At 71.4% G+C, this 55,622-nt stretch carries 51 protein-coding genes, 1 tRNA gene and 1 pseudogene (1 of these 53 running past the window's edge); 25 read left to right on the top strand and 28 right to left on the bottom strand.

All coding sequences use genetic code 11. The features are described from left to right. The first annotated feature begins 305 nt into the window (after nt 1–305). Entirely contained in the window at nt 306–1,172 is an 867-nt protein-coding gene (locus ACFPQ9_RS11070; protein WP_380850549.1) for an NUDIX hydrolase, read from the top strand. 64 nt (nt 1,173–1,236) lie between these two features. Further along, entirely contained in the window at nt 1,237–2,067 is an 831-nt protein-coding gene (locus ACFPQ9_RS11075) for an MBL fold metallo-hydrolase (RefSeq protein WP_380850552.1), read from the top strand. 82 nt (nt 2,068–2,149) lie between these two features. On the opposite strand, the gene ACFPQ9_RS11080 is transcribed toward ACFPQ9_RS11075, so the two are convergent. From ACFPQ9_RS11080 to ACFPQ9_RS11090, 3 genes are all read right to left on the bottom strand, one after another. After that, nucleotides 2,150–2,971, bottom strand: a complete 822-nt coding sequence (locus ACFPQ9_RS11080; protein ID WP_380850555.1) for a nucleotidyltransferase domain-containing protein — start codon at nt 2,969–2,971, stop codon at nt 2,150–2,152. 211 nt (nt 2,972–3,182) lie between these two features. After that, the gene (locus ACFPQ9_RS11085) at nt 3,183–3,650 is read right to left on the bottom strand and encodes a RidA family protein (protein WP_380850558.1); all 468 of its coding nucleotides are present in this window, start codon (nt 3,648–3,650) and stop codon (nt 3,183–3,185) included. After that, nucleotides 3,647–3,805: a DUF4177 domain-containing protein gene (locus tag ACFPQ9_RS11090; protein ID WP_003967454.1), complete on the bottom strand. Its 159-nt coding sequence runs from the start codon at nt 3,803–3,805 to the stop codon at nt 3,647–3,649. The genes ACFPQ9_RS11085 and ACFPQ9_RS11090 overlap by 4 nt, the downstream gene beginning before the upstream one ends. Before the next feature lie 106 nt (nt 3,806–3,911). Between ACFPQ9_RS11090 and bagA the strand changes: the two genes are divergently transcribed. Together bagA and bagB are read left to right on the top strand one after the other, a co-directional pair. Continuing rightward, nucleotides 3,912–4,889, top strand: coding sequence for an ATPase BagA (gene bagA, locus ACFPQ9_RS11095; protein WP_380850561.1), 978 nt, complete (start codon nt 3,912–3,914; stop codon nt 4,887–4,889). A gap of 73 nt (nt 4,890–4,962) precedes the next feature. After that, on the top strand, nt 4,963–6,456 hold the full coding sequence (gene bagB, locus ACFPQ9_RS11100) for an ATPase BagB (RefSeq protein WP_380850564.1): 1,494 nt from the start codon (nt 4,963–4,965) through the stop codon (nt 6,454–6,456). Between the two features lie 91 nt (nt 6,457–6,547). Here bagB and wblA read toward each other — a convergent pair whose 3' ends face one another. Then, nucleotides 6,548–6,886: a transcriptional regulator WblA gene (gene wblA / locus ACFPQ9_RS11105; RefSeq protein WP_380850567.1), complete on the bottom strand. Its 339-nt coding sequence runs from the start codon at nt 6,884–6,886 to the stop codon at nt 6,548–6,550. Nucleotides 6,887–7,371: 485 nt separating this feature from the next. On the opposite strand from wblA, the gene ACFPQ9_RS11110 reads away from it, so the two are divergent. After that, nucleotides 7,372–9,660 carry a transglycosylase domain-containing protein gene (locus ACFPQ9_RS11110; RefSeq protein ID WP_380850570.1) on the top strand — a complete coding sequence of 763 codons (2,289 nt, stop codon included), beginning with the start codon at nt 7,372–7,374 and terminating at the stop codon, nt 9,658–9,660. Between the two features lie 170 nt (nt 9,661–9,830). On the opposite strand, the gene ACFPQ9_RS11115 is transcribed toward ACFPQ9_RS11110, so the two are convergent. After that, the gene (locus tag ACFPQ9_RS11115; RefSeq protein WP_380850573.1) at nt 9,831–10,295 is read right to left on the bottom strand and encodes a GatB/YqeY domain-containing protein; all 465 of its coding nucleotides are present in this window, start codon (nt 10,293–10,295) and stop codon (nt 9,831–9,833) included. Nucleotides 10,296–10,448: 153 nt separating this feature from the next. Between ACFPQ9_RS11115 and ACFPQ9_RS11120 the strand changes: the two genes are divergently transcribed. From ACFPQ9_RS11120 to ACFPQ9_RS11140, 5 genes are all read left to right on the top strand, one after another. Then, nucleotides 10,449–11,375 carry a metallophosphoesterase gene (locus tag ACFPQ9_RS11120; RefSeq protein WP_380850576.1) on the top strand — a complete coding sequence of 309 codons (927 nt, stop codon included), beginning with the start codon at nt 10,449–10,451 and terminating at the stop codon, nt 11,373–11,375. A gap of 155 nt (nt 11,376–11,530) precedes the next feature. Further along, the gene (locus ACFPQ9_RS11125; RefSeq protein ID WP_380850579.1) at nt 11,531–12,340 is read left to right on the top strand and encodes a Pr6Pr family membrane protein; all 810 of its coding nucleotides are present in this window, start codon (nt 11,531–11,533) and stop codon (nt 12,338–12,340) included. Between the two features lie 33 nt (nt 12,341–12,373). Next, nucleotides 12,374–12,447 (top strand) — tRNA-Pro (locus tag ACFPQ9_RS11130). A gap of 403 nt (nt 12,448–12,850) precedes the next feature. Then, nucleotides 12,851–13,687: a DUF2182 domain-containing protein gene (locus tag ACFPQ9_RS11135; RefSeq protein ID WP_380850582.1), complete on the top strand. Its 837-nt coding sequence runs from the start codon at nt 12,851–12,853 to the stop codon at nt 13,685–13,687. Nucleotides 13,688–13,936: 249 nt separating this feature from the next. Further along, a complete protein-coding gene (locus tag ACFPQ9_RS11140; protein WP_380850585.1) occupies nt 13,937–14,593 on the top strand; it encodes a DUF1326 domain-containing protein in 657 nt (218 codons plus the stop codon). A 33-nt stretch (nt 14,594–14,626) separates the two neighbouring features. On the opposite strand, the gene ACFPQ9_RS11145 is transcribed toward ACFPQ9_RS11140, so the two are convergent. Beyond that, complete coding sequence (locus ACFPQ9_RS11145; protein WP_380850588.1) at nt 14,627–15,412, bottom strand: calcium-binding protein; 786 nt, start codon at nt 15,410–15,412, stop codon at nt 14,627–14,629. A 93-nt stretch (nt 15,413–15,505) separates the two neighbouring features. Continuing rightward, entirely contained in the window at nt 15,506–16,642 is a 1,137-nt protein-coding gene (locus ACFPQ9_RS11150) for an acyltransferase family protein (protein WP_380850591.1), read from the bottom strand. Between the two features lie 93 nt (nt 16,643–16,735). On the opposite strand from ACFPQ9_RS11150, the gene ACFPQ9_RS11155 reads away from it, so the two are divergent. Further along, nucleotides 16,736–17,191: a tellurite resistance TerB family protein gene (locus tag ACFPQ9_RS11155; protein ID WP_380850593.1), complete on the top strand. Its 456-nt coding sequence runs from the start codon at nt 16,736–16,738 to the stop codon at nt 17,189–17,191. A gap of 59 nt (nt 17,192–17,250) precedes the next feature. On the opposite strand, the gene ACFPQ9_RS11160 is transcribed toward ACFPQ9_RS11155, so the two are convergent. The 3 genes from ACFPQ9_RS11160 to ACFPQ9_RS11170 are packed head-to-tail and all read right to left on the bottom strand — an operon-like array spanning nt 17,251 to nt 20,050. Next, a complete protein-coding gene (locus tag ACFPQ9_RS11160) occupies nt 17,251–18,648 on the bottom strand; it encodes an LCP family protein (protein WP_380850596.1) in 1,398 nt (465 codons plus the stop codon). A gap of 55 nt (nt 18,649–18,703) precedes the next feature. Then, complete coding sequence (locus ACFPQ9_RS11165; protein WP_380850599.1) at nt 18,704–19,636, bottom strand: M56 family metallopeptidase; 933 nt, start codon at nt 19,634–19,636, stop codon at nt 18,704–18,706. A gap of 6 nt (nt 19,637–19,642) precedes the next feature. Further along, nucleotides 19,643–20,050, bottom strand: coding sequence for a BlaI/MecI/CopY family transcriptional regulator (locus tag ACFPQ9_RS11170; protein ID WP_380850602.1), 408 nt, complete (start codon nt 20,048–20,050; stop codon nt 19,643–19,645). A 146-nt stretch (nt 20,051–20,196) separates the two neighbouring features. Here ACFPQ9_RS11170 and ACFPQ9_RS11175 point away from each other — a divergent pair, with 146 nt between their 5' ends. Continuing rightward, the gene (locus tag ACFPQ9_RS11175; RefSeq protein WP_380850605.1) at nt 20,197–20,433 is read left to right on the top strand and encodes a twin-arginine translocase TatA/TatE family subunit; all 237 of its coding nucleotides are present in this window, start codon (nt 20,197–20,199) and stop codon (nt 20,431–20,433) included. 17 nt (nt 20,434–20,450) lie between these two features. Here ACFPQ9_RS11175 and ACFPQ9_RS11180 read toward each other — a convergent pair whose 3' ends face one another. From ACFPQ9_RS11180 to ACFPQ9_RS11195, 4 genes are all read right to left on the bottom strand, one after another. Beyond that, nucleotides 20,451–22,352, bottom strand: coding sequence for a glycoside hydrolase family 15 protein (locus tag ACFPQ9_RS11180; protein ID WP_380850608.1), 1,902 nt, complete (start codon nt 22,350–22,352; stop codon nt 20,451–20,453). Between the two features lie 54 nt (nt 22,353–22,406). Then, nucleotides 22,407–22,826: a DUF7144 family membrane protein gene (locus ACFPQ9_RS11185; RefSeq protein WP_380850611.1), complete on the bottom strand. Its 420-nt coding sequence runs from the start codon at nt 22,824–22,826 to the stop codon at nt 22,407–22,409. Between the two features lie 65 nt (nt 22,827–22,891). Next, nucleotides 22,892–23,350 (bottom strand): PLDc N-terminal domain-containing protein, encoded by a 459-nt coding sequence (locus ACFPQ9_RS11190; RefSeq protein ID WP_380850614.1) that lies wholly within the window; start codon nt 23,348–23,350, stop codon nt 22,892–22,894. A gap of 79 nt (nt 23,351–23,429) precedes the next feature. Beyond that, complete coding sequence (locus ACFPQ9_RS11195; RefSeq protein ID WP_380850617.1) at nt 23,430–24,071, bottom strand: HdeD family acid-resistance protein; 642 nt, start codon at nt 24,069–24,071, stop codon at nt 23,430–23,432. Nucleotides 24,072–24,286: 215 nt separating this feature from the next. Here ACFPQ9_RS11195 and ACFPQ9_RS11200 point away from each other — a divergent pair, with 215 nt between their 5' ends. Further along, complete coding sequence (locus ACFPQ9_RS11200; protein ID WP_380850620.1) at nt 24,287–25,699, top strand: DUF2252 domain-containing protein; 1,413 nt, start codon at nt 24,287–24,289, stop codon at nt 25,697–25,699. A gap of 77 nt (nt 25,700–25,776) precedes the next feature. On the opposite strand, the gene ACFPQ9_RS11205 is transcribed toward ACFPQ9_RS11200, so the two are convergent. The 3 genes from ACFPQ9_RS11205 to ACFPQ9_RS11215 all read right to left on the bottom strand — a co-directional run bounded on the left by ACFPQ9_RS11205 (nt 25,777) and on the right by ACFPQ9_RS11215 (nt 29,367). Continuing rightward, on the bottom strand, nt 25,777–25,974 hold the full coding sequence (locus tag ACFPQ9_RS11205) for a hypothetical protein (RefSeq protein WP_380850622.1): 198 nt from the start codon (nt 25,972–25,974) through the stop codon (nt 25,777–25,779). Nucleotides 25,975–26,137: 163 nt separating this feature from the next. Then, complete coding sequence (locus tag ACFPQ9_RS11210; protein ID WP_380850625.1) at nt 26,138–26,656, bottom strand: hypothetical protein; 519 nt, start codon at nt 26,654–26,656, stop codon at nt 26,138–26,140. A gap of 29 nt (nt 26,657–26,685) precedes the next feature. Further along, entirely contained in the window at nt 26,686–29,367 is a 2,682-nt protein-coding gene (locus tag ACFPQ9_RS11215) for a winged helix-turn-helix domain-containing protein (protein ID WP_380851029.1), read from the bottom strand. 163 nt (nt 29,368–29,530) lie between these two features. On the opposite strand from ACFPQ9_RS11215, the gene ACFPQ9_RS11220 reads away from it, so the two are divergent. From ACFPQ9_RS11220 to ACFPQ9_RS11235, 4 genes are all read left to right on the top strand, one after another. Then, entirely contained in the window at nt 29,531–30,004 is a 474-nt protein-coding gene (locus tag ACFPQ9_RS11220; protein ID WP_380850628.1) for a carboxymuconolactone decarboxylase family protein, read from the top strand. Nucleotides 30,005–30,032: 28 nt separating this feature from the next. Then, complete coding sequence (locus ACFPQ9_RS11225; RefSeq protein WP_380850631.1) at nt 30,033–30,956, top strand: RNA polymerase sigma-70 factor; 924 nt, start codon at nt 30,033–30,035, stop codon at nt 30,954–30,956. 382 nt (nt 30,957–31,338) lie between these two features. Next, a complete protein-coding gene (locus ACFPQ9_RS11230; RefSeq protein WP_380850634.1) occupies nt 31,339–35,370 on the top strand; it encodes an nSTAND1 domain-containing NTPase in 4,032 nt (1,343 codons plus the stop codon). Nucleotides 35,371–35,618: 248 nt separating this feature from the next. Next, a complete protein-coding gene (locus ACFPQ9_RS11235; protein WP_380850637.1) occupies nt 35,619–36,392 on the top strand; it encodes a glycosyltransferase family 2 protein in 774 nt (257 codons plus the stop codon). A 37-nt stretch (nt 36,393–36,429) separates the two neighbouring features. Here the strand turns inward: ACFPQ9_RS11235 and ACFPQ9_RS11240 are convergent. The 4 genes and pseudogenes from ACFPQ9_RS11240 to ACFPQ9_RS11255 form a co-directional block, all read right to left on the bottom strand. Beyond that, a pseudogene (locus ACFPQ9_RS11240) lies at nt 36,430–36,570 on the bottom strand (ferredoxin); the annotation flags it as partial. Between the two features lie 30 nt (nt 36,571–36,600). Further along, nucleotides 36,601–37,821, bottom strand: coding sequence for an amidohydrolase family protein (locus tag ACFPQ9_RS11245; RefSeq protein ID WP_380850639.1), 1,221 nt, complete (start codon nt 37,819–37,821; stop codon nt 36,601–36,603). 112 nt (nt 37,822–37,933) lie between these two features. Next, nucleotides 37,934–38,701: a TIGR03943 family putative permease subunit gene (locus ACFPQ9_RS11250; protein WP_380851032.1), complete on the bottom strand. Its 768-nt coding sequence runs from the start codon at nt 38,699–38,701 to the stop codon at nt 37,934–37,936. Further along, nucleotides 38,698–39,690, bottom strand: a complete 993-nt coding sequence (locus tag ACFPQ9_RS11255) for a permease (protein ID WP_380850642.1) — start codon at nt 39,688–39,690, stop codon at nt 38,698–38,700. The genes ACFPQ9_RS11250 and ACFPQ9_RS11255 overlap by 4 nt, the downstream gene beginning before the upstream one ends. A gap of 180 nt (nt 39,691–39,870) precedes the next feature. Here ACFPQ9_RS11255 and ACFPQ9_RS11260 point away from each other — a divergent pair, with 180 nt between their 5' ends. After that, nucleotides 39,871–41,790: an NAD-binding protein gene (locus tag ACFPQ9_RS11260; RefSeq protein WP_380850645.1), complete on the top strand. Its 1,920-nt coding sequence runs from the start codon at nt 39,871–39,873 to the stop codon at nt 41,788–41,790. 65 nt (nt 41,791–41,855) lie between these two features. On the opposite strand, the gene ACFPQ9_RS11265 is transcribed toward ACFPQ9_RS11260, so the two are convergent. After that, nucleotides 41,856–43,694, bottom strand: coding sequence for a S9 family peptidase (locus ACFPQ9_RS11265; RefSeq protein WP_380850648.1), 1,839 nt, complete (start codon nt 43,692–43,694; stop codon nt 41,856–41,858). A 132-nt stretch (nt 43,695–43,826) separates the two neighbouring features. On the opposite strand from ACFPQ9_RS11265, the gene ACFPQ9_RS11270 reads away from it, so the two are divergent. Both ACFPQ9_RS11270 and ACFPQ9_RS11275 read left to right on the top strand, forming a co-directional pair. Beyond that, nucleotides 43,827–44,225, top strand: a complete 399-nt coding sequence (locus tag ACFPQ9_RS11270) for a nuclear transport factor 2 family protein (protein ID WP_380850651.1) — start codon at nt 43,827–43,829, stop codon at nt 44,223–44,225. 44 nt (nt 44,226–44,269) lie between these two features. Then, nucleotides 44,270–45,061 (top strand): SURF1 family protein, encoded by a 792-nt coding sequence (locus tag ACFPQ9_RS11275; protein ID WP_380850654.1) that lies wholly within the window; start codon nt 44,270–44,272, stop codon nt 45,059–45,061. A 31-nt stretch (nt 45,062–45,092) separates the two neighbouring features. Here the strand turns inward: ACFPQ9_RS11275 and ACFPQ9_RS11280 are convergent, their stop codons facing one another. From ACFPQ9_RS11280 to ACFPQ9_RS11295, 4 genes are all read right to left on the bottom strand, one after another. Next, on the bottom strand, nt 45,093–46,229 hold the full coding sequence (locus tag ACFPQ9_RS11280) for a hypothetical protein (RefSeq protein ID WP_380850657.1): 1,137 nt from the start codon (nt 46,227–46,229) through the stop codon (nt 45,093–45,095). Further along, nucleotides 46,226–46,909 carry a SigE family RNA polymerase sigma factor gene (locus ACFPQ9_RS11285; RefSeq protein WP_380850660.1) on the bottom strand — a complete coding sequence of 228 codons (684 nt, stop codon included), beginning with the start codon at nt 46,907–46,909 and terminating at the stop codon, nt 46,226–46,228. The genes ACFPQ9_RS11280 and ACFPQ9_RS11285 overlap by 4 nt, the downstream gene beginning before the upstream one ends. Nucleotides 46,910–47,308: 399 nt before the next feature. After that, entirely contained in the window at nt 47,309–48,364 is a 1,056-nt protein-coding gene (locus ACFPQ9_RS11290; protein ID WP_380850663.1) for an aspartate-semialdehyde dehydrogenase, read from the bottom strand. Between the two features lie 61 nt (nt 48,365–48,425). After that, entirely contained in the window at nt 48,426–49,703 is a 1,278-nt protein-coding gene (locus tag ACFPQ9_RS11295; RefSeq protein ID WP_380850666.1) for an aspartate kinase, read from the bottom strand. A 277-nt stretch (nt 49,704–49,980) separates the two neighbouring features. On the opposite strand from ACFPQ9_RS11295, the gene ACFPQ9_RS11300 reads away from it, so the two are divergent. From ACFPQ9_RS11300 to ACFPQ9_RS11315, 4 genes are read left to right on the top strand one after another with little or no spacing between them, the layout of a single operon-like run. After that, nucleotides 49,981–50,739, top strand: coding sequence for a cyclodityrosine synthase (locus ACFPQ9_RS11300; protein ID WP_380850669.1), 759 nt, complete (start codon nt 49,981–49,983; stop codon nt 50,737–50,739). Continuing rightward, a complete protein-coding gene (locus ACFPQ9_RS11305; protein WP_380850672.1) occupies nt 50,729–51,922 on the top strand; it encodes a cytochrome P450 in 1,194 nt (397 codons plus the stop codon). Before ACFPQ9_RS11300 ends, ACFPQ9_RS11305 begins: the two co-directional genes overlap by 11 nt. A 56-nt stretch (nt 51,923–51,978) precedes the next feature. After that, a complete protein-coding gene (locus ACFPQ9_RS11310) occupies nt 51,979–52,707 on the top strand; it encodes a response regulator transcription factor (RefSeq protein ID WP_380850675.1) in 729 nt (242 codons plus the stop codon). Beyond that, a complete protein-coding gene (locus ACFPQ9_RS11315; protein WP_380850678.1) occupies nt 52,704–54,089 on the top strand; it encodes a sensor histidine kinase in 1,386 nt (461 codons plus the stop codon). Before ACFPQ9_RS11310 ends, ACFPQ9_RS11315 begins: the two co-directional genes overlap by 4 nt. On the opposite strand, the gene ACFPQ9_RS11320 is transcribed toward ACFPQ9_RS11315, so the two are convergent. Both ACFPQ9_RS11320 and ACFPQ9_RS11325 read right to left on the bottom strand, forming a co-directional pair. Continuing rightward, nucleotides 54,055–54,558 carry an SgcJ/EcaC family oxidoreductase gene (locus ACFPQ9_RS11320; RefSeq protein WP_380850681.1) on the bottom strand — a complete coding sequence of 168 codons (504 nt, stop codon included), beginning with the start codon at nt 54,556–54,558 and terminating at the stop codon, nt 54,055–54,057. The two genes, ACFPQ9_RS11315 and ACFPQ9_RS11320, sit on opposite strands and share 35 nt — an antisense overlap. A 274-nt stretch (nt 54,559–54,832) precedes the next feature. Beyond that, nucleotides 54,833–55,237 (bottom strand): hypothetical protein, encoded by a 405-nt coding sequence (locus tag ACFPQ9_RS11325; RefSeq protein WP_380850684.1) that lies wholly within the window; start codon nt 55,235–55,237, stop codon nt 54,833–54,835. A gap of 104 nt (nt 55,238–55,341) precedes the next feature. Here ACFPQ9_RS11325 and ACFPQ9_RS11330 point away from each other — a divergent pair, with 104 nt between their 5' ends. Further along, on the top strand, nt 55,342–55,622 hold the start of the coding sequence (locus tag ACFPQ9_RS11330) for a PhzF family phenazine biosynthesis protein (RefSeq protein WP_380850687.1). 559 nt of this gene lie beyond the right edge of the window; the window shows 281 of its 840 coding nt (coding positions 1–281); its start codon is at nt 55,342–55,344; its stop codon lies off the right edge, out of view.

The following is a 55,622-nucleotide window of genomic DNA, read 5'->3' on the forward strand; positions in this document are numbered from 1 at the left end:
CGCGCCCACCCCCCGGCGCGGCCCCGACCCACAACGCACCCGCAGGCGCTACGCGAACCCCCACCCCACAGCCACAGGCCGCCGCAGGCATCCACACCCCCACCGACTCCACACAGGCGCCACAGGCATCCACACCCCCACCGACCCCGCACAGGCGCCACAGGCATCCACACCCCCACCAACCCCGCACAGGCGCCACAGGCATCCACACCCCCACCGACCCCGCACAGGCGCCGCAGGCATCCACACCCCAGCCCTCCATGGCCCCTCTCGAACATCAGCGCACCAAGAGATAGCCTCCGCCCATGGCAAACGGGCAGTGGTACCCACCGGAGTGGCCGGACCGCATCCGCGCACTCGCGGACGGCAGTCTCACCCCCGTCGCCCCGAAACGGGCGGCCACGGTCATGCTGCTCAAGGACACCGGCACCGGCCCAGCCGTACACATGCTGCGCCGCCGCAGCTCCATGGCCTTCGCAGGCGGCGCGTACGCCTACCCCGGCGGCGGCGTCGACCCCCGCGACGAGCAGCAGATCCGCTGGGCGGGCCCCACGCGCGCGTGGTGGGCACAGCGCCTCGGCTTGGAGGAGGCCGCCGCCCAGGCGATCGTCTGCGCCGCCGTACGAGAGACGTACGAGGAGGCCGGCGTCCTGCTCGCCGGCCCCACCGACGACTCCGTCGTGGGCGACACCACCGGCGAGGACTGGGAGACCGACCGCGCCGCCCTCGTCGCCCGCGACCTCTCCTTCGCCGAGTTCCTCGACCGCCGCGGCCTGGCCCTCCGCTCCGACCTCCTCGGCGCCTGGACCCGCTGGATCACCCCGGAGTTCGAACCCCGCCGCTACGACACCTGGTTCTTCGTCGCCGCCCTCCCGGAGGGCCAACGCACGCGCAACGCCTCCACCGAGGCCGACCGCACCGTATGGATCCGCCCCACGGAAGCCGCCACCTCGTACGACAAGGGCGAGCTGCTGATGATGCCGCCGACCATCGCGACACTCCGCCAGCTGACCCCGTACGACAGCGCCGCCCAGGCCCTGGCCGCCGCCCCCGACCGCGACCTCACCCCGGTCCTCGCCCAGGCCCGCCTGGAGGACGGCGAGATCGTGCTCGCCTGGCCGGGCCATGACGAGTTCACCAAACACATCCCGACCGGCGGAACCCCCACATGACCCCGCCCCCGGCGCTCACGGCACCCCCTGTGCCCACCGCGCCCACCGCCCCGGAAGGCCCCGCATGACGAACGCAGCAGCCCTCCCCGGCCAGCCGCGAGGCGAGGTCCTCTCCGGCCCCGCAACCCCGCGCGCCGTCAACGTCCTAGCGCCCAACGCCTCCGCGATGACCCTGGACGGCACCAACACCTGGATCCTCTCGGAACCCGACTCCGACCTGGCCGTAGTGATCGACCCCGGCCCGCTCGACGACGGACACCTGCGCAACGTCGTCGCCACGGCCGAGAGGGCCGGCAAGCGCGTCGCCCTGACCCTGCTCACCCACGGCCACCCGGACCACGCCGAGGGCGCGGCCCGCTTCGCCGAACTGACCGGCACACACGTGCGTGCCCTGGACCCGGCGCTCCGGCTCGGCGACGAGGGCCTCGGCGCCGGGGACGTGGTCACCGTCGGCGGCCTGGAACTGCACGTCGTACCGACGCCCGGGCACACCGCCGACTCGCTCTGTTTCCATCTCCCGGCCGACCGCGCCGTCGTGACCGGCGACACGATCCTGGGCCGCGGCACGACGGTCGTGGCGCACCCCGACGGCCGCCTCGGCGACTACCTGGACTCACTGCGCCGGCTCAGGTCCCTCACGGTCGACGACGGGGTGCGCACCGTCCTGCCGGGCCACGGGCCGGTCCTGGAGGACGCCCAGGGCGCGGTCGAGTTCTACCTCGCCCACCGTGCCCACCGGCTCGCCCAGGTCGAGACGGCGGTCGAGGACGGCTACGGCACTCCGGGCGAGGTCGTCGCCCATGTGTACGCGGACGTGGACCGCTCCCTGTGGCCGGCGGCCGAGCTGTCGGTACGGGCGCAGCTGGACTACCTGCAGGAGCACGGCATCATCTGACCGACGGCTGTCCACCGCCCGCCCGCAGCCTCAACCACCCACCCGACCACCCGCACCCTCAACCACCCACCCTCCCGCTCGCTCAGTCGGGCCGAGGGGCTTTGATCCCGTGCACGCGCGCGTACTCCTCCGCGAGCCAGGGCCCCAGATCCTCGACGTACGACCGCAGGACACCCGCGTCCCCCGTCGGCTCGTACCCGAGTACGGCCGACGCCCGCAGCTGCTCGGCCCGCGCGGGGTAGTACGCCCCGAAGGCCTCCGCCATCTCCCCGAGATCGCTGGTCCACCCGTCCCAGCGAGGCATGACGAGCGTGAACCCCGTCCGCACCAGATGCCGCGACATGAACCGGACGAGCGGCCGACGGGCGTCATCGCTGTCGTCGGCGTCGGCGATCCGCGCCCGCCACCGGGGCAGCAGCAGGCCGAGATCACCGTTCGTCTCGCGCGCGAGCAGCGTGTCGGGCCGGTAGCGCGGCAGATACTCGGCGAGGTCCTCCCCCAGCAGGGGCGTGCACAGACAGGCGACGAACCAGCCACCGTCGTACCTCTCCAGGTCGCTCAAGAGCTGCCGCCGACTGCTCAGCAGCGTCCCCGCCCCGTCGATCTGCGCGAACTCCTTGTCGAGCGCCTCGTCGAGGGCGCGCGCGTCCGCCCGGTCGGCGTCGCTGGGCTCCTCGCGCAGGGCGACCAGCAGATCCAGGTCGCTGCGCCCCACGCGCGCGGTGCCGCGAGGAATCGACCCGTAGAGGTAGGCGCTGTGCATCCGCGCCCCGAACACGTCCAGCACACGGTCCCGCGCGGCGGCGACGACGGCGCTGAAGGCGCGCGGAACGCGCCCCAGGGACCCTTCGCGCGCGATGTACCCCTGGGCGTCGAGCCCTCTGCGCAGAACCGTCTCGGTCATGGGGCCACTGTGCCCTGCCAAGGGCCCGCGAGCGGCTCATTCACGACGCCATCCGGCGATGTTCAGCCTGCCCGGGGGACCCCGAACAGGCTGCTGCGAAAAACCCGCCGTACGAGAGCGGCCGTACGAGAGCCACCGTACGAGAGCCGCCGTACACCGGCTGGATGAACGAAGGCCTACGGCCCCGTACACCGTCCAAATCGCCGAAGGCCTACGCCCCCGTCAACTCCACCTGCACCTCGACCTCGACGGGCGCGTCCAGCGGCAGCACAGCCACGCCCACCGCGCTGCGCGCGTGGACGCCCTTGTCGCCGAGGACCTCCGCCAGGAGTTCGCTCGCGCCGTTGATGACGCCGGGCTGGCCCGTGAAGTCGGACGCCGACGCCACGAACCCCACGACCTTCACCACACGCGCGATGCGGTCAAGGTCACCCGCCACCGACTTCACGGCCGCGAGGGCGTTGAGCGCGCAGATGCGGGCGAGGTCCTTGGCCTCCTCGGCCGTGACCTCCGCGCCCACCTTGCCGGTGACCGGAAGCTTGCCGTCCACCATGGGGAGCTGGCCGGCGGTGTAGACGTACACGCCCGACTGGACGGCCGGCTGGTACGCGGCCAGCGGCGGCACGACCTCCGGGAGCCTCAGGCCCAGCTCGGCGAGCTTCGCCTCGGCCGCGCTCACGCCTTCTCCCGCTTCAGGTAGGCCACGAGCTGCTCGGGGTTGTTCGGCCCGGGCACGACCTGGACGAGCTCCCAGCCGTCCTCGCCCCAGGTGTCCAGAATCTGCTTCGTGGCGTGGACGAGCAGAGGCACGGTTGCGTATTCCCACTTGGTCATGTGGCCGACTTTATCCGTTGGCCACAAGCCGCCACGCGGCCGACCGCACTCAAGTTATCCACAGGCTGCTGCGTGGTCGGCGCACCGACTGGTTAGGCTCGAAGGCGTGAGCAGGCTCCAGGTCGTCAGCGGCAAGGGCGGGACCGGAAAGACCACGGTCGCCGCCGCGCTCGCGCTCGCCCTCGCCACCGAGGGGAAGCGGACGCTTCTCGTCGAGGTCGAGGGCAGGCAGGGCATCGCGCAGCTCTTCGAGACAGAGGCGCTGCCCTATGAGGAGCGGAAGATCGCCGTCGCTCCAGGGGGCGGGGAGGTGTACGCCCTCGCCATAGACCCCGAACTGGCCCTTCTGGACTACCTCCAGATGTTCTACAAGATGGGCGGTGCGGGCCGGGCCCTGAAGAAACTCGGCGCGATCGACTTCGCCACCACCATCGCGCCGGGGCTGAGAGACGTACTTCTCACCGGCAAGGCGTGCGAGGCGGTGCGGCGCAAGGACAAGGCCGGGCGGTTCGTCTACGACTGTGTCGTCATGGACGCGCCGCCCACCGGGCGTATCACCCGCTTCCTGAACGTCAACGACGAGGTCGCGGGGCTCGCCAGGATCGGGCCGATACACAATCAGGCGCAGGCCGTGATGCGGGTGCTGAAGTCGGCGGAGACCGCCGTGCACCTGGTGACGCTGCTGGAGGAGATGCCCGTCCAGGAGACCGCGGACGGGATCGCCGAGCTGCGGGCGGCGCGGCTGCCGGTGGGCCGGATCATCGTGAACATGGTGCGTCCCGAGGTGTTGGACGCGACCGATCTGGAACTCGTGCGCAGTGTCCCGCGCGCGGCCGTCGCCAAGGCGCTGTCCTCGGCCGGGCTCGGCGGGGCACGGCGCGGCGGGAACGCCGAGAAGCTGGTGACCCCGCTGCTGACGCAGGCCGACGAGTACGCCGAGCGGTACGCGCTGGAGCAGGAGCAGCGGACGGCCCTGGAGGACTTGGGGCTGCCGGTGCACGAACTGCCGCTGCTCGCCGAGGGCATGGACCTGGCCGGCCTGTACGAACTCGCGGGCGAACTGCGGGAACAGGGCCTGTCGTGAGTCCGTTCACAAGTCGGGAGCCGTACGCGGAACGTCAGCGGCCGTACGCGGTACGTCGGAAGCAGGGGATGTCATGAGTCGTCCGGAACCGGCACAGGCACAGGACGCCGCCCGTCGGCCCCACCATCTCTCCGCCAAGCGCGTGCTGGACCTCGATCCACTGCTCGACGACCCGAACACCCGCATCGTGGTGTGCTGCGGCTCGGGCGGCGTCGGCAAGACCACGACGGCTGCGGCGCTGGGGCTGCGGGCGGCCGAGCGCGGGCGCAAGGTCGTCGTGCTCACCATCGACCCGGCCCGCCGGCTCGCCCAGTCGATGGGCATCGACTCGCTGGACAACACCCCGCGCCGGGTCAAGGGCGTGGAGGGCGACGGCGAGCTGCACGCGATGATGCTCGACATGAAGCGCACCTTCGACGAGATCGTCGAGGCGCACGCGGACGCCGAGCGGGCCGCCGCGATCCTGGGCAACCCCTTCTACCAGTCGCTCTCCGCGGGCTTCGCCGGCACGCAGGAGTACATGGCGATGGAGAAGCTGGGCCAGCTGCGGGCCAGGGACGAGTGGGACCTGATCGTCGTGGACACCCCGCCGTCCCGCTCCGCGCTGGACTTCCTTGACGCTCCGAAACGGCTCGGTTCGTTCCTGGACGGCAAGCTGATCCGTGTGCTGCTGGCCCCGGCGAAGGTCGGCGGGCGCGCGGGGATGAAGTTCCTGAACGTCGGCATGTCGATGATGACTGGGGCGCTCGGCAAGCTGCTCGGCGGACAGCTGCTGAAGGACGTACAGACCTTCGTGGCGGCCATGGACTCGATGTTCGGCGGGTTCCGTACGCGCGCGGACGCCACGTACAAGCTGCTTCAGGCGCCCGGGACCGCGTTCCTGGTCGTGGCGGCGCCCGAGCGGGACGCGCTGCGCGAGGCCGCGTACTTCGTGGAGCGGCTGGCCGCCGAGGACATGCCGCTCGCGGGTCTGGTGCTCAACCGGGTCCACGGCAGCGGCGCCGACCGGCTGTCGGCCGAGCGGGCGCTCGCCGCCGCGGAAAATCTTGAAGAGCCCCGCATTGTGGATCAGGAGGGAGGGAAAGCTGGACTTCGTAACTCTCCCGACACGTACGACAGTTCAGAATCAGCCGCTTCCGAGGCACCGGCTCCAGACGCAGGCTCCCCCGCCGTCACGGACATGGAGCGAACCGCAGCCACGGACGAGCCGGAGTCCGTCGACCCGGAATCCGTTGGCGCGGAATCACTCGAACCGCCATCGGGTGAGCCGGAATCACTCGAACCGCCGTCGGGCGAGCCGGAATCGGCCGCCCCGGAATCCGCCGCTCCGCATGTGGAGCGCTCCGTCGACCAGCTGGCCGCAAGTCTGCTGAGGCTGCACGCCGAGCGCATGCAGCTGCTCTCCCGCGAGCAGCGCACGCGTGACCGCTTCACCGCGCTCCACCCCGAGGTGGCGGTGGCCGAGGTGGCCGCGCTGCCCGGCGATGTGCATGACCTCACAGGCCTGCGGGACATCGGGAACCGGCTCGCGGCCCATCGGCCGGAGCTGCCTGATCCCGCGGTCTGATCCCACGGTCTGATCCCGAGGCCTGATCTCGAGTTCTGACAGCAGACCTGCCGGATCCGCCCCGAGGGGAGGCCTCGTGGCCCCTCGCCCCTCAGCCCACCGCCGCGAAGTTCTCGTACACCTCGTCGTCGTCGAGCGGCAGGATGCCCGCCCCGCGCTCGTACTCCGTCCTTGCCGTCTCCAGCAGCCGGCGCCATGAGGTGACGGTCGGCCGCCTGCGCAGCAGTGCGCGGCGTTCCCGCTCCGTCATGCCTCCCCACACGCCGAACTCGACGCGGTTGTCGAGCGCGTCCGCCAGGCACTCCGTGCGCACCGGGCAGCCGGTGCACACCGCCTTGGCCCTGTTCTGCGCTGCTCCCTGAACAAACAGTTCATCCGGATCGGTAGTGCGGCAGGCCGCCTGCGCACTCCAGTCGACTACCCAGCCCATACCGGCGCCGTCCTCTCCCGAATCGAGGCTCCCCCACGGCGGCAGCGGCATATTCACCGCCGCCAGTTGAGGACGTTACGGAAGGTGGGCACAGCGCAACACCCCCTTCGGGCCCAATCTTGAATGGCCCGAACGGACTATGCGTAAGCGGCAGATCACCCGGGGGAGTGAGCTGGCGACATGCGTGACTTTCCCGGCAAACCGGGACAGTTCTGTTGAGTCACAACGGACGCCGAATGACACACAAGGCGGATTCGGACACGCCCCCACCAAAAAGTGGGCTACCGCCAGAACGATTCGGGGTCGCCGGACGTATTGATACGTGGCCGCACTGCTGTGACAGTTGAGAGCAGCTTAGGCCAAGGCCTGTACGCCTGTCCGGCGAATGGGCCGCATCCGTGCGCATGGCATGTCTCACGTCGCCGTGCCCGGCTCCCGCGCGGTCGGCCCTCGGTTCGCTCATGTCTACGGTTTAGGCTGCCTCCATGCCAAAGAACCGCTCGGGCGGTGGTCTGTCGCCGACGCAGCAGGCCGCCAAGTTCCTCGGTGTCAGTGTGCTCGCGGGAGCCGTGCTGGCCGGTATCGCGCTGCCCGCCGTCGGCGCGCTGGGGCTCGCGGCCAAGGGATCCGTCGAGAGCTTCGACGAACTCCCGGCCAACCTCAGGACGCCCCCACTGAGCCAGCGCACCACGATCCTGGACGCCGAGGGCGGCACGATCGCCACGGTCTACTCGCGTGACCGTACGGTGGTCGACCTCAAGGACATCTCGCCGTACATGCAGAAGGCGATCGTCGCGATCGAGGACGCCCGCTTCTACCAGCACGGCGCGGTCGACCTGAAGGGCGTCCTGCGCGCCCTCAACCGCAACGCCCAGAGCGGCGGCGTCAGCGAGGGCGCGTCGACGCTGACGCAGCAGTATGTGAAGAACGTCTTCGTGGAGGAGGCCGGCAACGACGCGACGAAGGTCGCGCAGGCCACCCAGCAGACGCTCGGACGCAAGATCAAGGAGCTGAAGTACGCGATCCAGGTGGAGGAGGAGCTCGGCAAGAAGAAGATCCTCGAGAACTACCTGAACATCACGTTCTTCGGCCAGCAGGCGTACGGCGTCGAGGCCGCCGCCCAGCGCTACTTCTCCAAGTCCGCCAAGGACCTCAAGGTCCAGGAGGCGGCGCTGCTCGCCGGCATCGTCCAGTCGCCGAGCCGCTACGACCCGGTCAACGACGAGGCCGAGGCCACCAAGCGGCGCAACGTCGTCCTCCAGCGCATGGCCGACATGGGTGACATCCCCCAGGCGGAGGCGGACGAGGCCAAGGAGACGCCGCTGGGGCTGAAGGTCAGCAAGCCCAAGAACGGCTGCATCACCGCGGTCCGGGGCGCCAGCTTCTTCTGCAAGTACGTCGAGAAGGTCTTCCTCAGCGACCCGGTCTTCGGCAAGAACCGCGAGGCCCGCGCCAAGATCTGGAACCAGGGCGGCCTGACCATCACGACGACCCTGGACCCGCAGTCCCAGAAGTCGGTCCAGGCCTCGCTCAAGGATCACGTCTACCAGGACGACAAGGTCGCCGCCGCGGCCACCCTCGTCGAGCCCGGCACCGGCAAGATCCTCGGCATGGGCCAGTCGAAGCCGTACGGCTTCGGCAAGAACGAGACCGAGCTCAACTACTCCGTCGACAAGGCGTACGGCGGCTCCAACTACGGCTTCCCGACCGGTTCGACGTTCAAGCCGTTCGTCGCGGCGGCCGCGCTGGAGGAGGGTCGGCCGCCGACGCAGGAGTACTCGTCGCCGTACGAGATGGAGTACCCGAGCCCGGTCCAGACGTGCGACAGCTCGCCATGGACCAACCTGAAGGGCGAGCCGGTGGAGAACGAGAGCGAGTCGGAGCGCGGCCCCTACCGTCTGAAGAAGGCGATGGAGCTGTCGGTCAACACCTACTTCGTGCAGATGGTCGCCGACATCGGCCTGTGCCCGGTGGTCAACATCACCGACAAGCTGCAGGTCCGGCAGGGCAACGGGGACAAGCTCCCGGAGACCCCCGCCATCACCCTCGGCTCGGTGGGCCTCTCGCCGCTGACGATGGCGAGCGCGTACGCCGCCTTCGCCTCCCGCGGCATGTACTGCACGCCGATCGCCATCGAGTCGATCTCGCAGAAGGTCGGCGGCCAGCAGAAGTCATTGGAGGTGCCGAAGTCGACCTGCTCGCGAGCGATGTCCGAGCAGACCGCGGACACCATCAGCACCCTGCTGCAGGGCGTGGTCGACTCCGGTACGGGTAAGGAAGCCGGCCTCACCGACCGCGACAGCGCCGGCAAGACCGGTACGACGGACGAGCGCCGCAACGCCTGGTTCGTCGGCTACACGCCGAACCTCTCGGGCGCCGTCTGGGTCGGCAGCGCCACCCAGAAGGTCAAGATGCGCAACATCTACATCGGCGGCGTGTACAACGACCTGGTCTACGGCGGCCGGGTGCCGGGCCCGATCTGGCGGGACGCCATGCTCGGCGCGCTGGAGGGCAAGCCGGTCGAGGAGTTCAACACCATCCGCATCCCGGAGGACCGCGGCCGCGACAAGGGCCGGGGTGACGACGACGGCGACGACAACGACGACGGCAACAACGGCGACGGCAACCTCATCGGCGGCCTGATCGGCGGCGGGGACAACGGCGGCGGCAACGGCGGCTCCGACGGCGGCACGGTCCCGACGCCGAGCTTCTCCATCCCCGAGGGCTGGTGGCAGGGCCAGTCGAACGGGAACGGCAACGGGGGGCGTGACTGAGCGGCGTGCTCATAGCTCGCAATAGGCCGCAATAGGTCGCACAGCAATGACGGCGGCGGTCCTTGTCCCCTCATACGGAGGGAACAAGGACCGCCGCCGTTGCAGTCGCTGTCGCAGTCGCAGTCGCAGTCGCAGTCGCAGTCGATACGACCGCTGGGTGGGGGTGGGTGTCAGCCCGCGAGCAGCTTCTTGACCGCCGCGGCCACCCGGCCGCCCTCGGCCTGCCCGGCGACCTTCGGGTTCACGATCTTCATGACGGCGCCCATGGCCCGCGGACCCTCGGCGCCGGCCGCCTTGGCCTCCTCGACGGCCTGGGCGACGATCTGGTTCAGCTCGTCGTCGCCGAGCTGCTTCGGCAGGTACGTGGCGAGCACCTCGCCCTCCGCCTTCTCCCGCTCGGCCTGCTCGGCACGACCACCCTGCGCGAACGCCTCGGCCGCCTCACGGCGCTTCTTCGCCTCGCGGGTGATCACCTTCTGCACCTCGTCGTCGGAGAGCTCGCGCTTCTCCTTGCCCGCGACCTCCTCCTTGGTGATCGCGGCGAGCGTCAGCCGGAGCGTCGAGGAGCGGAGCTCGTCGCGCTCCTTGATCGCGGCGTTGAGGTCTTCCTGAAGCTTCGACTTGAGCGTGGTCATGGCGTCGATTGTCGCAGGTGTGGTGCGGCAGACGCCCGTTGATTTCAAGGGGCGTGCGGGAGGTGCCGTACGGAAGGCCGCCGATGCCGCTCTCGTGGGCGGTCCGTCCCCCGTCCGGCACGGGGGGCTCCGCCGGTCTGACACGATGGTCGTATGCGCGCGCGATACGGAGTACCCCTGGGAATCACGGCGGTTGGCGCCGCCGGACTGCTGTACTCGGCGGGTTTCGAGGCCCGTTCCTTCCGTCTGCGACGGGTGACGATCCCGGCTCTGCCGGCCGGTATGCGCCCGCTGCGGGTCCTCCAGGTCTCCGACATCCACATGGTCGGCGGCCAGCGCAAGAAGCAGCGCTGGCTGCGCTCGCTGGCGGGCCTGCGCCCCGACTTCGTGATCAACACGGGCGACAACCTGTCGGACCCCGAGGGCGTGCCGGAGGTGCTGGACGCACTGGGGCCGCTGATGGAGTTCCCGGGCGCGTACGTCTTCGGCTCCAACGACTACTACGGCCCGAAGCTGCGCAACCCCGCCCTGTATCTGCTGGAGAAGGCCCAGGGCCGGCACGGCCTGAACGGCAACGCCCCCGCCGTCGGCGCGATCCACAACCCGTGGGAGGACCTGCGCGACGGGTTCGACACGGCGGGCTGGCTGAACCTGACGAACACGCGGGGCACGCTCAAGGTCGAGGGCGTGTCGGTGGAGCTGACCGGCCTGGACGACCCGCACATCAAGAGGGACCGCTACGAGCAGGTGTCCGGCGGCCCGTCGTCCGCGGCCGACTTCGCGATGGGCGTGGTCCACGCGCCGTACCTGCGCGTCCTGGACTCGTACACGGCGGACGACTACCCCCTGATCCTGGCCGGCCACACCCACGGCGGCCAGCTGCGCATCCCCTTCTACGGCGCCCTGGTCACCAACTGCGACCTGGACACGGACCGGGCGAGGGGCCTGTCCACCCACACGGCGGAGGGCCGCACGTCATACCTCCACGTCTCCGCAGGCTGCGGCACCAACCGCTACACCCCGTTCCGCTTCGCTTGCCCTCCGGAGGCGACGTTGCTGACGTTGGTGGGGCGGGAGTAAGTCGATGGTTGGCGGGCGGAGGTCACTGGCCCGGGGTGAATGAGCCGGTCAGCGACCGTACGGGAGGGGGGCTCCCGCGGGCGGGGACTCCCGTCCCGTAACCCGCCCAGCCCATCCATATCGCCCATTTCGCCCACACTGCTTAGCGTGAGGGCATGACCGCCCCGATACCCAGGGACATCCCGGAAATCCCCGCTATACCGGGCATACCCGTCCTGTTCCCCTCGCACGTCCCCGCCACGGCGGTGGTGACCCCCACACCTCGCCGTCCGGCCGCCGCGTTCCGCCTCCTGGTGGCCGTGGCGGCGGCCGCGGCGGTGGCCGCGGAACTGGTCCTCGGCAGTCCCCTGCGCACCCTGAGTCACTTCGCGATCCAGAGCAACATGCTGCTGGCCCTGGTCTTCGCCCTCTCGGCACGCCTCGCCTGGACCGCGCGCCGCCCGCTCCCCTCGACCCTGACGGGCGCCACGCTGCTCTACGCCATGATCACGGGCCTCGTCTACCACCTGCTCCTGGCGAACGAGGGGAGCTCCTTCTCCCTGCCGGGCGTCCTCGCCGGCACCGCGACCGCCCCCACGGGCTGGCACGCGATCACGAACCAGGTCCTGCACACGGTCACCCCCGTGGCCGCCCTGCTGGACTGGCTGCTGCTCACGCCCTCCGGGCATCTGCGCCTGCGCCAGGCCACGACGTGGCTCCTCTACCCCCTCGCGTACCTGACCTTCACCCTCGCCCGAGGCGAACTACTCGCCCCCGGCGCGCCGGGGCGCTACCTCTACCCGTTCCTCGACGTGGCCCGGCACGGCTACAAGAGCGTCCTCGGCAACGCCCTCCTCATCGGCCTCGCCATCTACGCCCTGGCCATCCTCCTCGTGGCCCTCGACCACGCCCGCCCCAACCCACTCCGCCACCGCGCCCACCACACCCCGAAAACCGGATTTCGTCTCCAGCCACCGGTGGGCTAAAGTAAACGTCGTCGCCGCGACAAGCAGCGACATCGGGGTGTAGCGCAGCTTGGCAGCGCGCTTCGTTCGGGACGAAGAGGTCGTGGGTTCAAATCCCGCCACCCCGACAGCCAGATAGCAGTTCAGAGGGCCCTCACCGATTTGGTGAGGGCCCTCTGGCGTGCGAGAGCATCCGTTTCTCCAGGGCCGCGCTTGTGCCGATCACTACCGCTGGATCACTACCACTAGGGGGACAGGGCGGACTACGAAGCACACGCGAACAAGGCCCAGGAGATCCTGGAGCGTGTGACCACCACCACGCACAACCACGCACAACCGCGAACATCCGTGGACGCCGGCGGGCCATCAGCTCAGGTGACCGTGGGTTCGCATGCCGCCCACCCCGACTCGGCACAAGTGGCTCGGACCTGCGCGTTCGTGAATCTGGCCGGTTGGCGTGGATCGCGCGGGACAGGTCGCGTCGCAGGTGCTTGTGTGCTGTTCTGGAAGCAGCCGCAGGAGGCAACACCGATGCATCGCAGCTGGGCTACTGCGTTCGTACCCTCTCGGTCGCCCGCCCCGACCGGAGCGGGCGGGAAGTTGCTGCCCACACGAGATCTCGCGGCCGGCTGGATTCTCGTCGTCCTGATCGCGGTGCCCGCCTGGGCGCTGACGATCGGACAGGCCCGGGACATGGGGGTCGAACCCGGCACCATGGGGATGGCGCTGCCCCTGTTCCTGTTGCTCTGGGTGACGATGATGGCGGCCATGATGCTGCCGTCCATGGCACCGGTGGCCATCACCTGGGTGCGAGGCATCGGGCGGCAGTCCTCCGGCTGGGCACGGGTCGCCCGGAACGTCGAGTTCGTGGGCGGATATCTGCTGGTGTGGACTGCCTTCGGACTGCTCGCCTACGGGGCCCTGGCCGTCACCGGCGGCCTTGTGGACGACCATCCGACCGCCGGACGCTGGATCGGCTCGATCGCCTTCCTGCTCGCCGGCCTCTACCAACTCGGCCCTCTCAAGCACGTCTGTCTGCGGCACTGCCGCGATCCGCTGGGCCATCTGGTGCGCTACGCCGGCTTCCGGCGACCGGCCCGCGACCTGCGCGTGGGCGTCCACCACGGCGCCTACTGCGTGGGCTGCTGCGCCGGGCTGATGGTCGTGCTCGTTCCCCTCGGCGTGATGAACGTGGCGGCGATGGCCGCACTGGCCTTGGTGATCTTCCTGGAGAAGCTGTGGTCCCGCGGCTTGCTTCTGACCGGCGTCGTGGGCGTCGCCTTCCTCGTCCTGGCCGTGCTCGCACCGTTTCAGGACTGGCTGCTGCCGGGGCTGCAGGGCTCGATGCCGTCCATGGGCGGCATGTGATCCCCCGTACGTGCCAGGTCCGCCGCCCGGCGCACGGTCCACCGAAGAGCCCTGAGTGCCGTGTCCGGCCACACCCGCGTCAGCACCGAGCCGCCGACGGGGCGATTGCCGACGGGGACCGGTTCCCCGCCCGGGACGTGGGGTGCAAGCTGGAGGGGAGGCCACCCTCCCGATCCCGGGAGCGGGCTCGGGACACGCGGTCTCGCCACTCCGAGTGGGCCCCTTCGGGCTCGGCAGGAGGGAAGCGAGATGACAGAACAGGCCACCACCGGTACACGCTGGCACCTGACCGGCGACTGGTTCGATGTGTGCAAGTGCGCCATACCCTGCCCCTGCACGTTCGCGCAGCCCCCGACCTACGGCGACTGCGAAGGCGTACTGGTCTGGCACATCCGGGAAGGCAACTTCGGCGACGTACGGCTCGACGATCTCAACGTCCTGATGCTCGGCTCCTTCGAGGGCAACCCGTGGGCCGGCACGCACACCGATCCGTACGCCGCGGTCTTCCTCGACGAACGCGCCGACGACCAGCAGCGGGCCGCCCTCGGGGCCGTCTTCGGTGGTGAGGCGGGCGGATGGCCGGCCCAGTTCGGAGCGATGTTCCACCCCGAGATGCGTGGCATGGACATCGCCCCCATCGATGTGGAGATCGACGAGGACCTTGCCGCCTGGCGAGCCGAGATCCCAGGCCGTGTCACGGCGAGCGCCGAGGCTCTCACCGGCCCCACCACCCCAGATGGCGCTCGCGTCCAGGTCCACAACGCCCCGGGCGCCGAGGTGGGGCCGGGCCAGGTCGCCACGTGGGGCCGAGCCACCGTCGACCGCGCCGACGCATTCGGCTTCTCCTGGGAACGCTCGGGCAAGTCGAGCAAGTACTTCCCATTCGACTGGAGCGGCCCTGACTGAAGCCGGCGCAAAGCGGTCGGTCGTGCCGCGTGGCTACTGCACGTCCACGAAGTCGCCCGTCGCGTTGGCCGCTGGAGTTGTCGCCGTGCCGGCGAAGCTGTAGCGGAAGTAGCCGTCGGTGGAGGCGGTGAGGGTCGTCTTGAGGTTGCCCGTCGAGTTGGACTTGATGGTCTTCACCGTGGTGTAGGTGCTGCTGCCCTTCTTGCGGAACTGCAGCTTCACCGACTGGTTCGTGTAGCCGTGGTACTTGTTGTCCTCCCAGTTGGCCCGGGAGAGCTTGCCGGTGACCGTGATGGTCTTGCCCTTCTTCACCGGTTCCGGGGAGGCGTTCACGGTGAGCTGCGAGGCGCGCTGCACCTTGAACGTGGTGGCCGCGTCCCGGTGGATGTAGTCGAGGTCGTTGGCGGAGACCAGCGTGCGGAGATTCCAGGTGGCCGCCGCGTTGTTGTCGACGAAGCCGGTCGACGCCTGCGGGTCGAACGTCAGCGTGCCCGAGCATGTGGACGTCGTGGCGCTCACCTCGACGCATGTGATGTCGCCGTCGTCCGCCCAGATCTGCGCGTAGTTCGGCGTCGGGCCGGAGGCGCTGATGTACGTCGTCTCGGCGATGCCGGAGTCGTCCGTGGCGGTCACGGAGACCTTGGCGGACACCACCTTGGTGGTACCGACCACGACCGGCTTGCCGCCGTTGACGACGACCTTGTCGATCGTGATGTCGCCCGCGCCGCCGTCGGCCGCCTGGGCGGCGGTGGTGCCGATGGCGCCGGCGACCAGCGCGAGGCTGGTGCCGAGCAGGGCGAAGCGCCCGATTGTGCCCATGAATATCCCCCACGAAGTCTTGGATCACCAGAAGGATCAGAGACGTCAGCCACATCTGAGACGTCAGCGATGATCGGAGGTGATCAGTGATGATCAAGGGGAGCGTACGGCGTTGGGCAACGGTTCACCACGGGTTAATTCGGGATATCGGCGCATCCGCCGTTCCAACACCCGGCGGAACGGGCGTTGCACAGCAGGTGCGCACAGGAAAGTGATGACCACCGCTGCCAGCAGCGTGACCGTGGCGACGCCCGCCGGCTGGTGGAGCCAGGGCAGGCGGTACAGGCCCCAGTGCTCGGCCGCCTGGGCGAGGAAGCCGTGCAGGAGGTAGGCGTAGAGGGTGCCCGCGCCCAGGGTTGTGAACCATCTTCCGCCGCCCGGTACCCACGCGAGGAAAGCGCAGACGAGTGTCACCGAGCAGCCGAACGTCGCCAGCGTCATGACGGGGCCGGACCACACCGGCGCCCCCAGGGCCGTCGCGCTGTCGTTGTGGAAGAACCAGGCGTAGTTCATCCTCGGCACCGCCCAGTACGCCACCACCAGTGCGCAGGCCAGGACCGGTGCGGCCAGGAGGCGGGCCTCGCGGCGGTGCAGCAGCCGCAGGTGCTCGGGCTTCAGGCACAGGCCCAGCACGAAGTACGGCAGGAACTGCGCGACCCGCTGGAGGTCGAGGTCGTCGCCGATGGACGGGGAGAGCGTGGCCAGGGCGGCGATGGTGAGGGCCCATGGGAGCGGTCGGCGCACCGTCCTCCAGATCGGGGACGTCAGACGCCAGATGAACAGGGCCGCGAGGAACCAGGTCAGGTAGAGCGGGTCGAGGAGGGTGACCGGGCGGTCGGGGTCCTCGCTGCTCCAGCGGGTGAAGAAGGTGTAGGCCGTCTCGAAGAGCACGTAGGGCAGCACCGTGCGCTTGAGCAGGCCGCCGAGTTTTCTCGGGGTCGCCTCGAAGCCGCGCGAGAAATAGCCCGCGATCACGGCGAACACCGGCATGTGGAAGGCGTACACGAGCGTGTACAGGGCGGTGACCGTCCTGCTCCCCTCGCGCAGGGGCTCCCAGGCGTGCCCCACCGCGACCAGGACGATCGCCAGGTACTTGGCGTTGTCGAGGAAGGGGTCCCGCCCTGTCGGTGCCTGTCTCTCCCCCGCTTCCGCCGACGGCGGCGGAGCCTGTCGTCGCTCCGGTGCGGCAGTGGCGTCTGTTACCGGTGTGGCGCTTGTGGGGAGCAGCATTGCCAGCACCCTAAGCACATCGGCCGGTCCCGGCTCAACCCCACCTGATAGCTTCTACAGTACTGTAGAAGCTATCGATCGTATGGAGTTCTCATGGCCCTGTGGGACCGCATCAAGGAGTCCGCATCGACGATGCAGACCCAGCTGGTGGCGAAGAAGAACGACCTGAAGAGCGGTGCCTTCCGCGACGCGAGCATGGCCATGTGCGCGCTCGTCGCCGCCGCGGACGGCACCGTCGACCCCTCCGAGCGGCAGCGCGTGGCCCAGCTGATCGCCGGCAACGAGGTGCTGCAGAACTTCCCCGCCGACGATCTGCGCCGCCGTTTCGAGGAGAACCTCGACCGGCTCACCAGCGACTTCGACTTCGGCAAGGTGAGCGTGATGCAGGAGGTCGCCAAGGCGAAGAAGAAGCCCGCCGAGGCACGTGCCGTGGTCCAGATCGGCATCGTCATCGGCGGCGCCGACGGCGACTTCGACAAGGACGAGCAGGCCGTGGTCCGCGAGGCGTGCTACGCGCTCGGCCTGCCGCCGCACGAGTTCGACCTCTGAGACTCCGAGAGTCGCGCATCCGCACCCGGCCGGTCCCCGTCCGTGCGGCGCGGGGCCGGTCAGCGGATGCGTTCGGGGTCGAGGTCCTTGCCCACGACCAGGGTGACCACGCCGGGCGTGGCGTCCGGCGCCCGCGCGGCCCTGGCCCCGGGCAGCCGTGTGGCGAGCGCCCTGGCCTGTTTCTCCAGGCCGGGCGGGTGGGTGACCGTGGTGGTGCCGGTGTTCTCGGGTGCGTTGCCGGTGCCCGTGACCGTGATCCCGGCCGTGCGCAGCCGCTCCGCGACGGTGCCGGCCAGGCCCTGGACCGAGGTGCCGTTGAGGACCTGGACGCGCACGGCGGAGGCGTACAGCGGGTCCTTCGCGTCCGCCTCCAGCCGCTTCTTGTCGACCTCCTCGTCCTTGGCCAGGGCGGTGAACAGGTCGGCGGCCTGCGGGTACTGCCAGACGACGTTGGCCCTGTCGGTGGGGATGTCCGCCTCGCGCGGGTAGTTGGGGACCGTGAGGAAGGTCAGGCGGTCGCGCGGAATTCCCTTGAGCTCCGACGCGAGGCCGTACAGCGGCTTGATGCCGGCCAGGTCGGGGTCCGTGGTCAGGGACTTGGTGGCGGACCTCAGAAAGCCGTAGAGGGAGTTCGGGCTGGTGAGCTTGGACTGCGCCTTGGCGGCCAGGGCGTCCATGAACTCCTGCTGACGTCCGATGCGACCGATGTCGGAGTTGTCCCCGACGCCGTAGCGGACCCGCACATAGCCGAGTGCCTGTTCCCCGCGGACGGTCTGACAGCCGGGCTCCAGGTCGAGCCGGGCCTTCTTGGAGTGGATGGCCTCCTCGGGGCAGACCTCGATGCCGTCCAGGGCGTCCACCATGCCCTTGAAGCCCTGGAAGTCCACGGACATGAAGTGGTCGATGCGCAGCCCCGTGTTGGCCTCGACCGTCTTGATGGAGCAGGCGGCCGCCCCGGCGACCTCGCCACCGCCGCCGCCGATCGCGAACGCCTCGTTGATCTTGAAGTGGTGCGGGGCGGAGCTGCTGCCGTCGCCCTTGTCGCAGGCCGGTATGCCCACCCAGGAGTCGCGCGGGAACGACACGACGGTGGCCCACTTCCGGTTCGCGGGCACGTGCAGCACCATCAGCGTGTCCGACTGCATGGTGGTCAGGTCCTTGCCGTACCGCGCGTTGGCGCCGTCGCGGCTGTCGGAGCCGACGACGAGGATGTTCTTCGAGCCGGGGCTGAGATTGACCGGCCGGTCACCGCCGATCCGGTCGTCCACGTCGGCCGACCTGATGTTGTCGTCGAGGTCCTGGTAGACCCAGGCGCCGACGCCGGCGACCCCCAGGACGACCGCCGAGGTCACCCCCGCGCTCCACGCCAGAATCCGCCCCCGCCGGGTCGGCCGTGCCGCGCCTGCCACGCTCCCCGCCCCGGCCGCCGTACGCCGCCGTCTCCCCGTTCCGCTCATCAACGTCCCTCCCCCTCGATTCCGTTGCCCCGCCCGGCCGATAACGCGCCCCGGGTCACAGGGGCGTCGCCGCGTGCAGGATGAGGACCATCGTCACCGCCGAGTTCGCCGACGACATCGCCGATACGGCCGTTCCCACGGCCGCGCACCACACCGCGAGGCCCACCGAGGTGAACAGCGACGGCCAGCGGCGCGCCACCGGGGCGGGCCCGAGCAGCGCGGCGACCCGGCGCGGCACGGGACCCGGCGCCGCGAAGCCGGCCAGCGTCGCGACCGGCGCGCCCCGGGACACCAGCGCCGCCCTGCCGATCGCGCACGCCACCGTCCGGCGGCTGCCGACCGCCTGGGCCGCGGCCTCGTCGGCCCAGCGTTCCGCCGTGTACGACACCGCCGTACGCAGCGGGCGCAGGAACGGGTTGGCGCGCGCGGCCAGTTGGACGGCGAGCAGGAAACGGTGGTGGCGCTCGGTCAGATGGGCCCGCTCATGGGCGAACAGCGCCCGGCGTTCGGCGGGTTCGAGGTGGTCCAGCAGGCCGGTGGTCACCACCACGCGGTCGCGCCGCCCGCCGGGCAGGGCGTACGCGTACGGCAGCGCGTCGGGCAGGACGGCGACCCCGGTGCCCGGCAGGCCGGTCAGCGCCCGGTGGGCCCGGCGGCGCACCCGGGCGTGCCGCCACAGGGTCCGGGCGCAGGCCACGACCACCGCGCACAGGGCCGGGATCGCCGCCTTGCCGACGACCTCGTCATAGGGCACGGCCGCTCGCACCTCGGGGTCCGACCAGCCGTCGGGCAGCGGGTTGCCGGGCAGTTGAGCGGTGCCGACGACCATGGCCAGGGCCAGGCACACGGTGCTGCACGCCGCCATCACCGCGGCGACCGCGGTGAGCAGTCTCGTGGCGGTGCGGGGATGCAGGTGCTGCTCGGCCAGGCGGGCGATCGGCCATGCCGTGAGCGGCAGGACGAGCGGCAGAAAGACGAAGACCCCCATGAGGCGTCAGTCTTCCCCTTCGTCCCGGGACCGACGCACGCCGCCGGCCCGGCCGAGCAGGTCGCGCAGCAGCCGTTCGTCGTCCGGCCCGAGGCCCGTGACAAAGCTGGCCAGCACGGCCTCCCGGTCGCTCTCGGCGTCCAGCACCCGGCGCATCCGGTGCGCGGCCAGGCCCGCCTGGTCCGAGACCGGCGTCCACGCGAAGGACCGGCCGGCCCGCTCCCGGGTCACCGCGCCCTTGGCCAGCAGCCGGGTCAGGATCGTGATCACCGTCGTATAGGCGAGGTCCCCGCCGAGACGCTCCTGGACCCAGCCGGCCGTCGCCGGCCCGTCCGCCTCGGCCAGCGCCGACAGGACCAGCGCCTCCAGCTCACCCTGTCCCCGGCGCCGGGGTGCCTGCCGGTGATCCGCCATGCCCTGTCTCCCTTCCGCCGGCCTGCACGTCATGTGCGATACATCGGGCCGTACATCGTAAGGAAAGCAGAAAGGGGTCGGGCTACGCTTCGGGCCTGGGCGCCGCAGCACCCCGGCGTCCCTGCTCACCTGGAGGACAGGACCCCATGTTCGGACTGAGTGAAGTCGCCGTCATCCTCATCGTCGTCATAGCCGTCCTCTGCGCGAAGAAGTTGCCCGAACTGGCCCGTTCGGCGGGCAAGTCGGCGCGCATCCTCAAGGCCGAGGCCAGGGCCACGAAGGACGAGGACGACCCGGCGACGCCCCGGGTGATCCCGGGCGAGACGGTCACGCCGGGCACGGACGAACCGAACGGGCAGGGTACGCAGCAGCCGCGGCAGTGACCGCGGCGATCGACGACTCAGCTCCTGGATCCGGGGCGGGTGACCAGGCCGTGGACGGTGACGTGCAGGTGGTCCAGGTGGTCGGCCTCTCTCGGGTCGGTGCCCTCCCGGTTCAGCTCCTCGTCCAGCGCCATCGCCGCGGTGACCAGCGCCAGATGCGTGAACGCCTGGGGGAAGTTGCCGAGTTGCTCGCCGGAGGGGCCGATCTCCTCGGCGAACAGGCCGACATGGTTGGCGTAGGTCAGCATTTTGTCGAAGGCGTAGCGGGCCCGGGCGAGCCGGCCGCTGCGGGCGAGGGCCTCGACGTAGAGGAAGCTGCACAGGTTGAAGGTGCCCTCGGAGCCGCGCAGGCCGTCCGGGGAGGCCGCCGGGTCGTAGCGGTAGACCAGACTGTCGCTGACCAGGTCGTGGTTCATGGCGTCGAGAGTGCTCAGCCAGTCCGGATCGTGCGCGGAGACGAAGCCGACCCGGGGCATGAGCAGCAGCGAGGCGTCCAGGACGTCGGTGTCGAAGTGCTGGACGAACGCCTGCCGTTTGTCGTGCCAGCCCTGCTCGACGATCTGCCGGAACACCGCGTTGCGGGCGCGCGTCCAGCGCTCGGTCTCGGCCGGCCGGGAGGTGTAGAGAGCGGCGCGGATGCCGCGGTCGAACGCGACCCAGGTCATCAGCCGGCTGTAGGTGAAGTTCTGCCGCCCGCCCCGGGTCTCCCAGATGCCCTCGTCGGGCCGGTCCCAGTGGTCGCACAGCCAGTCCAGCACCCCGCTCAGCGACTTCCAGCCGCGGAGCGCGCCGATGTCCCGGCCGACGATCAGGGCGTCGGCGGCCTCGCCGTAGATGTCGAGCTGGAGCTGGTCGGCGGCGGCGTTGCCGGCCCGCACGGGCCGTGAGCCCTGGTAGCCCTCCAGGTGGTCGAGGGTTTCCTCGGTCAGCAGCGGGTCGCCGTCGACCCGGTACATGATCTGCAAGGGGTCCCCGGTGGCCGAGCCGCCGGCGTCGATGCGGTCGCGCAGCCAGCGCCGGAAGGCGTAGGCCTCGTCCTGGAAGCCCAGGTCGATCAGCGCCCGTACGGACAGCGAGGCGTCGCGGATCCAGGTGTAGCGGTAGTCCCAGTTGCGCTCGCCGCCGATCTGCTCGGGCAGGCCCATGGTGGCCGCGGCGACGGGCGCCCCGGTGGGGGCGTAGGTGAGGAGCTTGAGCGTGATGGCCGACCGGTTCACCACGTCCTGCCAGCGGCCCCGGTAGGTGCACGAACGCAGCCACGACAGCCAGAAGGCCCGGCAGTGCTCCAGTTGACCGATCGCCTCCTGAAGGGACGGCGGGGCCGGGGCCGCGGCGCCGCCGGCCGTGCTGGTCAGCACGACGCCGGCGATCTGGCCGGCCGACAGTGTGAAGCGGGCGGTGACGTCGTCCCCTTCGGCGTGCAGGGCGATGTCTGCGGTGGTCTGCACATGCAGGTCGGTGCCGGGTCCGCGCAGCACGGCCCGGTGGTCGTCGGTCCGGGTCAGGCTGTGCGGGGCGCGGCCGTAGTCGAAGCGCGGGCGGCACGCGAAGGCGAACGGCAGGCTGCCGCGTACGACCCTGATGAGCCGGATCAGACAGTGCCGGTCCGTGGCGGCGGGCGACTCGACGGGCGGCATGAAGTCGGCCACCTCGCCGACGCCGCCCGGCGCCATGAACCGGGTGAGCAGGATCGCGGTGTCGGACAGATACAGCTGGCGCACGCTCATCCCGCCGTCGGGCGGCTCCGCCGCCAGCCGGCAGTGGCCGCCGCGCTCGCTGTCCAGGAGCGAGGCGAACAGGCTGGGCGAGTCGAAGCGGGGTGTGCACCACCAGTCGACGGTGCCCTCGGAGGACACGAGGGCTGCCGTCTGGAGGTCGCCGACCATGCCGTGCTCCGCGATGGGTGGGTACTGGTTCACGAGCCCCTCCTGGGCGGGTGGACGGGGACCCGGACGCACGGCCGGCGACCGCGGCTAGACGGTGGCGTCGTCCTTCCGCGAGACGCACAGCGCCCAGATGATGAACCCGGACATGGCGATCAGCACGACCGACCAGACCGGGTAGTAGGGCAGGGAGAGGAAGTTGGCGATGATGATCAGCCCTGCGATGGCCACGCCACCGACCCGGGCCCACATCGCCGGCTGGAACAGCCCGATGCCGATGATCACGGCGACCGCGCCGAGGATGAGATGGACCCAGCCCCAGCCGGTGAGGTCGAACTCGAAGACGTAGTTGCGAGTGGCGACGAAGACGTCGTCCTCGGCGATCCCCATGATGCCGCGGAAGACGGCGATGAGGCCCGCGATCGTGAGCATGACGGCGGCGAAGACCGTCAGGCCCCCGGCCCAGGCGTATTTGGTCTCGTGCGCCTGCTTGGACTGCATGGCGGCCATGGTGTTCCTCACTTCCTTTTGCGTGCTCAGGGCGTGCTCGGGTGCGTCGGTCTCGGGTGCGTCGGTCAGGACGGGGTGGCGGAGTCGCTGCGGCCGGACGGGCCGGCGCCGCTGAGGACGAGTTCCTTGGCACGGCGGAACTCGTCGTCCGTGATGTCGCCGTGGGAGCGCATCTCGGAAAGCTTGGCGAGCTCTTCGGCGCTGCTGGGCTTCTTGGCCTCACCGGCCCGGTCGCGGACGTAGTCGTCGAACATCCGCTGCTGCTTCTGGGCATGGTCGATCTCGCGCTGGCCCATCGACTTGCCGCGGGCGATGAGGTACACGAACACGCCGAGGAAGGGCAGCACGATGCAGAAGACCAGCCAGCCGGTCTTGCCCCAGCCGCTCAGGCTGTCGTCGCGGAAGATGTCGCCGATGATCCGGAAGAGCAGGACGAACCACATGATCCACAGGAAGAACCACAGGAGCGTCCAGAACATGCTCAACAGCGGATAGTCGTAGGCGAGGTACGTGGTCGTGCTCATCGTCTGCCTCCGTCCCGGGCGGGGTACTCGGCTGCCGTCCCCGCCGCTTTCAGCGTGCGCATGCTCAACGGGAACGTCCTCACCCTGGGCGGGTGAAGCCTGCCCGGTGCAGCGCGGACCGCCAGGCGAGGGCGAGGCCCAGCTCGGTCAGCCCGAGCAGCAGCAGCCAGAGGCCGACCAGCCTGGTCAGGACGACGGCGGACTGGCTGGGCGTGGCCAGCACCACGATGCCCGCGATGACGCCGAGCAGCCCGGCGACGAGGACGAACCCGCGATGCGGCAGCCCCTTGGCGGCCAGGGCCGTCCAGGCGGTCAGCATGCCCGTGACGACCCAGACGGCCCCCACGATCAGGGAGAGCGCGGCGATCGTCTGGAGCGGGTGGCGCAGACACAGGACGCCGGCGAGGACGTACAGCGCCGCGGCGAGCAGTCCCAGATGGCGGTCGCCCTGCTCACGGGCGAAGGACGAGACGAACCGGAACGCACCCGTCACCAGCAGATACAGCCCGATGATCACCGCCAGGACGTGCAGGGTGGCGTCCGGCCAGGCCAGGGCCAGGATGCCCGGCACCAGCGCGGCCACCGCCGACCCCAGCAGCCACAGCCACGAGCCGCCGAGATCGGCCAGCAGCCGCTCGGTGTCCTGGCCGGCGGCGGGGCCCGTCCCGTCGGCCAGCGGATCAGGCCCGGTGTCCGGTCCCGGACCCCGCGGAACGGTCATGGCTCCTCCTCGCGTGATACGGCCGGCGACCACCGGACCGTCGACGGAACGGTGTGCGGCACCCTCACCGGGCCAGCGTCGCGCTCGCCGCCGCGGGCCGGGTCACCCCTCACGGGTGATCCGCGAACGGGGCGGCGGCGATGAGGTGGGGTGGAAGGGTCCGCCGGTTCTGCGCGCCAGGAGCGCCACGGCCGCCCGGAGGTGGAGGGTGAGCCATGTCGGTACCGAGTGCGTTCGCGGCTTCGCTGTCGCCCGAGGAGCGGGCCGCGTACGGCAGAAGCGCCCGCAGCCGTGTCTCCCGTTCCGGCCAGGGCCGGTACGACTCGGGGGACCGGACCGACCCGATCGAGGTGATCGAGCGCCAGTCGGCCCAGCGGGTCCCGGAGTTGGTGCCGATCCGCTACGGCCGGATGCTGGAGTCGCCGTTCCGCTTCTACCGGGGCGCCGCGGCCATCATGGCGATGGACCTGGGCCGGATGCCGCACACGGATCTGACGGTGCAGCTCTGCGGGGACGCCCATCTGCTGAACTTCCGGCTGCTGGCCTCCCCGGAACGCCATCTGGTCTTCGACATCAACGACTTCGACGAGACGTTTCCCGGCCCGTTCGAGTGGGACGTCAAACGGCTGGCGGCCAGCTTCGTGATTGCGGGCCGCGCGAACGAGTTCTCCACCGCCGAGCAGAACGCGGCCGTACGGGCATGTATGCGGGCCTACCGGACGCGGATGCGGGAGTTCGCCGGGATGCGCACCCTGGACATCTGGTACGCGCAGGACGACGCCGACCACCTGCGTGAGCTGATGGCGTCCTCGATGAGCAAGGACGCCAGGCGCCGCACGGCCCGGGCGACCGCCAAGGCCCGTACGCGCACCTATCTCCAGGCGTTCGCCAAACTCACCCGGGTCACCGCGGAGGGCCTGCGGATCGCGCCGGACCCTCCGCTGATCATCCCGCTCAGCGACCTGATGTCCGGCTCGGGCGCGGGCGACGAGGCCAAGGAACTGCAGACCGTCTTCGAGGAGTACGTGAAGACCCTGTCGTCCGAGCGGCGGCATCTGCTGAGCCACTACCACCTGGTCGACATCGCCCGGAAGGTGGTGGGCGTCGGCAGCGTCGGCACCCGCTGCTGGATCATCCTGCTGCTCGGCCGGGACGACGACGATCCCCTGCTGCTCCAGGCCAAGGAGGCCCAGGAGTCGGTACTGGCCGCGCACACCGACGGCCATGTGCGCTTCGACAACCAGGGCCGCCGCGTGGTGACGGGACAGCGGCTGATCCAGACGACCAGCGACATCTTCCTGGGCTGGACCCACATCGTCAGCGGCCTCGACGGCCGCGGCCGGGACTTCTACGTACGCCAGCTGCGGGACTGGAAGGGCATCGCCCGGCCGGAGACCTGGGACCCCGCCATGCTGCGCCTGTTCGGCGATGTGTGCGGAGGCAGCCTCGCGCGCGCCCACGCCCGCTCCGGCGACCCCGTCGCCATCGCCGCCTACCTGGGCGGCAGCGACCGCTTCGACCGTGCGCTGATCGAGTTCGCGCAGGCCTACGCCGACCAGAACGAGCGGGACTTCGAGGCACTGGGCGTCGCCGCCCGCTCGGGCCGCGTGCGGGCGAAGGACCTCTGAGGACGAAGGACTTCTGAGGACGGCCGGGCGGCCGGTTCACCACCGCCTCGGCGGTCAGTCGGGCACCGCCTCGGCGGTCAGTCGGGCAGCCGGCGCATCTCCAGTACCCGCAGGCCCAGCGACTGGCAGCGGGCCAGCAGGCCGTAGAGGTGGGCGTCGTCGACGACGGGACCGAACAGCACCGTCTGTCCGGACATGACCACGTGATCCAGTTCCGGAAAGACCTTGGCCAGGGTCTTCGACACATGTCCTTCGACACGGATCTCGTAGCGCATGTGCTGCCTCCCGCCGACAGCCGCTGGCAGACCTGCCTCGGACATGGTCCCGCTCCTGGCGGGGTCGCCACCTCACCCGGTGCAGGTGACCCGCCTCGCGAAGGGAAAATGTCGCGCTTCCCGCGACGGGAGTCAGTTACGAAGGGAGTCAGCGCGACGGGAATCAGTGCGTCACGACGATCTTGAAGACGATGATCAGCAGACCGAGCAGCAGATTGACCGAGGCGGAGACGGCCATCAGCCGCCGGGTGGCGCCGGCCCGCCGCGCCGCGGCCACCGACCAGCCGACCTGCCCGGCCACCGCCACGGACAGGGCGAGCCACGCGGCTCCCGACACGTCGAGCCCCAGGAGCGGGCTGACGGCCACCGCCACGGCCGGCGGGACGGCCGCCTTGACGATCGGCCACTCGTCCCGGCACACGTGCAGCACGGTCCGCCGGTTCAGGGGGTGCTGGGCCAGGCGGGCGCCGAAGAGCTGGGCGTGCACATGCGCCACCCAGAAGACCAGACCGGTCACCAGCAGCAGCGCGACCAGCTCCGCGCGCGGATAGTCGCCCAGCGCGCCGGCGCCGATGATCACGGAGGCGGCGAGCATGGAGCCGTAGACGCCGCCGGTGTAGTCGGCGCTCGCTCGGTGCTCCGCCCGGCGCTCGCGCGCGGTGGGCGGGTCGGTCGGGGACATGGCCGCCTCCCGGGGTCGGCGCGCGTGCGTCACAGCAGGTGCAGCTCGCGGGCTCGGCGTACGGCGTCGCCCCGGCGGTTGACCGCCAGCTTCCGGTAGACGCTCTTGAGGTGGGTCTTCACCGTGTTCACGGAGACGTACAGATCGGCGGCGATGTCCTCGGTCGACATCATCTGGGCGAGCCGCTGGAGCACATCGCGCTCCCGCCCGCTCAGGTGCTCCACGAGCAGCGGCCCGGGCTCGTCGGCGGCGGCGGACGGCATGAGCCAGCCCGCCGCGAGCCCGCGCAGCGGTGCGGTGGCCAGGTAGGGCCCGACCCATCCCCCCGCCTCCAGGAACGGCAGCCGCAGCCGCTCGCGCCGGGCCTCCGTCAGGGCGCGGGCGAGCAGTCTGCGCACGGTGGCGGCGTCGCCCCGCGCGTGCGCGGCCTGGGCCCGCAGCAGCGTGGCCCGTACGAGCAGCGCCGGGCCGGTGCGCTCCTCGGTGCCGACGACGTCGAGCAGGCTCAGGGCCGCGTCCGGGTCGCCCGCCGCGAGGTGGGCCCGCGCCGCGCCCACCGCGCAGGTGGGCTGCCGGCCGGCCACCGGCTCCAGCAGCTCCGCCGCCTCCCGCGGCCGGCCCTCGGCCAGATGGGCGGCCGAGGCGACCAGGGCGGCGTGGCCGCGCTCCCAGGGGGAGGCCACGTCGGCGGTCACGGCGGCCTCGGCGGCCTCCAGGGCGGCGCGCGCCCTGCCCCGGGCCAGCAGGAGATGGGCGGTCGCGATCGAGCGGCCCGCGGCCGTCACCGGGTCGCGCGGCGGGCACTCGTCGGCCCGGTCGAGGAGTTCCTCGGCCTCGGCCAGCTCGCCCCGGTCCACGGCGACCGCGGCCAGGACCAGGCGTCCGAGGGCGGAGCCGGACGCCTGCGGCAGGCTGAACCGCTCGGTCTCGGTCATCGCCGCGACGGCCTTGCGTTCCGCGCGGGTCGGCCAGCCGTCGAGGTAGTCGATGAGCGCCAGATGCTCCAGGGACTCCTCCCGCGGCAGGGCCGTGGCGGCGCCGGCGGTGCTGTCGGCGACGGTGGTCAGGGCATCCCGTGCCGCGTCGAAGCGCCCGGCCCACAGCCGTGCCGAGCCCAGGTGCGTCAGCAGCAGGGCGGGCAGCTCGGGGTGCTTGTCGAGCAGCTGGGCGGGGACCTCCCGCTCCAGCTCACGGGCGGTCCGTACGGCCTCCTCCGCGCGGCGCGGGGACCCGGCGAGCCGGGCCGCCAGGGCCTGCAGCAGGGCGCAGCTCAGCTGGGCCGCCGCGGGGCGGGAGCCGTCGGCGGCCAGTTGCTCCTCGGCGTGCTGGAGATGGGCCAGCGCCCGGTCCAGGTCGCACTGGGACAGGTCGCGGGCCGCGCGGACCAGGTCCGCGGCGGGGCTCGTGGTGCCGGGTCCCATGCCGGAGAACAGCTCGGTCAGTTCGTCGGAGCGCAGGCCGGTGAAGAGCTGGCCGATCGCCAGGTCGTCGACGAGGGCGCCGGCGGTGAAGTCCCACTCGCCCGCCGCCGCGCCGTGGGCCAGCATCTCCGGCAGCAGCCCGGAGCGGCCCAGCCAGCGCGCGGCCCGCAGGTGCAGCTCCGGTTCCAGGTCGGCGCAGCGCTCGCGCAGATGGGCGCGCAGGATCTCCCGGAACAGCGGGTGCAGGCGGTACCAGGTGTGTCCGAGGTCCTCCACGAAGGCGTTCTCGCGGTGCAGCCCGGCGAGGATGGACTCGGCGTCGGTCCGTCCGGTCAGCTCGCCCGCAAGGCCGACACAGAAGCGTTCCAGGACGCTGACCCGCAGCAGGAGGTCCTGGGTGGGCGGCGGCTGCCGTTTGAGGACCTCCGCCAGCAGGAAGTCGGCGACCGTGCTGTGCCCGGCCTCGAACTCCTTGAGATAGCCCTCCGGGTCCGGCTGCTGCCGCGCGGCCAGGGCGCACAGCCGGAGCCCGGCCGCCCAGCCCCGGGTGCGGCCCACGAGGGCGTCCGCCGCGTGGACGGGCAGGCACAGCCCGTGCAGTTCCAGCAGGGCGACGGTCTCCTCGGGCGTGAACGCCAGCTCGGCGTTGCGGATCTCGGTCATCGTGCCGGCCGTGCGGTAGCGGTGCAGCGGCAGCAGCGGTTCGGTGCGGGTGACGATGACCAGGCGCAGTCCGGGCCCGGCGTGGTGCAGCACGAACTCCAGCTGTTCGGACAGCTCCGGGGAGCTGACGCGGTCGTACTCGTCGAGCACCACGGTCACCATCCGGCCGCTGTCGCCGAGCTGCGCGGCGAGCCGGGTCAGCAGGGTGCGGCTCACCCGGTTCGCGGGGCAGCGGATGTCGTCGGCGACCGGCACTCCGACGGTGCGCAGAGCCTGTAGGAGATGGGCCCAGAACATGCCGGGGCTCTGGAGTGCCGGGTCGAGCGTGAGCCAGGCGACCGGCTGCCCGAGGCCGGCGGCCCAGTCGGCGACCAGCAGGGTTTTGCCGGCGCCCGCGGCGCCGTTGACCATCGTCAGCGGGGTCCTCAGGGCCTGGTCGAGATGGTCGACCAGCCGCTCGCGCCGCAGGAAGGTGCCCGGCCGGGCCGGCAGCGCGAACCGGGTCCGCAAGTACGGGTCGCCCAGCGGATCGACGTGATCGGCGGCCGGTTCGTCCGGGATTTCGTCGCTCACCACCACAGCGATCACCGCCCTGCGCGATCGGGGATCTGCTCCCCCCACCACCATCACAGCTTTGCCGCGTTCCTGCTCGTCAAGGTCCGAAAGCCGCCTCACCTCGGCCTTCCGGCGAGGAGAGGCACCGAGACGCAGGTCACATCCACCCATGTCACAGGGGCCCGGGCCATCTCGTCCCGTGGGTGTAGCCACTACGACAGCCAAGGGAGCACCCATGGACGCGCGTCTGAACTTCTTCGCCGACCCGGTCACCGGCAAGGCCCTCAAGCACGTCATGGCGGCGGGCAGGGTCGTCAAGGACTCGGCGCTGCCGGCCGCGACCCAGGAGCTGGTGTCCCTGCGGGTGAGCCAGATCAACGGGTGCGCGGTCTGCGTCGACATGCACACCAAGGAGGCCGCCGCGGCCGGGGAGAGCGCGGTGCGGCTGCACCTGGTGGCGGCGTGGCGGGAGGCCACCGTCTTCAGCGAGGCGGAGCGGGCCGCGCTGGAGCTGGCGGAGGCCGGGACCCGGATCGCGGACGGGGCGGGCGGGGTCTGCGACACGGTGTGGGAGAACGCCGCCCGGCACTACGACGAGGAACAGCTGGGGATGCTGCTGTTGCTGATCTCGTTCATGAACCTGGCGAACCGGCTGAACGTCATGACCCGCCAGCCGGCCGGCGCCTACGAGGTCGGCCAGTTCCACTGACCGGCCGGAACACCATCAGGGGGTTGCGATGAGCAAGGTCGGGGAGTTCGAGGCGCTGCGGCCGCTGCTGTTCTCGATCGCCTACCGGATCCTGGGCAGCGTGGCCGAGGCCGAGGACGCGGTGCAGGAGGCCTGGCTGCGCTACGACGGCTCCTCGACCCGGCCCGCCTCGGCCAAGGCGTATCTGTCGGCCACGGTCACGCGGATCTCGATCGACGTGCTGCGTTCGGCGCGGGTGCGGCGGGAGGAGTACACCGGGCCGTGGTTCCCGGAGCCGCTGCTGAGCGACCCGTACGAGGATCCGGCGCGGGCGACGGAGCTGGCCGACTCGGTGTCGATGGCCGCGCTGCTGCTGTTGGAGCGGCTCAGTCCGCTGGAGCGGGCGGTGTTCGTGCTGCGGGAGGTCTTCGGCTTCGGGTTCGACGAGATCGCCGCGGCGGTGGACCGGTCGGAGGCGGCGTGCCGTCAGCTGGTGGTCCGCGCGCGGCGGCACATGGCGGCCGGCCGGCCCCGGTTCGCGGCCGACCGGCAGGAGCGCCAGGAGCTGGCGAGCCGGTTCTTCGAGGCGCTGAAGGACGGTGATGTGGGCGCTCTGCGGAATCTGCTGGCCGCCGACGCGCAGCTCGTCGGGGACGGCGGCGGCAAGGCCCCGCAACTGGCCCGGGCGGTCGTCGGGGCGGAGAACGTGGCCCGGCTGCTCGCCTCCGTCGTCCCGCGGCTGGCCCGCGTCGAGGTGTCCTTCGAGCCGCACGAGATCAACGGCCAGCCGGGCGCCGTCTACCGCGACCGGGACGGCAGGGTGCTCCAGACCCTGGTGCTCGATGTGCTCGACGGGCGGATCCAGACGATCCGTACGGTCCTCAACCCCGACAAGCTGGGGCACATGGGTCCGGTGGCCGACGCCTGGGAGATCACCCGCGAGCTGAAGCGGGCTCCCCGGCAGGGCTCCTGACCGCATCGTCCGGCACCGGTCCCTCCCCTCGTGGGGACCGGTGCCGAACGGCGGGGCGGCGTCGATCCGTGACCCGCGGCCGGCGGGGCCGGGGGTCAGAGCGGATCGAGCAGGACCTGGGCGGCGCGACGTGCTTCCGGTTGCTGCGGAAGTTGATCCGGTGAAAGGTGTCCGAGAACATGCGGCGCCATGAGTGGTGTCTCCGAGCTCCGGCCTGGTGGCCTGCCTGGGCGACGCGCGAGAGGTGCGCACTTGCGTCGTGATCCTGCCAGCCGAGGGTGCCGGCGAGGAGGTTCCGGTCTCCGGACACCGCATTAACCGCAGGTCAGCCGTATAAGGTGAGTTTTCCGGTCCGGATGCCCAGGTGCGGCTGAGTAAAGGAGTGCAGGCCTTGAGTTCCGACTCGTCGGCGCGCACAGCCTTCGCGGAACGGCTCGCGCTGCTCTACAGGGAGGCCGGGAATCCACCCCTGAAGAGCGTGGCCGAGGCGGTCGTCCGGCTCCAGCGGGTCGACGAGCGGGGGCGGCCCGTACGGGTCTCGGCACAGCGGATCAGTGACTGGCGCCGGGCCCGGAACGTACCCGCGCAGTTCGCCGCCCTGTCGGCCGTCCTGCACGTGCTGATCCCGCAGGCGCGGCGCGAGCGGCCCACTCCCGTGTCCGCCGGACTCTACGACCTCGGTCAGTGGCAGCGGCTGTGGGAGCGGGCGACGGCCGGGGAAGAGGAGGAGCAGACTCCGCCCGAGGCGCCCGCGATGTCCGGCGGTGTGTGCCCGTACCGGGGGCTCGCCTCCTACCGGCAGGAGCACGCCCGCTGGTTCTTCGGCCGGGAGCGCAGCACCGACGCCCTGGTCGCCCAGCTGCGCGCGGTGGAGAAGAGCGGCGGCCTGGTCATGCTGGTCGGCGCCTCGGGCGCCGGGAAGTCCTCCCTGCTGAACGCCGGTCTGGTGCCCGCCCTGCGCGAGGGGGCGCTCGGCGGTGCGAACGCCGGGGGCGGCACGGTCGTCCAGCTGGTTCCGGGCGGCGATCCGCTCGCGGAGCTGTCCCGCCGGATACCGGAGCTCACCGACGTCATCGCCTCGGCCGGCCCCGACCGGACGCCGGAGGCGGACGACCCGGACGGCGGTCCGGAGGAGACCACCGAGGCGGACGCCCACGAGCCCTGTGCCGACTTCGTGCGCACCGCCCGCGAGGCCGTGGCCGCGTGGGCCCGCCGCGAGGCCTCGGCCACCGCGCCCGCGGTGCTGATCGTCGACCAGTTCGAGGAGACCTTCACCCTCTGCCCCGACGAGTCCGACCGCCGCGCCTTCGTCAAGCTCCTCCATGCCGCCTGCACCCCCGCCGAACCCGGCGACCCGCCGCCCGTCCTCGTCGTCCTCGGCATCCGTGCCGACTTCTACGAGCAGTGCCTCGCCCACGCGGAGCTGGCCGACGCCCTCCAGCACCGGCACATGGTGCTCGGGCCGCTGACCACCCCGGAGCTGCGGGAGGCGGTGACCGGGCCGGCCAAGGCGGTCGGTCTCGAGCTGGAGCCGGGACTGGCCGAGCTGATCGTGCGGGAGGTCAGCGCGGACGGGCCGCGCGGGACCCATGACGCGGGCGCGCTGCCCCTGCTGTCACACGCGCTGCTCGCCACCTGGCAGCGGCGCAAAGGGGGCCGGCTGACGGTCGCCGGATACCGGGCCGCGGGCGGCATCCAGGGCGCGGTCGCCGCCACCGCCGAGCGTGCCTGGTCCGGCCTGGACCCCGCAGCCCGCACGGCCGCCCGGCTGCTGCTGCTCCGGCTGGTCCGGCTCGGCGAGGACACCCAGACGACCCGGCGCCGCGGCACCCGGCGGCAGCTCGCGGCCGAGTCCACGGACCCGGGCAAGACCGAGGAGTCCCTCGAAGCGCTGGTGCGCGCCCGTCTGGTCACCCTGGACGCGGAGACCGTGGAGATCACCCACGAGGCACTGCTGCACGCCTGGCCACGGCTGCGGGACTGGATCGACGAGGACCGGCAGGGCAATCTGCTGCGCCAGCGACTGGAGGAGGACGGCCGGGCCTGGGAGGCCTCCGACCGTGACTCGTCGCTGCTGTACCGGGGTTCCCGGCTGGAGCAGGCGCGCGGCTGGGCGCGGTCGGCCGGGGACACGTTCCTGACCCGTGGCGCGGTGGAGTTCCTGGCCGCCTCGGTCCGGCTGCGCCGGCGCACCGTGTGGATCCTGCGCGGCGCGGTCGCGGCGCTGGTCGCGCTGGCGATGCTGGCCGTCGGCGCGGCGGTGGTCGCCTGGGACCAGCGCAACGACGCGATGTTCGCGCAGGTGCTCGCCGAGGCGGACCGGTTCCAGTACACCGACCCCTCGCTGTCCGCCCAGCTCGACCTGGTGGCGCACCGGCTGCGCCCGGACGACGAGGACACCACCAGCCGGCTGATCTCCATCGTGAACGCGCCGCTGGCCACCCCCCTGCGCGGCCACACGGGCGCCGTCTACCTCACCTCCTTCAGCCCGGACGGACGGCTCCTGGCCACCGCCAGCTACGACCGGACCGTACGGCTGTGGGACGTCGCCGACCGGGACCGGCCCAAGCCGCTGGGCAAGCCGCTGACCGGGCACAGGAGCTGGGTGAGCAGCGCGGTCTTCAGCCCCGACGGCCGCACCCTCGCCAGCGCCGCCGACGACGGCACGGTCCGGCTGTGGGACGTGACACGGCCGAGCCGGCCGCGGCCGATCGGCGCGCCCCTGACCGGCCACAAGGGCACGATCTACCTGGTCGCCTTCAGCCCGGACGGCCGCACCCTCGCCTCCGTCAGCGAGGACCGCACCGTACGGCTGTGGAACGTCGCCGACCCGAAGCGCCCGAAAGCGCTCGCCACGCTCGCCGAGGCCGACGCCGCCGTGCGGTCGGTGGCGTTCAGCCCGGACGGCGACACCCTCGCGGCCGGGGGCGACGATGACACCATCCGGCTGTGGGACGTCACCGCGCCGGACCGTCCCGAGCAGCTCGCCACGCTCGGCGGCCACACCGACCTGGTGCACTCGGTCGCCTTCAGCCCGGACGGCCGCACGCTCGCCAGCGGCAGCGCGGACGACACGATCCGGCTGTGGGACGTGGCCGACCCGCGCCGCGGCCGGCAGCTCGGCGCGCCGCTGACCGGCCACACCGGCCCCATCTGGTCGGTGGCCTTCAACCCCGACGGCAACACGCTCGCCGCCGCCAGCGCGGACAGCACCGCGAGTCTGTGGAACGTCAGCGACCCGGCGTATCCCTCCCAGGTCGGCGAGCCCCTCGCGGGTGCCAGCGGCGAGATGTACGCGCTGGGCTTCAGCCCCGACGGCCGCACCCTGGCCACCGGCAGCGGCGACAGCAAGGTCCGGCTGTGGTCGATCCCGACGTCCGACATGATCGGCCGCAGCGGGGCGTTCCGGCCGGACGGCAAGGTGCTCGCCACGGCCGCCCGGGACGGCAGCGTCCGGCTGTGGAACGTGGCGAAGCCCGCGAGGCCCGTCCTGCTGAACACGCCCTTCATGCCCGGCGACGGCGGCCAGCGCTCCCTGGTGTTCTCCCCCGACGGCCGCACCCTCGCGGTGCTGACCGGCAACCGCGCGGTCCATCTGTGGGACATCCGCGACCCTTCCCGGCCGGTCCGGCTCGGCCCGCCCCTCACCCTGCGCACCCGGTTCATGGGCCCCGACGCCCTGGCGTTCAGCCCGGACGGCCGCACCCTGGCCACTGCCTACGACGACCGCACGATCCGGCTGTGGAACGTCTCCGACCTCGCCCATGTCGTCCCGCTCGGGGAGCCGATCACCGGCCACACCGGCTACATCAACTCCCTGGACTTCGGCCCGGGCGGCCACACGCTGGCCAGCGGCAGCGCGGACGCCACCGTGCGGCTGTGGGACGTGGCCGAGCCGGACCACCCGAAGGCGCTGGCCCGGCTCACCGGGCACACCGGTCCCGTCAACGCGCTCGACTTCACCCCGGACGGCCACACGCTGGCCAGCGGCAGCGACGACGACACCGTACGGCTGTGGGACGTCGCCGACCCGAGCGCGGCGAGCGGGCTGGGCTCCCCGCTCACCGGTCACACCGAGGCGCTCGTGTCGCTGACGTTCAGCCAGGGCGGGCACTATCTGGCGAGCGGCGGCAACGACAACACCGTCCGGCTGTGGAACGTCGCCGACCCGTCCGACGCGTCCGCGATCGGCCAGGCGATGAGCCCCAACGCCAAGACGGGCAACTTCCTCTCCTTCAGCCCCACCAGCCACATGCTCGGCGTCTCCAGCGGCACCGACACCGTGCGGCTGTGGAACCTCGACGTGGACCAGGCGATCAGCCGCGTCTGCTCCACCACTCAGGGCGTGCTGACCCGGGACAAGTGGCACGAGTACCTGCCCCGGCTGTCGTACGAACCGCCGTGTTCGCGCTAGTCCGGTGCGCTCAGTGACCACGCTGCGACGCAAATGAGGGAGAACGGCCTCAGCGGACAGCGGTTTCCGTGATCCCGATCACAACGCCTCCTCACAGCCGAGGAGGCGGCTCCCGTGAGGCAGGCAGCCTTGTTACTGTTGGTCCCAGCCCGATCGCTGGTGCATCCCCCGTCGCCAGCGATCGGGTCTTCTCATGTCCGATGCCGTCCGACGCCGTCCGCCGTGCCGCGTCGCACGAGGGAAGGGTGGTGAACGCCGCCGTGTCCCGGCGCGTCATCGTCGTCACCGCTGTCCACGCCCCTTCGGCGAGGTTTCTGCCCGAGGCCCATGAGTCGCTGCGGGCGCAGGAGTTGCCGCCCGGCTGGGAGTGGCACTGGGTGATCCAGGAGGACGGCCGCACGGACGAGGTCCGTCCCCATGTCCCCGACGACCCCCGGGTGACCTTCCGTCAGGGACGCCCCGGCGGCCCGGGGGTGGCCCGCACGCTCGCGCTGGCGCACGCCGAGGGCGAGTACGTGAAGATCCTGGACGCCGACGACCGGCTCACCCCGGGGACGCTGGCCCGCGATCTCGCCGTACTGGAGGCCGACCGCACCGTCGGCTGGACGACCTCCCGCGCCCTGGACCTGCTGCCGGACGGCAGCACGGCCGGCTTCCCCGGCGACCCCGACGACGGGCCGATCGAGCCGGGCGCCGTGCTCGACTTCTGGCAGGCCAACGACTTCCGCGCCCAGGTTCACCCGGCGACCCTGTGCGTGCGCCGGGACCTGCTGCTCACGCTGGGCGGCTGGATGGCCCTGCCGGCGTCCGAGGACACCGGCCTGCTGCTCGCGCTGAACTCCGTGAGCCGGGGCTGGTTCTCGGCGCGCACGGGGCTGCTCTACCGCAAGTGGGACGGCCAGGCGACGGGGCAGGCCGCGCACGTCGACCCCGCCGAACGCGCCGCGCGGATGGCGGTGGTGGCCGCCAGGGCACGGGCGCTGGGCTCGTCCGGCTGGCGCTACCCGCCCGCTGGTCGGTGAGGGAGGTGGCCTGGGACGGGCAGTTCTCGACGGCCTACCGCACCCGCGGGTCGTCGAAGCTCGCCTCCCGTCCCGGTCGCACCACGCCGTAGTCGTCCACGAAGTCGAAGACCGCCGGCGCCCGGTACGCGCACTCGCCCGAGCCGTAACAGAGGTTCGGGTCGATGGAGATCTTCATCCGCGCTCCCGTCGTACGCACCGGCCCCTTCTAGCGCTGCTGGTCAAAGGGGAGATCGAGCATCCGGATCGCGTTTCCGCGCAGCAGCTTGTAGGCGACCTCGTCGGAGAGCCCGCCGACGTGTTCCGCGGCGACCCGCCTGGTCTCCGGCCAGGTGGAGTCGACATGCGGATAGTCGGTCTCGAAGGTCGCGTTGTCGACGCCGACCGTCTCGATCGCCTCGATGCCGTGCTTGTCCCGGAAGAAGCAGCAGAAGATCTGGCGGTAGTAGTACATCGACGGAGGCTCGGGGATCAGGTCCTTCACGCCGCCCCACGCCCGGTGCTCCTCCCAGACGTCGTCCGCGCGCTCCAGGGCGTACGGGATCCAGCCCATCTGGCCCTCGCTGTAAGCCAGTTTGAGGCGGGGGAACTTCACCAGCACCCCCGAGAAGAGGAAGTCCATCATCGACGCCATGGCGTTGTTGAAGCTCAGCGAGGCCTGCACGGCGGGCGGGGCGTCCGGGGACGCGGCCGGCATCTGGGAGCTGCTGCCGATGTGCATGTTGACGACCGTGCCGGTCTCCTCGCAGGCCGCGAAGAACGGGTCCCAGTAGCCGGAGTGGATGGACGGCAGCCCGAGATAGGTGGGGATCTCGCTGAACGTCACCGCGCGCACCCCGCGCGCCGCGTTGCGGTGGATCTCCGCGACCGCGAGGTCGATGTCCCACAGCGGGATCAGGCACAGCGGGATCAGCCGGCCGCCGCTGTCACCGCACCACTCCTCCACCATCCAGTCGTTGTAGGCGCGCACACAGGCCAGCCCGACCTCCTTGTCCTTGGCCTCCGCGAAGGTCTGGCCGCAGAAGCGCGGGAAGGTGGGGAAGCAGAGCGAGGCCTCGACATGGTTGATGTCCATGTCCGCGAGCCGCGCCTTCGGGTCCCAGCAGCCGCGGCGCATCTGCTCGCGCGTGATGCCGTCGAGCGTCATCTCGTCCCGGGAGAAGCCGACGGCCGCGATGATGCGTTTGTACGGGAACAGGTCGCCCTCGTACTCCCACCAGTCGGTGAGCTGACCCTCCGGGTCCGTGGTGAACCGGTACTTCCCGCCGATGTACTCGAGTTCACCGATCCCGGCGGTGAGGGGCTTCGGACCCCGGTCCCGGTACTTGGCCGGGAGCCAGGTCTCGAAGAGATGCGCGGGCTCGATCACATGATCGTCCACGCTGATGACCCTGGGCAGGTCCTTCGTGCCGCTCTCGGTACTGGCCACGCCATGCCTCCCGAATCTGACGACCCATCAGATTCAGGGTAGGCGTCGGGTCGAGGGGCGGCAAGAGAGGGCGCCTCGGGGAGCCTTGGGGAGCCGTAGGACAGGGCGCGCGTCAGCCGTTCCAGCTCTCGTCGTACGGATCCGTCGGCTCTGCCACCGGCTTCGCCTCCGTGACCTCGATGAACGGGATCGGGCCGCCGTTGACCGGGTCCTTGGCGCGGCGCGGGGTGTAGGTGCCGGTGACCCGGAGCCAGGTGTCCGGCTGGAGGACCGGCGGGACCTGGCCGGTGAGGGCGATCTTGACCGGCTGGGCGTCGGCGGCACAGCAGTTGAGGGCCATGCGGACGAGGTAGGGGGTGCCGTCGCGGTCCAGGGCGAGGAAGCCGGTGAGCTGGATCCGGCGGTCGTGGAGGGTGCGGCCGTGGTCGTAGACGGCGCGGCCCGCGTAGTCGACGACATTGAGGGGCAGGGGGTCGGCCGCCGGGAGGTCGGGGTAGGCGAGTGGTTCCTGGAGGGCCGTGCCGGTGCGGGTGGCGCTGTAGGAGCCGAGGGCGGGCGGGGCGACCAGGATGAGGGCGAGAAGGGGGAGGACGAGGAGCCAGGAGATGCGGGGTTCGGGGTGGGAGTGGCCGGCGTCCGGGCGTTCCGTGGCCGGGTGTTCCGTGTGTGAGTGTGCGGCTTCGGCCCGCTTCCGGCTTCGTGCCCGCTTGCGCTCGTACCAGGCCGTCGCCACCGCCGCCGCGATCAGTACCGCGCCCGAGAGCAGCACCAGTGGGCGCAGGCCCTGTTTGACGTAGCGCAGATAGAGGTCGGTGGTGGCGGCGTGCAGCAGGGACGCGCCCAGCAGGAACAGGACGGCGGCTTGGGCCTGGCGGTTCACAGCATCACCCATCCGGTCAACACCGACACCACCACGGCCAGCGCGAACGTGGCCGGGGCGAACCGCACGGCGAAGGAGCGGCCGAACGTGCCCGCCTGCATCGCGAAGAGCTTGAGGTCGATCATCGGGCCCACCACGAGGAAGGTGAGGCGGGCCGTGAGCGAGAACTGCGACAGCGACGCCGCCACGAACGCGTCCGCCTCCGAGCAGATCGACAGCACCACGGCGAGGACCGCCAGGGCGAGCACGGCGAGCACGGGGTTGTCGGCCGCCGCGCGCAGCCAGCTCTCCGGGGCCACCGCCTTGAGGGTCGCCGCCGCCATCGCGCCGACCACCAGGAAGCCGCCCGCGTGCATCACGTCGTGCCGGACCGAGCCCCAGAAAGCCTCGCCCTTGCTGTCGCCGTCATGGGACGGACGGGACGGCGGCCGCAGCCAGTCCGTGCGGCCCAGACGCAGCCACAGCCAGCCCATCGCGCAGGCCACCAGCAGACTCGCGAGCAGGCGGGCGAGGACCATCTCCGGGTTGCCGGGGAACGCCACCGCCGTCGCCGTCAGCACGATCGGGTTGATCGCAGGCGCGGACAGCAGGAACGTCAGCGCCGCCGCCGGGGTGACACCCCGCCGTACCAGCGCCCCGGCCACCGGCACCGACGCGCACTCACAGCCCGGCAGCACCGCCCCCGCCGCTCCCGCGACGGGGACCGCGAAGGCGGGCCGGGACGGCAGGGCGCGGGCGAAGAAGGACGGCGGCACGAACACCGCGATGGCCGCCGAGAGCAGCACACCCAGGACCAGGAAGGGCAGCGCCTGCACCATCACCGCGACGAACACCGTGGTCCAGCTCTGCATGACCGGCGCGGCCAACGCACGGCGGATCGGGCTCTGCAGCAGCACCAGCACGAGCAGGACGATGGTGAGAAGGAGGGGGGAGTTGAGGTGCCGCCCCTCTGGTTCGACCCGTTGCGGGGCGGGCTTGGTGATCGCCACGGGCGACGTACCTCCGGTGGTGCGGGACGCTGAATTTCCCTCCCCTCCAGTACGGCCGGACGGGCGCGGGCGTTCAGATGCGCAGAGATGGCTTCTGGAACCACACGTCACCTTGAGGCAGTCTTTTCCCTCGTGGGGAGCGTTCCGAATCAGGGCTTAGGCAGTGACACGGCCGCGCACATGGTCGTGTGCGGCGACGACGGGCTCGCGCACCGGCTGGCCGCCGAGTTGCGTGGGGTGTACGGCGAACAGGTCACGCTCGTCGTGCCACCCTCCGAACGCACGGTACGGCCACCGGTCGTCGGCCGGGCCCGTGCGGCATCGGCGGCGCTCCTTGACCGAGTGGTGAACGCGGCCGTGGGCCGTGCGGGCGGCGCGGCCGGCGCCGGCGAACCGCCCGGCAGCGTACGGGTGGTGGAGGCCGCCGAGGCGACGGAGGCCGTGCTCGCCGACGCGGGCGTGGAACGCGCGGACGCGCTCGCCCTCGTCTATGACGACGACGAAACCAATATCCGCGCCGCCCTCACCGCCAGACGTCTCAACCCCCGTCTCCGGCTCGTCCTGCGGCTGTACAACCGCCGGTTGGGCCAGCACATCGAGGAACTCCTGGACCAGGCCGCCACGTTGGCGACGGGCGCCGGCGACGCCGGACTCGACGCCTCCACCACCGTCCTGTCCGACGCCGACACCGCCGCCCCCGCGCTGGCCGCCGCCGCGGTCGCCGGCACCACCAAGGTCGTCCAGACCGACGGTCTGTTGCTGCGCGCGGTCGAACGCCCGCCCCTGCGCCCGGGGCAGCGGCCCCCCGCCGGGCTGATCACCCTGGCCCTGCTGTCGGTGAACGGCCATGAACCGGGCGCGGGCGACGGTTCGGAGAGCGGCGGACAGGCACCGCTGCTGCTGCCGGACGAGACGACCGTGCAGGAGGCCGGCAACCGGGGCAGGGTCGTCCTGGAGCAGGTGTCGTACGCGGGAACCTCGATGCCTGCGAACCGCGGCGGGCGAGGCCTCGTGCCGTCGTTCGGCTCGCTGTTCTCCCGGCGGCTGCGGTGGTCGCTGGCCGGTCTGGTGGGCTGTGTGGCGGGGCTGGCCGTGGCGCTGACGGTGGTGACCGGGGAACACCCGCTGTACGCGACGTACATGACCCTCCTCGACCTCTTCGCCATCAACGAACCCGCCCTCCACCAGTCCCTGGCCCGCCAGATCCTCCAGCTGATGTCGGGGCTGATCGGTCTGTTGCTGCTGCCGGTACTGCTGGCGGCGGTGCTGGAGGCCCTCGGCACCTTCCGCACCGCGTCCGGCCTGCGCAAGCCGCCCCGCGGCCTCGGCGGACACGTGGTCCTCCTCGGCCTCGGCAAGATCGGCACCCGGGTGCTGACCCGGCTGCGCGAACTGAACATCCCCGTGGTCTGCGTCGAGGCCGACCCCGACGCGCGCGGCCTCGCCACGGCCCGGCGGCTGCGGGTGCCGGTGGTGCTCGGGGACGTCACCCAGGAAGGCGTCCTGGAGGCCGCGAAGATCCATCGGTCGCACGCCCTTCTCGCGGTGACCAGCGCGGACACCACGAACCTGGAGGCCGCGCTGTACGCCCGCTCCGTGCGCCCCGACCTGCGGGTGGTGCTGCGCCTGTACGACGACGACTTCGCCACCGCCGTCTACCGCACCCTGCGTGCCGCGCACCCGTACGCGTCCACCCGCAGCCGGAGTGTGACCCATCTGGCCGCGCCGGCATTCGCCGGGGCGATGATGGGGCGGCAGATCCTGGGGGCCATTCCCGTCGAGCGGCGGGTGCTGCTGTTCGCCGCGGTGGACGTGGGCGGGCATCCCCAGCTGGAGGACCGGACCGTCGGGCAGGCCTTCCGGCCGGGGGCCTGGCGGGTGCTGGCCCTGGACCGGACACCACCGGACGAGCGCCGGGACGAACCGGCGGCGGAGGAGTCCTACGAGGACCCCCGCGCCGGTGACGGGGCGACGGGGTGGGTGTGGGACCTGCCCGACAGCTACGTCCTCCAGAAGGAGGACCGGGTCGTCCTGGCCGCCACCCGCCAGGGACTGGCGGACCTGCTGGGCAGACGGTCCCGGGAGCGGGCGGGAGCCTAGGCCGAGGGGTTTTGCGTGCCCGCTCCCTGTCCGCTTCCCGCGCCACCCCGTCGTCCAGGTGACCGTCAGGGACGCTGCTCGCCTCTCAGGTGGCGCTCCGCGAAGTCCAGTTCCAGTCCGACCTGCTTGATCCGCTCGTCCACCACCAGCGAGCCGTGGCCCGCGTCGTACCGGTACACCTCATGCACGGCGCCACGGGCCTCCAGCCGCTTCACATAGTTGTCGATCTGGCGGATCGGGCAGCGGGGGTCGTTCACGCCCGCCGAGATGTAGACCGGGGCCCTGACGGCGTCGACGTAGGTCAGCGGGGACGACGCGTCGTAGCGCTCCGGGACCTCCTCCGGGGTGCCGCCCAGGAGGGTGCGGTCCATGGCCTTCAGGGCCTCCATCTCGTCGTGGTACGCGGTGACGTAGTCGGCGACGGGGACCGCCGCGATGCCCACCGTCCATGCGTCCGGCTGCGTGCCGAGGCCGAGGAGGGTGAGGTAGCCGCCCCAGGAGCCGCCGGTGAGGATCAGACGGGACGGGTCGGCCAGGCCGGAGGAGACCGCCCACTCACGGACCGCCGCGATGTCCTCCAGCTCGATCAGACCGACCCGGTGCTTCAGGGCGTCCGTCCAGGCGCGGCCGTAGCCGGTCGAGCCGCGGTAGTTCACACGGACCACCGCATAGCCGTGGTCCACCCAGGCCGCCGGGCCCGCCGCGAAGGCGTCGCTGTCGTGCCAGGTCGGGCCGCCGTGGATGTCGAACACGGTGGGGAGCGGGCCCTCGACGCCCGCCGGACGCTGGACGAGGGCGTGGATACGGCCGCCCGGGCCCTCCACCCACACGTCCTCGACCGCGACCGAGCCCGGGGACTTCATGCCGGGCGGGTCCAGCACGACCTGCCCCGTCGTCGAGCGCACCGCCGACGGCTCGGCCGCCGACGACCACAGGTACTCCACGCTGCCGTCCGGCCGGGCCGTCGCACCGGACACCGAGCCCGCCGGGGTCGGGATCCGCTCCGCGGTACGGCGGGCCAGGTCGTACCGGAACAGCTCGCTGCGGGCCTCGAAGCTGTGCACGATCAGCAGCCCGGTGCCGTCGGGATACCACTCCGCGCTCACATCACCCGGCAGATCGAGAGCGAGGTCGGTCTCCTCCCCCGTCGCCACGTCCCACACCAGCGGCTCCCAGCGGCCCCGCCGCTGATGCCCGATGAGCAGCCGCGTGTCCCCGTCCACCGGGGCGAAGCCCAGGACCTCCAGGCCCAGCTCCTCGGTGCCGCCCCTGGTGTCGTCGAGTTCGGCGACCGCCGTGCCGTCGGGGCGCAGGACGCGCAGGGCCGAGTGCATGGCGTCGCCGTGCTCGGTGTGCTCGACGGCGATCAGGGTGCCGTCGTGCGAGAGGTCGCCGACGCCCGCGGACTCGCGGTGGCGGTAGATCTCCGCCGGGGGGTCGCCCGCACGGACCAGGTGGATCGTCGTGCCGTCCTCGTCCGTCGAGCGGCCCACGATCGCCGTCCGCCCGTCCCGGCCGAGGGCGAGGCCCGCCGGGTACGACGGGTCCAGGCCCGGCGCCGCGAGCTCGTCCTCACCGCCGGCGAACCGCTGGCGGCGCCAGACGCCGAACTCGTCGCCGTCCTTGTCGTCGAACCACCAGATCCAGGTGCCGTCCGGGCAGAGCACGCCGTCCGTCGTGCCGTTCGGCCGGTCCGTCACCTGACGCTGCTCGCCCGTCGCCCGGTCCCAGGCGTACAGCTCGTACGTCCCGGTGGCGTTCGACACGAACAAGGAGCGGTCCGGTGCGTCCTCCGCCCAGTCGGGCAGCGACACCCGGGGTGCCCGGAAGCGCTTCTCCCAGTCCGGCATGTCCTTGTCCTGCATCTGGTGATCGGGCGAATCGGACCCGTGGCTCTCAGTCATGGCCCCATAGTGCCTGGCCCGGCGGACAATCCGCTGGCGAGGTCCCCAGCCTGTGGATAACTTCCCGCCCGCACGCCCCACCGCTCCCACGGGCACGGCCGACTGTCAGTGCCGGGGTGCAGACTTCTGGGCATGACCGATCTGCGCAAGACAGTCGAGAGGTTCTGGGCCGCCGCCGAGGCCCGGGACTGGGACGCGTTCGCCGGGACGCTGGCCGAGGACGTGGTGTACACGCTGCCGCAGACGCGCGAGCAGATCAGCGGCAGAGAGCGGTATGTGCAGTTCAACCGGGAGTATCCGGGGGACTGGCATCTGCGCGTGGAGCGGATCGTCGCCGAGCCGGGGCAGGTCGTGACGTGGCTCCACTTCACGGTCGGCCTGGAGGAGATGTACGGCATCTCGTTCTTCACGGGCACAGACACCCCCTCCGGCACGGACACCGGCACCGGCCGGATCACCTCCATAACCGACTTCTGGCCGGAGCCGTACGAGCCCCCGGCCGGCCGCGACCACCTCACCGAGCGGTACTGACCCCGCGGGCGGGCCCTGCGCGGCAGCCCCGTACCTTTGATGGCGTGTACCGGTTTCTGCTGACGCCCCGTTGGTGGGGGATCAACGTCTTCGTGCTGCTCGCCATCCCGTTCTGCGTGTTCATGGGGTCGTGGCAGCTCGGCCGGTTCGAGGCACGCGTCGAGGACCATCGCACCACCGGTGAGCAGGCCGCGGAGAACAAGCGGGAGGTCGCCCGGCCGCTCGCCGACCTGCTGCCGGTGGACAAGGCGACCGCGGGCCGGCAGGCCACCGTCGAGGGCCGGTACGCCGAGCAGCTGCTCGTGCCGGGCCGGGAACTGGACGGCAAGCGGGGCTACTACGTCCTGACGCTGCTGCGCACCGACGACGGCAGGGCCCTGCCGGTCGTGCGGGGCTGGCTGCCGGGCGCCGCCGACCGCGCCGCCGCGCCCGCCGCGCCCAAGGGCGAGGTCACGGTCACCGGAGCGCTCCAGGCCTCCGAGCAGCCCGGGGAGAACGGCGTGCCCGCGCAGGGCGGCCTGCCATCCGGCCAGACGGGGGCGATCAGCGCGGCGTCGCTGGTCAACCTGGTGCCGTACGACGTCTACGACGCCTGGATCACCCTCACCAAGGCCGACCCCGGTATGAAGGCGGTCCCGGCGGCCGCCACCGCCGACACGGGCCTGGACCTGAAGGCGTTCCAGAACCTCGGCTACACCGGCGAGTGGTTCGTCTTCGCCGGCTTCGTGGTCTTCATGTGGTTCCGGCTGCTGCGCCGCGAGGTGGAGTCCGTGCGGGACGCGGAGCTGGGGCTGACGCCGGACGAGGAGCGCGTCTCCAGCCCGTCCGGCGTGTGATCGGAAGCGTTTTGGCCGTGCGGCGGCGTGGTCACGCCCCCGCCAGCACTCCCGTCCAGTAGACGGTCCCCGCGCAGGCGTTGGACACGACCACCGTGGCCGTCGCGCCGCCCGCCTCCGTCGTGTTGGAGATCGTGACGCTGCCGTCGAGGGTGGTGTCCTCGGTCAGCAGCTGGGTGGAGGTCCCCGTGTCGCCGCCGGTGGAGGTGCCCTCGGTGGCGCCGCTGGTGGTGTCGGTCGGCGTCGGGTCGGGCGAGGGCTCGCCGCCGCCCGTGCCGCCGCCGGTGTTGTCGCCCGTGGTGGGACAGGTCTCCGAGGGGATCCAGGCGAACTTCACCGCGTACGACTCGCCCGGCTTGAGGACCAGCGAGGTGAGCTCCTGGGACGGGTCGGGCAGCCCGGCCGCCGCGTCCCCGGCGGTGTGCCGGATCGGGGTGATCTTCGTCTGGTCGGCCGCGCCCGACGCCAGCACGCCCACGGTGCCGGGGCTGCTCACCATGCACTCGGCCGAGGAGACGTTGCTGAAGCGGAAGGTGCCGTAGACCGCGTTGGCCGCGTCGGGGGCGTCGGCGGTCCCGCCGGACGTGCCGAGCTGGTCGACCGTGCATGCCGCGATGCCGGCCGCGGTGGTGGCCTCGGGGTCGTCGGGGCTTCCGGAGCCGCTGCCCGGGCCCGTGCCGGTGTCCTTGTCCTCTTCCTTGTCGCTGTTCTTGCCCTTGTCCTCGGTCTTGCCGGAGGAGCCGCCCGAGGTGCTCTGGCCGCCCTCGGTCTCCTTGCCCTGACCGGACCCGCCCTGGGCCTGCTCGCCATGACCGGCGTTGGACGAGTTGACGTCGGTGCCGGTGGAGTTGGACACATGCACCAGTGCCGGGACGGCGGTGCCGACGAAGAGGGCCGCGGCGGCCATGCCGACCAGCGCCTGACGCTTGCGCGCCCGGCGTGCGGGCACCGCCCGGCGCAGATGGTCCAGGGTGCCGTCGCGCGGCTCCATCTCCTGGACCGCGTCGTGCAGCAAGCGGCGCAGTACCAGCTCGTCCGAGTCGAGCCCGGTGGGGCCCTGGTCGTCGGGGCCGTGGTTCACAGTTCCGTTCCCAGCGTGCGATTGCTTCGGCTGTTCCTTGTCCGGCCGTCGGGCCGGCTCCCGCCGCTCGTCCTGGTCCCCGCTCATGCCGGTGCCTCCATGGCGACCCGCAGCGCCGCGATGCCGCGCGAGCCGTACGCCTTCACCGAGCCCAGCGAGATGCCGAGCGTCTCGGCGACCTGCGCCTCGGTCATGTCCGCGAAGTAGCGCAGGACGAGCACCTCGCGCTGGCGGCGCTGAAGGCCCTTCATCGCCTTGATGAGGGAGTCCCGTTCGAGCTGGTCGTAGGCCCCCTCCTCCGCGCTCGCCATGTCGGGCATCGGCTTGGACAGCAGCTTCAGGCCGAGTATGCGGCGGCGCAGGGCGGAGCGGGAGAGATTCACGACGGTCTGGCGCAGATACGCCAGTGTCTTTTCCGGATCCCGTACCCGCCTGCGTGCGGAGTGGACCCGGATGAACGCCTCCTGGACGACGTCCTCGCAGGAGGCGGTGTCGTCGAGGAGGAGGGCCGCGAGACCCAGCAGGGAGCGGTAGTGCGCCCGGTAGGTCTCGGTGAGGTGATCGACGGTGGTGCCGGCCGCCGTGGTGTTCTCGGCGTGCTCGGCACCGTCACGCTGACTCGGAATGCGGGTGGGCCGCGCTGCGGGCATGGGCGCGATCACCGGCATGCCGCCGGGCGCACCGGGCATGCGGGGTCGGACGGGCCGGCGGGGCGGCCGTAGGGCCGTACCGCGGGTCGCCGCGCTGAAGTCGAGTACCTCTGCCACGCCTGTTGGACACGCGTCCCCCCGTGAGGGTTGTACGTGCCGGACGTCACTTTTGCGCCAGTCCTCGCAGCCGGCCCTCTCGCGCCAGGCAGCACAGCTGACCGTGCGTCAAACGCCCACATGCCTACCCGCTCTTCCTTTATGTCCCATATGAACGGGCGTCCCCACGCCCTGCTCATGGCGTCCCCACGCCAGAAAAAACGCGTCTCCACGCCCACAAGGGCGACCGCAAAGACGCTCCCCGCCCTGCAAGCGGTTGCAGAAGCGGGGAGGAAAATCTTCGGATGCCGACCCGGCCCGGTTCAAGTGGTCCGGACCATCGTTCAGCTCACATTCTTCACACAGATCCTACAAACGAATCCGTCGCAGGCCAGGGGATTTCCCGCGGCACCGGCCCGCTCACGCAAACTCCGCCGCCACGAGCTCGGCGATCTGGGCGGTGTTGAGGGCCGCGCCCTTGCGCAGATTGTCTCCGCAGACGAAGAGTTCGAGCGCCGTGGGATCGTCCAGCGCCCGCCGCACCCGGCCGACCCAGGTCGGGTCCGTGCCCACGACATCGGCGGGCGTCGGGAACTCACCGGCGCCCGGGTCGTCGTACAGCACGACCCCGGGCGTGGTGGCCAGGATCTCGCGCGCCTTGGCGACGGTGACCTCGCCCTCGAAGCGGGCGTGCACGGTCAGCGAGTGCCCGGTCAGCACCGGCACCCGCACACAGGTCACCGCGACCGGAAGTTTCGGCAGGCCGAGGATCTTGCGGGACTCGTCCCGCACCTTCATCTCCTCCGACGACCAGCCGTCCTCACGCAGCGACCCGGCCCACGGCACGACGTTCAGCGCGACCGGCTCCGGGAACGGCCCGGTGTTCTCGCCGATGGCCCGCCGTACGTCACCGGGGCTGGTCCCCAGGTCCGTGCCGGCGACCAGGGACAGCTGCTGGCGCAGGGTGTCGACACCGGCGCGCCCGGCCCCGCTCACCGCCTGGTAGGAGGACACCACCAGGGAGCGCAGCCCGAACTCGGCGTGCAGCGCGCCCAGGGCCACGATCATCGACAGGGTCGTGCAGTTGGGGTTGGCCACGATTCCGCGCGGGCGCCTGCGCACCACGTGCGAGTTGACCTCGGGCACGACGAGGGGCACCTCCGGGTCCATCCGGAAGGCGCCCGAGTTGTCGACCACCACCGCACCCGCGGCGGCGGCGATCGGCGCCCAGCGGGCGGCCACCTCGTCGGGGACGTCGAACATCGCGACGTCGACCCCGGCGAAGGCCTCCTCGGTGAGCGCCACCACCTCGACCTCCTCGCCACGCACGGCCAGCTTGCGGCCGGCCGAGCGCGGCGAGGCGATCAGACGGATCTCACCCCAGATGTCCGCGCGCTGGGACAGGATCTGGAGCATGACGGAGCCGACGGCTCCGGTCGCGCCAACGACCGCCAGCGTCGGTCCAGGCCCCGCCATCACATTTCCGCCTGCAGCGCGGCGTCTGGGCGGACGACGGCAAAGTGATGGCGGGGCCTGGTCATCGCCCGGTGCCTCCGTACACGACAGCCTCGTCGCTGTCGGAGTCCAGGCCGAAGGCGGAGTGCACGGCGCGGACGGCCTCGTTGACGTCGTCGGCGCGGGTGACGACCGAGATACGGATCTCGGAGGTGGAGATCAGCTCGATGTTCACGCCCGCGTCGGACAGCGCCTTGAAGAAGTCCGCCGTCACACCCGGGTTGGTCTTCATACCGGCGCCGACCAGGGAGATCTTGCCGATCTGGTCGTCGTAGCGCAGGGAGTCGAAGCCGATGCCGGCCTTGCTCTTCTCCAGGGCGTCGATGGCCTTGCGGCCCTCGGACTTCGGCAGCGTGAAGGAGATGTCCGTCAGGCCGGTGGAGGCGGCGGACACGTTCTGCACGATCATGTCGATGTTGATCTCGGCGTCGGAGATCGCGCGGAAGATCGCGGCGGCCTCGCCCGGCTTGTCCGGCACACCGACGACCGTGACCTTGGCCTCGGAGGTGTCGTGCGCGACACCGGAGATGATGGCCTGCTCCACCTGCTTGTCCCCTTGCTCGATCGGCTCGCTGCTGACCCAGGTGCCCTGCAGCCCGCTGAAGCTGGACCGGACATGGATCGGGATGTTGTAACGACGGGCGTACTCCACACACCGGTGGAGCAGCACCTTCGAGCCGGACGCGGCCAGCTCCAGCATGTCCTCGAAGGCGATCCAGTCGATCTTCTTCGCCTTCTTGACCACGCGCGGGTCGGCGGTGAACACGCCGTCGACGTCGGTGTAGATCTCGCAGACCTCGGCGTCGAGGGCGGCGGCCAGCGCGACGGCGGTGGTGTCGGAACCGCCGCGGCCCAGCGTGGTGATGTCCTTGGAGTCCTGGCTCACGCCCTGGAACCCGGCGACGATGGCGATGTTGCCGTCGTCCAGCGAGTCACGGATCCGGCCCGGTGTGACGTCGATGATCCGGGCTTTGTTGTGGACCGAGTCGGTGATGACACCTGCCTGGCTGCCGGTGAACGACTGGGCCGAGTGGCCCAGGTTTTTGATCGCCATGGCCAGCAGGGCCATGGAGATCCGCTCTCCCGCGGTCAGCAGCATGTCGAGCTCGCGCCCGGCAGGGATCGGGGATACCTGCTCGGCGAGATCGATCAGCTCGTCCGTCGTGTCGCCCATCGCGGAAACCACGGCGACCACCTGGTGGCCGTTCTTCTTGGCTTCCACGATCCGCTTGGCGACGCGCTTGATGCCCTCGGCATCGGCTACGGAGGAGCCTCCGTACTTCTGCACGACAAGGCCCACGTGCGCTCCTCGCTCAGTCCGTGTGTGTCGGCTCAGTTTACCGAGCGTCCGAATTCGACCTTGGGGTTCCCAGATGGTGAGATTCGGACGCTCGGGGTCGTGTCTGCCCGGTGGGGAGCGCCGCACTCCGGAAAGTGGGGCAGGTCACTCGCCGGTGGCGCGAGCCGCAAGAGGGCCATTGACGCTCTCCGTAGTCGCCCGCTAACTTCGCGTCGTCGTCGCTACACCAGGGGCACAAGGCCCCATCGGGACTTGCGACGCGAAGGATCCTCCTCCTTTGACGACTGCGACCGCTTCCGAGATCCAGCACGTCACACCGGCCGAAGCCGCCGATACGGATTCCGCGGCCGGGGCCCTCTTCGAGATCCGGCCCTTCACCCCGCACTGCGAGGTCATCCGTGCCGCCGGCGACCACGCCGTCATCGGCGTCTCCCCCGGCAACAGCTACTTCTCCGCCGACCGGGTCCACGACCTGGCCCGCTGGGGCCTCGCCAGGTTCGAACGCGTGGACTTCGTCTACACGGACCTGTACGTGGCGGAGATGTACGCGGCCTCCGGCTATCCACCCGACGACGCCCGCCGCAAGGCGGTGAAGAACCTGCGCGGGGTGCGGGCGAAGGTGCTGGGCGCCGTCCGGGCGGCGGACCCGGCCGGCAGCCGCCTGCACGCCCACGCCATGTCCGACTTCCACGGCAACGCGGCCTACCGTGAGATCCACGACCGGCTCCGGGCCCGCCTCGCCACCGACGACGAGTTCCGCACGACCTGCGAGAAACTCGTCGACTCCTTCCTGACCGGCCGGGCCGAGCGGGCGACCGCCGCCCAGCGCGAGGTCTGCCTCTCCTACGTCTGCGCCGAGGCGCCCCTCTTCCTGGACACCCCCGCCATCCTCGGCGTTCCCTCCTCCCTCAACTGCTACCACCAGCTGCTGCCGATGGCCGAGCTGCTCTATTCCCGGGGCGCCGGACTGCGCGCCTCCCGCAACCAGGGGCACGCCATCGTCACGCCCGCCGAGGGGAACACCGATGCTCACTGAAACTGAAACCCCCCTCGACTTCCCGTTCTCCTGGCGCGGCGACCAACTCCCGGCTGAGGTCGAGGAGTTGCGCGCGAAGCGGCCCGTGCGCCGGGTGCGTACCATCGCCGGGGACGAGGCCTGGCTGGTGTCGTCGTACGACCTGTGCAAGCAGGTCCTCGAAGACCCACGGTTCAGCCTGAAGGACACCTCCGCGCCCGGTGTGCCCCGCCAGTACGCGCTGACGATCCCGCCCGAGGTCGTCAACAACATGGGGAACATCACCGGCGCCGGACTGCGCAAGGCCGTACTGAAGGCGCTGAACCCCAAGAGCCCCGGTCTGGCAGAGTGGATGCGGTCCTGTGCCGGTGAACTCCTCGACGGGCTGATGCGCGAGGGCGCTCCGGCCGACCTGCGCGGCGGCTTCGCCGATCCGTACTCGGCGGGCATGCACTGCCGCATCCTCGGCATCCCGCCCGCGGACGCGCCCCGGCTGATGCGGAGCCTGGACATCGCGTTCATGAACTCGGCCTGCCCGGTCGCGGGTGCCCGGCTCAACTGGGACCGGGACATCGCCTTCATGACCGAGCGGCTGGACGACCCGGCGACGACGGGCCTGATGGCCGAGCTCGCCGCCCTGCGCACCGACCCCGAGTACGGCCATCTCACCGACGAGATGCTCGCGACGGTCGGCGTGACGATGTTCGGTGCCGGGGTCATCTCCACCTCGGGTTTCCTGACCATGGCGCTGGTGTCGCTGATCCAACACCCCGATCTCCAGGCCGAGTTGGTCGCGGACCCCGGGAAGATCCCCGCGGCCGTGGACGAACTCCTGCGGATCAACCTGTCCATCGGCGACGGCCTGCCGCGGCTGGCGGCCGAGGACGTGACGCTGGGCGACGTGGACGTGAAGGCGGGCGAGCTGGTCCTGGTCCTCGTCGAGGGCGCGAACTTCGACCCGGCCGCCTTCCCCGACCCCCACCGGGTCGACCTGGGCCGGGAGAACGCCACCGCGCATCTCTCCTTCGGCGGCGGCCGCCACTACTGCCCCGCCACCGCACTCGGCCGCAAGCACGCCGAGATCGCCCTTCGGGCCCTGCTGGAGCGGATGCCAGGACTGCGTCTCGCGGTGCCGATCGAGCAACTGGTGTGGCGCACCGGCTTCATGAAGCGGATCCCGGAGCGGCTGCCCGTCATGTGGTAGCCGCTCACCGGCTCGGCGGCCGGTCGTCTTTAAGTTTCAACCACTAGGGTTCGCCTGTGCGCGTACTTCTGGTGGAAGACGACGAACCGGTCGCCGAGTCGCTCCGGCGAGGACTGCTGCGCTACGGCTTCGAGGTGGCCTGGGTCACCACAGGCGGCGCGGCGCTGAGCCATCGCGACCCCTACGACGTCGTACTCCTCGACCTCGGGCTGCCCGACACCGACGGACTCGACGTCTGCAGGGCGCTGCGCGAGCGCGGCGACGTGCCGATCATCGTGATCAGCGCCCGCAGCGACGAGACGGATCGGGTGGTCGGCCTTGAACTCGGCGCGGACGACTACGTCTCCAAGCCGTTCGGCGTCCGCGAGGTCATCGCCCGGATACGGGCCGTCATGCGCCGCGCGCAGCCCCGTGCGTCCGCCGCCGAGACCGGCCCGGACCGTTACGGCGACCGCCTCACCGTCGACCGCAAGGCGGCCCGCGTCCGGCTGGACGGCGAGGAGGTGGCGCTCGCGCCCAAGGAGTACGACCTGCTGGCCTTCCTCACCGAGGAGCCCGGGGCGCTGATGTCGCGCGAGCAGATCATGGAGGCGGTCTGGGACGCGAACTGGTTCGGCCCGACCAAGACGCTGGATGTGCATGTGGCGGCGCTGCGGCGCAAGCTCGCCGGGGCGGTCACGATCGAGGCGGTGCGCGGGGTCGGCTTCCGGCTGGAGATCGTGCCGGCCGGGCAGGGCGACGACGGCAGCGGCAGCGGCAGCGGCAGCGGCAGCGGCGCATCATGATCCGCCAACTCATCCGCAGTTACGTCCTGCTCGTCGCCGTGGCGATCGCCCTGTTCACGGTGCCGGTGGCCTTCACGCTCACGGACCAGCTGCGCGGTGACACCGCGGACTCCGTGCGGCGCGAGGCCGACACCATGGCCCTGCTCCTCGGCAACGGCAACACGCCCTCGTGCGCGGCCCTGGACGAGATGGCGCGGGCGTACGCCGGTCAGACCCCCGGCCAGGTCGAGGTGACCGGGCGCTGCGGCACGGGCCTGCCGAGCCCGCGGCAGGACGCGGCCCTGACCAGGGCCCTGGACGACGGCAGGTCCACGACCGACTGGGGCTCCTCCTTCATCTGGGGGCCGGAGCTGAAGGTCACGGTGCCCGCCCGCTCCAGCGCGGTGGACCTCGACGGCGACAACCGGGGCCCGGTCGTCGGCGCGGTGCGCATCGTGTACTCGACGGGCGACCTGAGTGAACGGCTGTGGCAGATCTGGGGGTTCCGCGCGGGACTCGCGGTGGCCGTCCTCGCCGTGGCCGCGGTGATCGGCGCGGCGGCGGCGCGGCGCATCACCCGGCCGTTGCGCCAGCTCAACGACATGGCCAGCAAGTTCAGCGACGGCGATCTGACCGCCCGCTCCCCGGTGACGGGCCCCCCGGAGACCCAGACGCTGGCGCGCACCCTGAACCAGGGGGCGGAACGCCTGGAGACCCTGGTCGCCTCTCAGCGCATCTTCGTGGCCGACGCCTCGCATCAGCTGCGTACCCCTCTCACGGCGCTCAGGCTGTCGCTGGACAACATCGCGGACGGGGTGGACGACGACTTCGTCAAGGAGGACGTGGAGCAGGCCACGGCCGAGGTCGTCCGGATGAGCCGGCTGGTGAACGGGCTGCTGGTGCTGGCGCGGGCGGAGGCCAAGGTGACCGCGGCGGAGCCGCTGGCGCTGGTCGACATCGTGTGCGAGCGGCTGGACGTGTGGCGGCCGGCCGCCGACGAGCGTGGAGTCACCATCACGCTCGGGGTGAGTGCCGACGACCGGCCGCTGGTACTGGCGAGCCCCGGCCATCTGGACCAGGTGCTGGACAACGTGCTCTCCAACGCCCTGGAGGTGTCACCCGACGGCGGCAGGATCACCGTCCAGGTGGAGGCGAAGGGCGAGGCGGTGGTGCTCTCGGTGCTCGACGAGGGCCCCGGCATGCCGGACACCGACAAGTCCCGTGCCTTCGACCGGTTCTGGCGGGGCCGGGGGCTGACCGGGAAGTCCGGTTCGGGCCTCGGCCTCGCCGTCGTCAAGCAGTTGGTGACCGACGACGGCGGGACCGTGACGCTCGCGGACGCTCCCGGGGGCGGCCTGAAGGTGGCGATCAGCCTTCGGGCATCTTCGAGGAGTGGTGGTTGACGATGAACCACTCACCGCCGCGCTTCTCGTAGGCGTAGGTGTAGCGGGCCTCGACGGTGCTCTTCTCGCCGGTGTCGGGGTCGGTGAGCGCGAACTCGTACACGCCGGTGTCGATGGCGGAGTCGCGGTCGAGGACATTGATGTGGGTCTCGATCTTCGCGCCGACCGGTTTGTTCGCGAGGAAGTGCTCGAAGTAGTCGACGATGCCGGCGCGGTCGGCACGGACCTGGTTGGAGACCGTGGGCAGCAGCACCGCGTCCTTCGCGTACAGGTCGGCCACCTGCTCCGGATCACCGGTCAGAAGCGCCCTGTTCCACTGGTCGAACAGGCCGGCTATCTCCTTCTTGCCGGGCTTTCCCTCGCCCCAGCCGGGCCCTGCGACCGCGGCACCGGCGGCGACGGTGCCGACGGCCACCACGGCCGTGGCGGTGACCACGGCTGCGCGCGTGCTGATGGAACGACGAGTCATCGCATCTCCCTTACGGGTCTGGTGGAAGTGACTCCAGACTCGTCGCGGGCCGGTTAGGGCCGGTGCAGCGGACGTACAGGCCGGGGACAACACCGCTCCAATTCGCGCCGCGTGAGCGTCGCGTGAGCGCCGGGTCACACGGCGGCGGCTTTCCTCCGGCCGCGTCCGCGCACCAACTCCACGCCGGCGCCGAGCGATACGACGCCCATGGCGTTGAAGAGGAACAGGAACCACAGGACGGGGCGGGCGGAGAGCAGGGCCTCGGCGCCCCCGCTCAGGTGTCGTCCCCCGTCGACACGGAGCCGATGTCGCCGCCGGCCGCGACGGAACGCTCCCCGGAGGCGGTGACGGGGCCGCTCGTCGGCCGGGACGGCGAGGCGGGCATCGTCGGCGGAGGCCCGGCCGTGGCCCCGTCGCCCGTCGCCACGGTCCCGATGCTGCCGCCCGCGGCGACCGACCGCGCACCGCTCGCCGTCACGGAAGAGGCTGAGGCGGGCGCCGCTCCGAGGAGGGCGTACAGCGTCACCGCCAGCCCGATCAGCCCCGCCGCTCCTCCGGCCACGCTCGCCCAGGGATCGGCCGCGTCGACATTCAGCACACCGCCGACGATCAACCCCACGGCCCCCGCGACGCAGAGTCCGACTCCCGTCCACACCAACGCCTTTGACCGAGTCGCCATGGGCCCATCATGGAGCAGTCCGAGTGGAACTCCACACCTCTTCCTGTCACGCGCGTCACACAATTCCCTGGCTTCGCCTCGCGTGCGGCGGCTACGGTCCGCGCATGGAGATTTCGCGCTACGTGGCCTTCAGCAGCGACCCCGCCGGAGGCAACCCGGCCGGTGTGGTGCTCGACGCCACCGGGGCCGACGACGCCACGATGCTCGCGGCGGCCGCCGAACTCGGCTATTCGGAGTCGGCGTTCGTCGTGCCGACGGGCGATGACGGCACCCTGGACATCCGGTACTTCAGCCCGCTCGCCGAAGTGCCGTTCTGCGGGCACGCGACGATCGCCACGGCCGTCGCCCACGCGGAACGCCACGGCACCGGCCGGCTGCTGCTGCG

Source organism: Streptomyces coerulescens (assembly GCF_042657965.1).
Lineage (GTDB): Bacteria > Actinomycetota > Actinomycetes > Streptomycetales > Streptomycetaceae > Streptomyces > Streptomyces coerulescens.

Bases quoted from the DNA above. Each gene is read 5' to 3' on its own strand.
- ACFPQ9_RS11115 (WP_380850573.1), bottom strand. From the start codon at position 10,295: ATGACCACGCTCAAGTCGAAGCTTCAGGAAGACCTCAACGCCGCGATC.
- ACFPQ9_RS11165 (WP_380850599.1), bottom strand. From the start codon at position 19,636: ATGGGGGTCTTCGTCTTTCTGCCGCTCGTCCTGCCGCTCACGGCATGG.
- ACFPQ9_RS11265 (WP_380850648.1), bottom strand. From the start codon at position 43,694: ATGACTGAGAGCCACGGGTCCGATTCGCCCGATCACCAGATGCAGGAC.
- ACFPQ9_RS11135 (WP_380850582.1), top strand. From the start codon at position 12,851: ATGCATCGCAGCTGGGCTACTGCGTTCGTACCCTCTCGGTCGCCCGCC.
- ACFPQ9_RS11190 (WP_380850614.1), bottom strand. From the start codon at position 23,350: ATGAGCACGACCACGTACCTCGCCTACGACTATCCGCTGTTGAGCATG.
- ACFPQ9_RS11160 (WP_380850596.1), bottom strand. From the start codon at position 18,648: ATGAGCGGAACGGGGAGACGGCGGCGTACGGCGGCCGGGGCGGGGAGC.
- ACFPQ9_RS11320 (WP_380850681.1), bottom strand. From the start codon at position 54,558: ATGACTCGTCGTTCCATCAGCACGCGCGCAGCCGTGGTCACCGCCACG.
- ACFPQ9_RS11305 (WP_380850672.1), top strand. From the start codon at position 50,729: ATGCTCACTGAAACTGAAACCCCCCTCGACTTCCCGTTCTCCTGGCGC.
- ACFPQ9_RS11280 (WP_380850657.1), bottom strand. From the start codon at position 46,229: ATGAGCGGGGACCAGGACGAGCGGCGGGAGCCGGCCCGACGGCCGGAC.
- bagB (WP_380850564.1), top strand. From the start codon at position 4,963: ATGAGTCGTCCGGAACCGGCACAGGCACAGGACGCCGCCCGTCGGCCC.
- ACFPQ9_RS11110 (WP_380850570.1), top strand. From the start codon at position 7,372: ATGCCAAAGAACCGCTCGGGCGGTGGTCTGTCGCCGACGCAGCAGGCC.
- ACFPQ9_RS11315 (WP_380850678.1), top strand. From the start codon at position 52,704: ATGATCCGCCAACTCATCCGCAGTTACGTCCTGCTCGTCGCCGTGGCG.
- ACFPQ9_RS11155 (WP_380850593.1), top strand. From the start codon at position 16,736: ATGGCCCTGTGGGACCGCATCAAGGAGTCCGCATCGACGATGCAGACC.
- ACFPQ9_RS11270 (WP_380850651.1), top strand. From the start codon at position 43,827: ATGACCGATCTGCGCAAGACAGTCGAGAGGTTCTGGGCCGCCGCCGAG.
- ACFPQ9_RS11145 (WP_380850588.1), bottom strand. From the start codon at position 15,412: ATGGGCACAATCGGGCGCTTCGCCCTGCTCGGCACCAGCCTCGCGCTG.
- ACFPQ9_RS11070 (WP_380850549.1), top strand. From the start codon at position 306: ATGGCAAACGGGCAGTGGTACCCACCGGAGTGGCCGGACCGCATCCGC.
- ACFPQ9_RS11175 (WP_380850605.1), top strand. From the start codon at position 20,197: ATGTTCGGACTGAGTGAAGTCGCCGTCATCCTCATCGTCGTCATAGCC.
- ACFPQ9_RS11210 (WP_380850625.1), bottom strand. From the start codon at position 26,656: ATGTCCCCGACCGACCCGCCCACCGCGCGCGAGCGCCGGGCGGAGCAC.
- ACFPQ9_RS11205 (WP_380850622.1), bottom strand. From the start codon at position 25,974: ATGCGCTACGAGATCCGTGTCGAAGGACATGTGTCGAAGACCCTGGCC.
- ACFPQ9_RS11290 (WP_380850663.1), bottom strand. From the start codon at position 48,364: ATGGCGGGGCCTGGACCGACGCTGGCGGTCGTTGGCGCGACCGGAGCC.
- ACFPQ9_RS11140 (WP_380850585.1), top strand. From the start codon at position 13,937: ATGACAGAACAGGCCACCACCGGTACACGCTGGCACCTGACCGGCGAC.
- ACFPQ9_RS11325 (WP_380850684.1), bottom strand. From the start codon at position 55,237: ATGGCGACTCGGTCAAAGGCGTTGGTGTGGACGGGAGTCGGACTCTGC.
- ACFPQ9_RS11200 (WP_380850620.1), top strand. From the start codon at position 24,287: ATGTCGGTACCGAGTGCGTTCGCGGCTTCGCTGTCGCCCGAGGAGCGG.
- ACFPQ9_RS11090 (WP_003967454.1), bottom strand. From the start codon at position 3,805: ATGACCAAGTGGGAATACGCAACCGTGCCTCTGCTCGTCCACGCCACG.
- ACFPQ9_RS11120 (WP_380850576.1), top strand. From the start codon at position 10,449: ATGCGCGCGCGATACGGAGTACCCCTGGGAATCACGGCGGTTGGCGCC.
- ACFPQ9_RS11215 (WP_380851029.1), bottom strand. From the start codon at position 29,367: ATGGTGGTGGGGGGAGCAGATCCCCGATCGCGCAGGGCGGTGATCGCT.
- ACFPQ9_RS11185 (WP_380850611.1), bottom strand. From the start codon at position 22,826: ATGGCCGCCATGCAGTCCAAGCAGGCGCACGAGACCAAATACGCCTGG.
- ACFPQ9_RS11150 (WP_380850591.1), bottom strand. From the start codon at position 16,642: ATGCTGCTCCCCACAAGCGCCACACCGGTAACAGACGCCACTGCCGCA.
- ACFPQ9_RS11075 (WP_380850552.1), top strand. From the start codon at position 1,237: ATGACGAACGCAGCAGCCCTCCCCGGCCAGCCGCGAGGCGAGGTCCTC.
- ACFPQ9_RS11220 (WP_380850628.1), top strand. From the start codon at position 29,531: ATGGACGCGCGTCTGAACTTCTTCGCCGACCCGGTCACCGGCAAGGCC.
- ACFPQ9_RS11195 (WP_380850617.1), bottom strand. From the start codon at position 24,071: ATGACCGTTCCGCGGGGTCCGGGACCGGACACCGGGCCTGATCCGCTG.
- ACFPQ9_RS11225 (WP_380850631.1), top strand. From the start codon at position 30,033: ATGAGCAAGGTCGGGGAGTTCGAGGCGCTGCGGCCGCTGCTGTTCTCG.
- ACFPQ9_RS11260 (WP_380850645.1), top strand. From the start codon at position 39,871: ATGGTCGTGTGCGGCGACGACGGGCTCGCGCACCGGCTGGCCGCCGAG.
- wblA (WP_380850567.1), bottom strand. From the start codon at position 6,886: ATGGGCTGGGTAGTCGACTGGAGTGCGCAGGCGGCCTGCCGCACTACC.
- ACFPQ9_RS11125 (WP_380850579.1), top strand. From the start codon at position 11,531: ATGACCGCCCCGATACCCAGGGACATCCCGGAAATCCCCGCTATACCG.
- ACFPQ9_RS11170 (WP_380850602.1), bottom strand. From the start codon at position 20,050: ATGGCGGATCACCGGCAGGCACCCCGGCGCCGGGGACAGGGTGAGCTG.
- ACFPQ9_RS11080 (WP_380850555.1), bottom strand. From the start codon at position 2,971: ATGACCGAGACGGTTCTGCGCAGAGGGCTCGACGCCCAGGGGTACATC.